Raw genomic sequence first — 57,671 nt, 5'->3', positions numbered from 1 at the left:
CTCTACCAGGATGGTGGGAAAGTCACGATAGCGGGCCGTGATGCAGGGCGGGCACGAAGCGTGGCTTCAGAGATCCTGAGCTCCATCGACGCTCCGGGGGCAATAGACGGCATCGCCGCAGATCTGTCTAATCCTGAACTACTTCCGGCATCGCTCGCCCTCGTCGAACCGATAGACCATCTGGTACTAGTCGGCATGGTGAGAGACGCCAATTCCATTAAGAATTATAACGTGGCGGGGGCCATGAAGCTCGCAACCACTAAAGCCGTTGGATATCCAACCGCTATTAGCTCTGTGCTGGACCGCCTGTCTCCCCTAGGTTCCGTGCTGATTTTTGGCGGTCTGGCAAAAGATATTCCCTACCCTGGCTCGACGACGGTCACAGTTGTAAACAACGCCGTGATGGGTCTCGTGAGAACGCTGAGCGTGGAATTAGCGCCGATCCGCGTTAATGCCATTCATCCTGGAATGGTGGAGGACAGTCCCCACTGGCGTGACAATAAGGGCCTTTTCGCGCAGATGCGGCCAAGCATACGCAGTGGTCGCTTTCCGCAGATGGCGGATATCGTGGACGGTTGCAGGTTTCTAATGGAAAACCGAGCCGCAAATGGTGTGAATCTGACGCTGGATGGCGGCCAGCAAGGCGGCTGAGGTATTGTCAACCTGTCCGTAACATTTCGGATGGCGCAATACAAAACAGCGCCATCCGTTAGATGATAAATTGTATGTGTGCCGGAACGAAGGCCGCGTCATTTACAACTACCGAGCCGTCGCTGACATGCACAGACACTACGTTTCGTTGTTATCGGAATCCCGCCCACCGGCACGTCAATATGCGGCCGGCAACCAGAATCTCTTGGAGACCGATCACGAGCTTTGTGATGCCGGATTTGGTGTTAGATCATTTCCGGAGTTCGACATTCGCCTCTCCGTTCGGGGATTGATCGATAACAAGAAGCTTCAGTGGCTCCGTTGAGGGATTACTCCCCCGATGCCATTGACCAACAGACTCAATGACGAAATCACCGGCTTCAAAATCCTGAGTTTTGCCAGTCTCACTATTTGATACCCGTAGTTTTCCCGAAAGGACATAGCCGTACCGCGGGCTGGCATGTCTATGTTCCGGCAATGCCGCCCCCGGCGGAATGTCGTAGACGGAGACTGCAACCTCCACATCTCCCCCAGGCAACTTCAGTTGCTGGCCGGAAATGGTTAGTTCCGATTTAAATACTGAAGTAACCTGTGTTTCCATAGCGCACGCAACACTGTTAGATAGCAATAAAGTGGCTACAATGCCTATTATGTTTCTCATCGAAACTCCTTTCCTCGATCTCTCTTGAGACCTTAGGATTTGGCTCCCCGTATTCTACTCCTTGATTTCGGACCCGCCGGAGATGGTTACATCGGAAACCAACGAGTCAGATCGTGTCGCCCTTTCGGATGCTGATGGTGGATCTAACGCCCCGCGATCTGACATTTCCGTCCCTGGCAAAATTATCGATGCTTGAACGGATAGCTGTAGCGAGCGCTTTCGAGCCCATGGAGATATGTACAAGTTCACTACTCCGGATCGAGCCATCCAACACGAACCTCTCAGGAGTTTCTGTCATAACCAGAAGGGGCACTGGTCCCAAAATCCGCCTTATGTCATTGAGCAGGATTTCACCGATGATTCTTTCGTCAATCAAGACCAGGTCGATATCTCGCAAATTGCTAGACAGCCAGTCCTCCAGCCTAGCCCAATCCGAGAAACCAACCGGCTCATATCCGAGCGCTGCGAGCCGGTCCTCGTACGAAACGCGAGTCACATCATCTAGCTCAAAGACAACTATAGTTTCTCCACTTCCAAGTGGAACTGAATCGCCCTTGAAAAACTCTTGCAGGGGAACGGGTTGCCCCGCTCGAGAAGAGTTGGGCAGGTAGACATCGAACCGGGTTCCCTTGCGAGGTCGAGTTATCACGTCAATATGTCCGCCATGCGCCTCGACATTTGCGAGTACGGCGGCGAGACCCAGGCCTGTCCCGCCGGAAGTAATGCGGGTGGTGAAAAAAGGCTCAAATATTTTGGGCATTACCTCGGTCGGAATACCTCTGCCTGTATCGGCTACAGAGAGCACCGCATAGTTTCCTTCAGGCAACACGCCGTGCGATGTTGCCAACTTTGACACGATGGTTGCATTCCGAGCACGTATCGATACTGAGCCGCCATCGTTCATAGCTTCCGATGCATTTCTGCAAAGGTTCAACAGAATCTGTTGGATTTCAACGGGGTTGCCGTCGATTATCAAATTTTCGGCAATCTCTCCGAGGTCAAGATCGGTTCCCTTTGGCAGAGAGACTTGCAACAATGCAGCGAAGTCATTGATAACCTCCGCAAGGTCGATCGGCCGAACGGCCCGCTCGCGCTTGCGGCTGAAGGCCAGTATTTGTTCAATACTCAGCTGCGCACGTTCGGCGGCCTTGACGATCTCTTCCACATACGTTCTGACCGTCGGTCGACGTTTGGTATGGTCGAGAACCATCTCAGCATAGCCGAGTATGGCAACCAGGATATTATTGAATTCATGCGCTATGCCACCCGCGAGCGCGCCTACCGACTGCAGACGTTCGGCATGATCGAGCCGCCGCCCGAGCATTTCGAGCTCCAAATCCTTACGACAGTGGTCGATCGCCTGGAACAGGAGGCGGACCGCTTCTTCCAGAAATATCGGTTCGTCTTGGCAGCAACGAGGCTGATGGTCGCGAAAAGCAATGGCGCATAGCAGCGCCCTTTTGTCTGATACGCGAAATCCGAGAGCGCCACCGAAAAATCTCGCCCCTTGCACGGCGCCGTGTGCATCGACGGCTTGCAGCATTCGATAGAAAGCCGTTTCGCCGCCGCCGAAAAAATTGCCCATGTTCTGCGTGTCGACAAGTTCCGCTATTTGATCTCCAATATAGGTCTCGACTTCCAGTGTTGCCGTGTTCACCAAGGCCAAACCGAAACGGCTCGCTCTAAAATATTCCTTGATGCATTCCGTGGCAGTTCGCGTAGCCTCTTCGAGACTTTCTATCGAAAGCCTCTCCTGCACGAAGTACGCTTGGAACCGTTTGGTCATCTTCTCGAATTCAAGCCGTTTTGCTAACCGGTGAGCTTGTTGACGTTGGGTGTAGAATAGGCCAGCGGTGTATGAAAATAGCAGGAGCGAAATACATCCCGAAATCAGGGAGCCCCAGGAAAGAAGCCCTCGGTTGACGCCGTAGAGGTCGAAGTCGCGCCGAAGACGTCGCGAGAGAGAGTTGACGTCAGAGCCTTGAAGCTTTGCAAGTGCCGTCTCCACCTGCGGTGAGACAGCAAGTATGATCAGTCCCTGCTGTTTCAGCCGGAGCAAATTCGGATCGCTTTCGGCATCCTGCAGCGCCAAGAGTTCACGGTTGATCGAGGCTTGCAGGAGGACGTCGTTCTGCAGTGCATACTGCATCATTAGGGTGGCCAGATGAGCGACGTTGCGATCGCCCTGCAAGCGCGATGAACCTTCTCCAATTCTATTCAAAGAGCCGATGAACGCCTGAATCGAATCGCAAAGCAATGCATTCTTCGTTGTGAACGTTTCCACATCAATCTCGTCTCGGGCAATCGATTTCCGGATGCCCTCGATCTCGTTACGAAATCGTCCCTCACTGTTTAGCAAAAGCCGTCCTAGAAAAGCTGCATTTTGTCGGAGAGATGCCAAAGAATTTGAAAGGGCAATATGACCATTTTTTTGGCCAGCCCTGACGCGCAGTACATCGCGCTGAAGCGACGCGCTGTTGAGTTCTATAGCACGTAGCTCATCAAGTACCGCGTGGTTTACGATCTCGACTTGACCCGATCTTATCGTCAGCAATGCGCAGATAATAGCCGCGATTATCGAGCCGGCCGTTGTAAACGGCCTTGTTTTTAGATCGCGCCGCGTTCTCATGGTGGATTTCCTGAAAAGGTCGCGCCTTTTTTGAAGTCACCGCGGCGCGCTGCGTCGAGCCGCACCTCGATCAATCAAACCTGGGCTTATGCAGCCATCCGAACAGACCGCGCTGCACTTTTGTAACGAGTGAGGTTCACGACTTGCTTGATCAGCGGAACTTCCACGCCGCTGCGTTCAGCTAGCTCTACAACCGAGCCACATATTGGATCCAATTCCAAAGGCCGACCGTTTTCAAAGTCGTGTAACATTGACGTCTTAAAGGGCTTCATCGAACGCCCAAGTCTTTCAAATTCCGAGAATTGACAACCCTCGAAACCATATATTTCCGCTACCGCGTTGGCTTCTTTAAACAAACCTTCGCAGACGGCCGCCAAATACGGGTCGGTGAGAAACTCGGTGGTGTTGCCTCCGCTGATAACTGAGAGCGGATTAGTCACGAGATTAAGAACGACTTTTTTCCATACCGCCGCTCTGATCGGCTCAGCCAAGCTGGTCGCGATCCCGGCTTCATTCAAAATCAGAGAGATCGTTTCAGCAGGTTGGATATCACTGTAGACGGGACCCACGATGACGCGGCCGGGATTTAAGCTTTGTACCATGCCGGGTGCGATGCGTTCCGCAATGATCATATTGACTGCGCCGACAACGTTTGTGGACGGCAGCAGCTTCTTCAAGCGCCCAGTTGGGTCGACTGCTTCAATAGGAGCGTCGCCTGCAGCCGGGCTTCCTTCAAAATACCACCACGGAATTCCGTTGGTCATCGGCACGATAATGGTTGAGTGACTTATCAGTGGCTGGATTGCTTCGGCGAGTTCAGGCAAATCTTGAGCTTTCGAACATAAAAAGATCACATCCTGGACGCCGAGATCGCTCGGTTCTCCGGCATAAACCGGCACGCTCGATGCGCTGTTTTCACCGACCATCGTGATACCGTTGGCTTTGATTGCGCGCAGTGTTTCGCCTCGCGCCAGGACAGACACCCCTTCGAACTTGCTCGCCAACTTGAAGGAGAGTGCGGCACCGATTGCGCCGGCTCCTGCGACACAGATAGAAAAATCGCGCTTAGGCAAATGGCTTTTAAAGTGTAACTTCATTTCGTTAGCCTCATATTTCGACGCAACAAGATCTCCCTCGATTGCCCGGACATCATTTCGCTCCCGAACGATTTGACTACAGTTGAAATTTTCCAATGTGATGGGAGACGAGGGTCAAGTTGCTTTCGGTCGCCTCAGCACGAAGCGCGCAGTTCAATCGGCCCTTCGGTCGGGATGTGGGGTCCAAGCCTCACGTGTGAGAGGCATTTCTTTGTAATGTGACTGGCAGACGCTGGGATTGCCACGGACCACGTCCGACGTTAGCGGGACACGAACGTTCTAAGCAAACTCATCCAGCGACCGCCGTCACATTACCCCGACAGCGCCGATACCTTCCCGATTGCGGAAATCACGGTGGGGCGCCTGCTCATCATTTCGTACCAACGTTTGACCCGAGGTATGTTCGTGAAGTCGACACCGACGGCATCGTGTCGCCACAACCAGCCGAAGTGTGCGATATCGGCAATGCTATAGTCGTCGCCTGCGACGTAACTGCGCGTCTCTAGGTGCGTCTCAAGCACACCGAGGACACGATCCACCTCTTTAAGCGCGTTACTTTTGTGCTCCCCGGACGCATCCTTCCGAATGTTGGCAAAGAATGCCTGGAGAAATGCTGGGCTTAGTGCCGATGCGTGAAAGAAAAGCTGCTCGAAAACTCGTGCACGCGAGGAAGGATCGAAGGGAATCAGTTGGCTGTGCATTTCTGCTAGATAGACAAGAATGGCACCGGATTCCGCGAGAGTAATGCCACGGTCGACAATGACTGGAACCTTGCCGTTCGGATTCATCGCTTTAAATTGAACACCGTGTTGCTCGCCTTTTCGAAGATCGATGTAAGACAGTTTGTAGTCAAGACCCAACTCCTCAAGCGCGATTACGGGCTTCAGGCTGTTAGGCGACGACGGAAACGCGAAAAGCTTAATCATAACGTAATCTCTCTTCCTGCGATGCAGTGCCGTTTCCACCGGAACTGCTGCTCTGTTGAAGACGCGAAGGCCATAAATTCACGGCGTCTCAGCCGCCCATAAAGCTAGTGAGAGCTGCCGGGAGGACCCCGTCTGGCCGCAAAAAAGGCGCGAGCGCTTCTGTCGACCGTCGAGACTCATTCACCAAGAAAATCACTGGCGGTGCTTTCTGCATCTCACCAACGCTATCCCAGTGTCCTTCAACTATGGTCTGCGTCCTCAGCACTTGCGTCATGGTTTATAGATGAATTAAGAACGATGATCGCTGTAGTACCCAAATTTACGACCTTGCGTTCCATAAGGAGAACGATTTGAGGATTGATCTAAACGACTATGCTTATTTTGCCGAAGTCGTAGCGCACGGCGGGTTTGCCGCGGCGGGGCGCGCGTTGCGCGAGCCAAAGTCGAAACTTAGTCGAAGGATCGCGGGCCTAGAGGAGCGGCTTGGACTGCGTTTGATCGAACGATCAAGTCGACGTTTCCGAGTGACAGATACCGGTCAGGCATTCTACGAGCGGTGCCGAGCGATACTAGCTGAAGCCGAGCAGGCGGAGGCAGTGGTGGCGCAGGCGCAGGCAGAGCCCGGCGGCCGCGTGCGTTTCAGCTGCCCGACCGGAATGGTCACGTTGATCGGAGGGCTGATTTCATCGTTTCTAATACGTTTTCCGAAGGTCCGTCTTCAACTGGTGGCGACTGACCGAGCAGTCGATCTGATTGAAGAACGAATCGATCTTGCTCTGCGTGTACGCTCCAGCCTCGCCTCCGATGCGGGTCTGACCATGCGATCGTTGGGGGTATCGACGCGTATTCTAGTCGCTAGTCCTCAACTGGCGAGCACCATCGCGAGCACTGAGCAACTCGCTACGATGGCGACGTTGGCGACTACCGATACATCTGACGATCAGGAGTGGCACCTCGAAGCTGACGACGGGCGAAAGCAAATCATCCGTGTCCAACCGCGACTGGGATGCGAGGACATGGCGACAGTGCGCGAAGCTGCGATCGATGGCCTAGGTGTTGCTATCCTTCCGGACCATCTCTGCCGCGACGCGCTGCAAGCGGGACGACTTGTGCGCGTTTTGCCCGCATGGCGTGGCGTGCGTGGAACGGTACACCTGGTGTTTACCACGCGGCGTGGCCTATCACCCGCCGTGCGGGCGCTGATCGATCATCTCGCCTCAGGTTTCCCGCGCTAGAAGTTCGATGACTTTCGTATCAAAGGTGGTAGTCGCGCAGCAGTTCAGAATGAGATCGATGTCGCCTGGAATAACGACTGTTCCGAGCGCGGCGCTTTGTCTCGCAAGCACTGCGAATAACGATGCCGGGTAGATACAAGTCGCGCGGCTGTTTCATTAGCATTTTCTGCATGAGCGACAAAGCAGTGATTGAAGCGGCCCAGCCACAAGGCTTCACACGATGCCATTTGCCATCTCCCCGTGACGGCTCGGACAGCTTTAACCTCCAATGGTCCGTATTTTCATACTACGTCTGAAATTTCATCCTACTTGCTCCGTTCCATCTGATTGACCTAAACCGGAAAAAAGGAGATCTCAGATGAGCCGAATTCTTGTTACCGGAGGTTCCGGTTTTTTAGGCAGCCACAGCATCTCGGCTGCGCTGGCGGCGGGGCACGAGGTTCGCGCGACGTTGCGCAACTTGGACAAAATCCAACAAGTACAGATGATGCTTGGACTACCGGGATCGGATAGTAGGCTATCGTTCCACGCCGCCGATCTTGAACGAGATGAAGGCTGGGACGAGGCAGTATTCGGTTGCGACTACGTCCTGCATACTGCGTCACCGTTCCCAGCAAACCAGCCTGAAGACCCAAATGATTTGATCGTGCCGGCCCGCGACGGGACATTGCGCGTGCTAAGCGCGGCCAGCAGGGCGGGTGTGTCACGCGTTGTTCTCACATCGTCTTTTGCAGCGGTTGGATACGGCCCCCAGCCACCGAGCCACGTCTTCACGGAAGAAGACTGGACTCCTATACAAGCCGCCAATCCCCCCTACATTTTGTCTAAAACTATCGCTGAGCGCACAGCATGGGAATTCATTCAAAACAGCGGGACGCCGGAACTCAGTGTCGTTAATCCGACTGGGATATTCGGACCTGTACTTGGTGATCAACTCTCCACGTCGATCCAAATCGTTAAGGGCCTGTTGGACGGCTCCTTTCCGCCGGAGCTTCCTGACATGTGGTTTGGCGTTGTCGACGTTCGTGATGTCGTCGATTTGCACTTAAGGGCGATGACGGAGCCTTCCGCCGCGGGCGAGCGCTTTATCGCAGTGAGTGGCGAACCTGTTTCATTGCTCGAAGTCGCGAATATTCTGCGCGACCGCTTTGGTAAACTAGCGTCCCGAGTCCCAAGCCGTAGCGCCGATCCGTCACCGAACGCAAGCCGTCGACGCTCCAGCAGTGAAAAGGCTAGGAAGATCCTTGCTTGGTCGCCAAGATCCAGTGCCGAGGCAATTGTGGCAACAGCGGAGAGTCTCATTCAACTGAATTTGGTCAATAGTGCGTAAGTCTGTATCTCGGCTCACCGAATATAGTGACTCAAACTTTCTCGGTCGAGAGTGCCGCTGTCAACCGCCCCGGGTAGGTCTGTGCGTGTGGAGAACGCATACGGCTCCTATCGAGTGCTATGATGTTGGGCCAAGCGTCTGGCTGCGGGTGCAACAGCCGACATGTGGCAGGTTTTGAAAAGCAGCCTTTGGAAACGATCCCGAGACAGCCGTTTTCGCTGGTTTAGACACACCAAAGCGTGACGCCAAGTGCCACCCCCGTCCCGTTTGAACCCACCTGATCTTCGTCGATTGTCCGGCGCCGCTTGGTAGTTCAAATACCCTCGTTACATTTGCCCGCCACTGACCTACAGACTGCCACCGCCTCAGGGCATCGTCGCATCAGCGTTACCCCCGAATAACGGTGCGCCTGCGGCTCTCGATCGTCAGACGGACATTCTTTTGTCCCCCAGTCTGCCCACCGTTGCTGCGCGAGACCAGGTCGCCAGAACGAAAAAGCACAGAGTTCCGGAGGGCTCCGAGAAAAGCTGAGTGGTGTGCTTCTCGACATCGATGAGCCGTTAAGCTTAGGGCTTTCGACCGCTAGTGGCGCACAGTGGCGGCGCTGAAGCGGTCATGCGACAGCTGCAATAATTTGACGGCGATCTGAAACGCCGACGAAACTTGAAGAGCCAAAATGGTCTTGTTCGAATATCCTAATATTTGGAGAGCAAGACAATGAAAAGCTTCGCGTCTATCGGTACTGCATTGGCAGTTTCGCTTCTTTCCAGCGTCTCGCACGCGGAAATTCTTGTCGGCGTCGCAGGGCCCCTTACGGGTCCAAGCGCGGCGGTCGGGGAGGAAATCAAACAAGGGGCCGAGAAAGCGGCAGTCGAAATCAATGCCGCAGGCGGCATTCTGGGCGAACAGATTACGCTTGTGTACGGCGATGACGCTTCCGAGCCCAAACAAGGCGTTTCGGTTGCCAACAAATTTGCGGCCGATGGCGTTTCATTCGTGATCGGCGACTATAACTCTGGGGTATCGATTCCAGCATCCGAGATTTATGCGGAGAACGGCATCTTGCAGATCACTCCCGGGTCGACCAATCCGACGTTCACCGAACGGGGACTCTGGAACACGTTTCGCGTCTGCGGGCGTGATGACCAACAGGGCGCGGTTGCTGGCGCGCACATTCTTAAGGCCTTCAAAGGAAAGCGCGTCGCGATCATCAACGATCGGACATCATATGGAGAGGGTATTGCTGCCGAAGTCAAAAAGGTCATCAACGGTGGCGGTGTCACTGAAATTCTAAATGAAGGTATTAATACCGGCGAAAAAGACTATTCGGTGCTGATATCCAGACTGAAGCAGGCCGGCACTGAGGTGATCTATTTCGGCGGCCTCTACACCGAGGCAGGGCTGATATTGCGGCAGGCAAAAGATCAGGGGCTAAACGCCGTCATGATCGCTGGGGATGGTATCACATCAGCAGAATTTGGCCAGATTGCCGGAAATGCCGCGGAAGGCACTCTGATGACCTTTGCACCGGATCCTCGGCTAAAGCCTGGCGCACAATCCACCGTCGCAAAATTCCGGGCTGGCGGCTTCGAGCCCGAAGCCTACACGCTTTACGCCTATGCCGCGTTAGAGGTGATCAAGGCTGGCATTGAGGAAAGCGAGTCCCTGGAACCGCAGGTCGTCGCGGACGCCCTGCGCTTGGGGAACCCAATTCCGACTGTAATTGGCGACATACGCTTCGACAACAAGGGGGATCGGATGGATGAGGACTACACTCTCTACGTCTGGAAAAAGGATAGTGATGGAAAACTCAAATACTCGATGCTGAAGTAGTCGAGGTCCAGGGTTTTGTAACGGCATCATCTCAGCACGAGCACGACAGCAATGGTCCGACAAAACCCTGGAAGTCCGGCGATTTGAAACGCAGGGCTTCAGTTGCCTTTGTAGGACCGCCTCCCGCTTAGGAGGACGCTATTGTCGAATTGCACTACACACAAAATTGCCACCTTCAATCGCCCATGACCATCTTGGTCGCGATGGACCAGCTTCAAGAGACCGCCTCGAGATTCCGCGAGGGGTTGGAGTGACATCCGGCGATGTTATTTCCGGTGGACGATATGCAACCGATGTCACGGATTGCGAATGGGAACTTTCGTTCCCTCTATGCCAGCACTTCACGGTTGGAGTGCCCCCCGTCTCGCGGTTCGCGCGAGCCCTATCTGTGCGAGATTTTCAGCGGGCGTGAATATTCCGCTTCAACACGACGCCGGTGGCGACTAGTGCCCAAAGATTCTCTAGCTTGCTCGAAGCTCCAACGATATTTTTAATATGAACGGCGGACCATTAGGGGCATCAAAGTGACCATCATCTCGTCATGGAAGCCCGGGTTCGGGGAGTTGGGAAACCTGGCAAACGGCGGGTGTGATCGACAGCCAGCGTCCGAACGGTTGTATTCGGAGGTTTACCAACAAGCAAAAGAGATCAAACCTCGAGCCACAATTTTGCCGATACGCTGCGGCGAATGGTCAGCCGATGGCGCACAGCGCCGATCTTAAATAGCGCGATGGTAATCCTGAATTCCCGAAATCTATTGATCTCCGATGCGACGTGCCAGCTTTTATGTTTTGCAGATGGCGGCTATGCGCGCGATGAGCTGATAAACCGGCTGAAGAAGCTCAGAAATTTTCACTCAGACTCGTCAAGCGTTCCGACAAGTCGACAAGTCGAAGGGTTTTGAATTCCGCCGCTTCGCTGGGTCGTCGAGCAACTTTTACATGGCGTGGCCGACAGCCGCCAGATGCAAGGTGGTGCCCTTTGGGTGTTACGCCGCCCGACAACGCTGCGGTGTTATCGCTCGTCCGCCAATCCTTTGCGCCAAATATAGTAACCGATGGCGATCGACAGGCAGGATAGAAAACAAAGATAGTATGCATAGGCCATGCGATCGATCTGCACCAAGCCATCGACAGCAAACGGAGTCAGACCGCCGAAGATCGCATAGGCGCAGTTATAAGCAAATGAGACACCGGTGAATCGGACCTGTGAAGGAAAAGAGCGAACCATCACATAAGGCACCGCACCGACCACTCCAACAAAAGAACCCAACACAGCACTCAGGACATAGAGATGCAGGAGAGAGACGTCGACCAGCTTGTAAAATAGTAGCGCGGACACAGACAAGCAAATCCCTCCAACTATGAATACCGGACCGGTTCCGTATCGATCGACCAAAGCTCCGACCGGCGCAGTCGAAATGGTCAACCCCAGTGTACTAATCGCAGTCGCAAAGAGCGCTTCAGACGCGGAATAGCCGACAAAGAGGCGCAGAAAGTTGACGCTCAGCAGCGTGGTGGTCACGATACCCGCTGACAGCACCCATGTTAGAAGCATGCATATGACCAGGCTTGGGCGAAACTCGCGAAGGACGATTCCGAGGGGAAGCACTGGCACCAGTTGGCGCTTCGCAATCATCTCGCGGAAAACCGGGGTCTCTTGGAGATATTTCCGGGCACGAATTGCTAGGAGGCCAAAAAGGCCGCCTAACAGAAAGCACAGTCTCCATCCGTAAGCCTCAGCCCATTGAGGACCTGCCAGCATCTCCAAAGCGAGAGCGGAGACGCAACCCGTCAGTATCCCGAACGACAGACCAGAGCAGAGAAGGCCGCAAGCCAGGCCAAGACGCGACCTGGGCACATGCTCGGAAATGAACGTCCAGCCTCCGGGGACCTCGCCGCCGATCGCGATGCCCTGCATGAAACGGAAAGCTACTAAGCTAATCGGCGCTATAACGCCGACGCTTTCGTAAGTCGGCGCGAGCGCTATTCCGAAGGTGGAAAATGTCATGAGAATGATCGAGAACATGTAGATACGGCGGCGTCCAAATAAGTCCCCGAAGTTTGCCAGGACGATCCCACCCAGAGGCCGGACAACATAACCAGCCGCAAACAAGACCCACACTTGGTAGGTTACAGACGTCAGCGAACCGGAGGACGGGAAAAAAATCTTCGCGAGCATGGGAGAGTAGAAGGCAAGCAACACGAAATCAAAGTAGACCATGGCCCCTCCGAGGGAAGTTACCAAGATCACCGCACGGTGTCGCGGTTCCAGTCTCTCGATAGTGTCCTTTGATCTGTCTGTTCGCACCGGCGCACTCCCATTTCGCCATCCAAGCACTTAGCGCCCCAATCCAGCAGATTCAGATTAACTACATGTTTCTTGGCGACCTGGGCCGGTTGCATTTGTAATCGCGCATCTAATCATCTGCGCTTATTTATTGAATTTCTTAGCTTGTGATTTCAGCGCCGACGCCAGGAGATTAGACGCGACGGGCTTACGGATAACGTCTGTCGGGGTAAGGTTCCGGAGCTTTGCGGACATGATCTCAGGGTGCTCGGAGATGAACAATAGGGGCATCTCGCCAAAAATTGCATCCAGTTCTGCTGTGCTTCTCCAGGAAGGTATCGAATTGATGTCGATCAAAAGAACCTCGACGTTGTGATCATTCTTTCGGAGCAAGTCCGCTAGTTGGTCCCAGTCACTCATGCCGACTGGTTCGTATCCCAGTGCCGCTAATTGATCCTCATAAGCAGACAACGCATTTTTATCCTTTTCATAGATCGCAACAATCTCACCGTTCCCAAGCGGCACGCGCTCTTCAGTGAAGAACTGCCGGACGGGGACCGGGTCCTTCGATGACCTGGGGATGAAGATCTCAAAGCTTGTCCCCTCACCCAGCACGCTTGTAACGTCGATACGCCCATTTAGGGCCGTGACATTGCCGTGAACGGCAGCCAAACCCAGCCCCGTGCCTCCCGATCTGCTGCGGGTGGTAAAGAATGGTTCAAATATGTTGGCAAGCACACCTGCTGCAATGCCCTTGCCAGTGTCGCTCACGGACAGTACGACGTAGTCGCCTGGCGGCAACACCCCGTGTGAGATGATCCGTCGCGAACCAACGAAAACCGGGCGAAGGCCAATTTGGATAGTTCCTGTTCCGTCCATGGCCTCGGCAGCATTTTTGCTCAGGTTCATGAGGCTTTGCTGAATGTCGACGGGGTTCCCATCTATGATACAATCATCGCACGTGGCTTGCGTGACCAGTTCGATGCCGACCGGCAGCGACACCCGCAACAGCGCCTCGATGTCGCCGACCACCTCTCTCAGATCGAATGGCTTATGCACTCGTTCATGTTTGCGGCTGAGCGCCAGTATCTGGTCAATGATCACGCGCGACCGCTCGGCTGCCTTAACAATTTCTTGGACATATTGGCGCGTGGTCGAGCGTGGGCGCAGCAACTGCAGCAGCATCTCGCCATAGCCGAGTATCGCCACCAGAATATTGTTGAATTCGTGGGCGATGCCACCAGCGAGTGTCCCAACAGCCTGCAGTCTCTCAGCATGCTCCAGACGCCGCTCGAGCATTGCGTGCCCTTGTTGCTTGCGGTGATAGTTAAGTGTCTGCAAAAGATGCCGAACCGCGTTCTCCAGCAAAACAGCCTCATCAACGCTCGGTCGCGACCGCGGGTCAAGAAATTCGATGATGCAGACCGCCGTTGTCTCGTCCCATAATCGCAAGCTCAACGCACGGCCACTGAAGTTTATGTCAGTGAGGCAGTAAGGTGCGATCGCGACTTGCAGATCCCGGTAGACAACAGGCTCGCGGGCATGGACCATGGTCGCGATCAGATCGCGGCCGCCAACGATTTCAGTTGGGTCCCCCCCGAATTTTTCCCGAATATCCAAGCTGTCGGTATCGACGATCATCAAGCCGAAACGGCTTGCCGCGAAGAATATCCGGATCACATTCAAAGCGGTATCCATCGACGATGCCAAGCTCTCATCTTGCACACCCTCGCATTCGAAACACGCCTGGACATCTTTTGTCATCGCTTCGAAGTTCAGACGACGAGTCAATCGTTCTGTTCGAGAACGCAGACGATGCACGAGGATCACAACGTATAGGCAAAGCATCACCGAGGCTGCCCCCAGAACGACCCGAACCCATTGCGAGCTCGTGTTGGCTTGTCCGTAGACTTCCAGATACTGATGCTGCAGACGCTGCGCGCGGTTGATCGTGTCGGAGGATTGTACCTCGATAATGATGTTTCGAACTTGCGGGAGGGCCTGGAGGATTAATCGTCCATGGATGATCAGAAGCCGGGCAAGAGACGCCTGTTCGCCGCCGACACCAGTCATAGCGTCCAGATCACGCCGGATCAAAGCGGCAGTTCGATCGTCGTTTTTTGAGATGTACTGCAGCATCAGGTTGCCCAAGTCGCCGGCTTCAGGCAAGGTCTTTCGATTGCCCGATGCCCGTCCTTCCGCGAGGTCGCTTAGGGCGTTACCAAGGATTTTTAGCGAGTTCTGCAATAGCGAGTTCTGAGTTTTGAACGATTCTACCGCGGCTTCATCGTGGTCAATGGACTGTTGGATTTTGTCGAGCGACCCGAGAATACTCTCGTCCTTCGCCGTCTCAGGTCGCTCGAACAAGCTTCGCAACGCCGTTACGTCTTGGTGCAGCCCCACGATGGAATCCACCAGCGGGTCATAGTTGTACAACAGTCCAGCCCGTGCGCGCAGGACATCGCGCTGCAATGATGCATTGTGAAGATCAAGCGACCGCAAGTTCGTCAGGATCGCGTGGTGCGATTGCCCATCCTGAAAAGGACGGATCGCCATTATGGCGAAGATCAGAGCGGCAACCATCATCACCACGGTCCAGACCGTGGTGATGATCGTCCTTCGATGACTGCTACCTGTAGAACCTGCAAGAGCGGTTCCCAGCCCAGCTGTCCAGTTCGAGAAAATCACTGGATCCATAGCGCCTATTTTCGATGCCTGTGGGCGAACAAACGACGTCCGGCTCGGCGTTCCAGCTTTCCAATCAACATCAGCGATCCCTGGGCATTGCCCCGTCCTGCGGGATCGGGCCTTCGCGCAGCCGAACGCCTCGATATTCGCCTGTCAAAGTGCCGAGGAATTCGACGAGCGCATGGATGTCCTCACGAGATATGTCCTGCCCGACCTGTGTTTTCGCCATGACCTGAACAGCCTCTTCCAGAGAGGCAGCGCGGCCATCATGGAAGTATGGGCCCGTGACGGCGACGTTCCTCAGGCTGGGGACCCGGAAGTATTGTTTGTCCGCATCTTGATGCGTAATTGTATAGCGACCCAGATTGCCCGGATTACCGTCGTCGCCGCCGGGCGGGTGTTCAAATACTCCAAACTTTTGAAACAGATTGCCTCCGATATTGGATCCCTGGTGACAGGCAATGCATCCAATGTTCTGAAACAGGTCGTAGCCGGCTTTTTCGCTATCTGAGAGCGCATCTTTTTCGCCTAATAGGAACCGATCGAAACGTGCGTTTGGGGTTGCGAGCGACAGCTGGAATGTCACGAGAACATCCAATACGCTTTCCTTGCTGGGCTCTCCTCCGTAGATAAGGCGAAAAGCCTTGCTGTAGTCGGAGCTGCCCTTCAAACGCCCCAGCAGTGACGCCCAGTCGTTCGACATGATGTTGCTGTCGAGTAGCACCTGCTCATTCTGAGCAGCCAGCGAGGTGAAGTTGCCGCGCCAGCCCAAACGGTAGTTGTTTGCGACATTGAAAATCGTCGGAGCGTTGAAATTATGGACTGCGCCGTTGTAACCGATGGTCCGCTTGAGATTAACGGTACCACTGGTGGAAAGGTCATGGCAGGAACTGCAAGACAGACGTCCCTTCCCAGACATTATTGGATCCGCAAACAGCCGAGCACCAAGCGCAAGTTTCCTCTCCTCAAGTGGAGGCGGGGCTTGCAAGGGGGTGATCTGATCGCTGAACTGGTTGTTGCCGCCAAAGACACGGTCTGCGATCGCATGCATGGTGAACAGTGTAAAAAAGGTCGCGAAAATCAATCTTACACTGCCGGACTTCACGAAACATTGCTCCGCCGGGCGTCTTCGGTTTCCACGTCTGCGTCGAGAAAATAGCCTGCACTGCGTTCCGTCTTGATTAGGCGCGGCGTCGAAGCGTTGACTTCAAGCTTGCGGCGCAGGCGCAGTATCAGCACATCAATGCTGCGATCAAAAACCTCATCATCGTGCACGCGACTGGCAGACAGCAGCTGCTCACGGCTCAAGATCTGCCTCGGCGATTTCAAAAAGGCCACCAGCAGATTGAACTCTCCCGCCGTAAGCTTGATCTCCTTCCCATCGAGGCCTATCAGCCGTCGCTGCTTCAGTTTGAGCTTCCAATCGCTGAACACGTAAGTGCGCCGATCCTTATCCATCACTCGCATCGGACGATACCTTAGTCCGGACCGGACGCGCGCGAGGAACTCCCGCATCGCGAAGGGCTTTGTGATGTAGTCGATGGCACCAAGCTCGAGCCCTACCACCTTATCAGCCTCTTCAAGCCGGTTTCCGCTGATGATGATGATAGGAACGTCAGTCTTGCTTGCGAGATTGCGAACGATCTCCAAGCCGTCCTCGTGGCCGAGATGTAGGTCAACAATCAAAAGATCGACTGATTCCGCTGCGAATACCCTCGAGGCCTCATGACTATTTGTCACGGCTGTTACACGAAGTGCATGTTTAGAGAGATAGTCGGCCAGGAGACCGCGAATTGACTTGTCATCATCTACAACTAAAACGTGTTTCAAGCGTCACCTGTAATTATCCTCTCCGGCTGTTATCAGCCGAAGTCATACTGAATGTTTCGGCAGGGGAGCAAATCATTACGATTGTAACGGAAGGCTGATCCAGCATGCGGTCAAAGCGTTAGAAAGTCACAGCAATATTTGGTCACCCGGCCAACGTCTCAACGCGCTCCATCTCCTTGTAAGGGAAGAGTTCGCAAAGTCAGATGCCCACTTCACTCAAGCCCCAAGGGATTGAAGTTGCGAAATGAACCACGGAAGACAAAAATGAACCGCGGTCCACATACATGGTCTGACGTCGCCCGAAACTTCCAGCGTGCATAGTTCAGGATCGTCTCTGCTGCCGCCAAGACTGTTTCAAGGATCGGATCATGCGGGGCCATGTATGGCCGGCGACGGGGAAGATCAAGGCCTGCTGGTGCTTAGTGCCAACGCCCACGGTCAGTTTGCGTGCGCTAGGGATTGGTGAAATGCAGCAGACAAAACCGTAGCCAGCATCGGAAAACACCGTGCCAAACCGGATGCCAGCGATCACTCGCGATCTCGCCGAGCGTAGTCTTCGGCTTGGTTCTCGGCATTCGCCCTAGCCTTGTTGATTCTAGAACGAACCGTCAAGGATGACTATGGGACGACGGGATTCCCCTGCCTCGCTCATACAAATCCAATACCCAGCGCATGGCCTTATGCCGCGCCTCATGCATTCGGCAGCACAACGACTGGGCTCCTAAGCCTCTCCTCTGATGAAGCAGAGCCGTTCATGTGTCCTCCAGCACGATGATCTTCAGTGGTTTGCCTGCCGCAAACGCCTTGGACGAGGCGAGCCCCGGAACGATCAGGTCGGGACGCTCGCAAAATTCATGGAATTGTATGTGTTCAGAAAGCCGAACTTTGAGTAATTTCGGTAGCTTGCTCCGTCCAGATCCGACGATTGAGGTAGTGCCGTTTCAGCAATTGCAAATTTCGGGCCGGCATCGCGCAGCCTTCTTTCGATCAAGGCGAGTTGCAGGCCGCGTCGCCGAAAACTTGTCAAGGTCGTGTCGATACCAAGCCATGCTTGATGCAATCTACAGAATACTGCGCCAGCGCCGGCGGGCTTGCCGTCCACATAGGCGATGTAAGCGCTCCAGCCATCGCGACGCGCCAACTCCGCAAACCATGGAGCGGCCGCAGAAGGGAAACCAAAACCGGCTAGGACCAAGTCTGCGAAATCCAACGCCATCGCGTCGTCCCTAACTGCCTCGATCTCGAGGTCGGGTGGTGCCTGTTCTGCGCCAGGCCCCGAGCCCATCCACTGAAACTTGGCCCATCCTTTTCCTGAAGCAACTATTCCTTCCCGACTTAACACCGAAGCCGCCGTTCCAAGTTCGTCTGGGTCGAGTTGGAGTACCCACCCAGGTGCGGCGTGACAGCGGAGCCAAGTCAGCGCTTCAGCGACTTCCTCATCGTTGCTGTGCCAATCAGAACTCAGCGCGAAGCACCGGTTGAAAGGCGTGCGAGGTACCGCGCTGGCCGCTAACATCGTCGCGTTGTCAGTTTTGTGGCATCGGAGACCCAGCAGTTTACAGGTGGCGATGGGGGCCGCGGCCACCATGTCGCGCCACGCGGCAGCTTCAAGTTCTCTCACAGCCGTCCAAATTTGTGCTGGTTGCTTCCCCTGTGACATCAACAGTTCACCTTTGGTACGAGACGATGCGCCTGCGGCCGACCGCAAGACACGTTCCGTTATTACCTATAGTCTGTTTGTGAACGTACGGTGTTCCAGGAGGGCAAATCATTTCAGATGTAAGAGTTGGAATCGACAAGGGTTCAGCGAAATACCTATCTTGCGAGGCGTCTGCTGGGCATGGGGACGTGGGCGATTGTGATCCACGCTTCTGCTGACGCGAGCGATTTTTACGAAGTCCGGCCAGCCTGCGGCATCGACCAAACCATGCGAAGGTCCGCTCGACAACCGAGCGGCGCGGCAAAAGGACTTTGACGCCTTGTTGCAGGTGGGCGTATATCACGGAGGAAATAGGGCACGGCGGTATAGTCACCCGTGTAGCCGCGCTCCCTGATCTCACGGAGGAGTCGGCCACCGGTGAGGTCAAAGATATATCTTCACTCGCTCGGGGAGATAGCTGGCGAACCGATCGATAACGTCAATCTCGGCTTCCTCGCCCATAGGTGGGCGCCTTGAGCTCACGTTCGACATGTTTGCCCGCCATCTAGCGATCGATATCGGTTTGCCTGACATCGCCGATACCGACAGCCCTTGCCCATGGAAATCCAGGATCATCTTCGTCTCTCAGCTTTCTCCCCGTTTCCCCTTCCAGATATCTGAAGCAGTACCGGTGACGAGGCATAGCCGGTCTTCCGGAGCGCCCRCCGGACGGCTACGGCGCAAACCGGGGAAGCTTCAGACGCACTTCTGGGGAGTATTGATCCCCCGATGAAAAAGGCTGCAAGAATGAACAAAGCTTTATTTCCAATCGTCATCGACTCACTCCGCCATAGCGAGCAGATCTCTCGTCATGACGTTGCCTCGATGTACTAGAGTGGTGCTCGCTCGCGTTAGGTTCCTTGGACTAACAATGTGACATTTGAAACTATCCTCTGCGCGTCTGTCATCATTTGACATCAACGACCTCCTATTGCCGGTCTAAATCTCAGGAGGTTTACGCATGGACATTGAAGCCCTCTCCGAAACTCAAGAAAATTATGAATCGGGTCGCAAACTCGGAACACATGAGCGCTTGCTTTATCTATACTCCCAACAGCACCCTCGACATTTCTGTATTGCAGCGGAAGTCATAGGACAGCTTGGATCAGTTGAATTGCAATTGGCCCTGCAAAATCTGCAGGCCCGGCACCCACCGCTGTCGCTGTTCATTCAGGACGCAAAAGACGGGCCGAAGTTCGGAGTGCATCGCCGCCCAATTCCAGTCCAGTTCAGGGACGGTTCTTCTGCTAACTGGCAAGAGCTGGTCGAGGAAGAACTGCGCACTGCTTTTCCAACAAACCTGGGGCCGCTCATGCGGCTGACACTCCTTTCGAACGCTTATGGCCGTGATCGGCATACGCTGATCCTTACCTTCCATCATGCGTTAGGTGACGCCTTATCTGCAATTGCCGTGCTGAATGACCTTATGGCGTTGGTGAACGGCAGAGATCTCCCATCCTTGCCCCATCAGCCGCCGATCGAAGCACTCCTCATGGCTCCCCGTCCAGACGCAGTTCTGCCTGCCGATGCACCGCTCCCAGCCATTCCCAGCATGCAGACACTGCGAGAAATTTCAAAGCGGCCCCTCTGGCGCGACTTTGCGACCGATCGGCCACGCGTCGATGCTCACAAGTTCACTGGCCCGGAAACAGATACGATCGTCCGGGCGTGCAGATCACATTCCGCCACCGTGCAAGGCGCACTTTGCGCAGCCGTCGCAATCAGCTTAAACGGCATCAAACGGCAAGAGACTCTAAGATTAGTTTCACCGATCAACGTTCGACAGCAAGCAGGCGTCGAACGTCACGACATTGGTTTGTTTCTCGCGATCGGCACCGCTTCGGTACACGTAGATCGCGATGCCAGCTTTTGGGCCTTGGCTCGACAAGTCAACGACGACCTGGCCACCGCGCGCTCAGAGCAAGGAGTTGTCGGATGGCTTGAGCGGCTTGATCAAATGATCCCGCCGACAGCAGACTCTCATCTAGCGTGCGGTCTAATCGGCGCGTTGGGCTATGATTCCGTTGTTAGTAATCTAGGCATCATCAAGCCAGACAAGCCGGTTGATGACGAACTTTGGCTTTCCGCGATTTGGGGGCCATGTGTCCTGGGCCGGTTGAATGAAGAATACACCATCGGAGCGGCTACGTTTGACGGGCGTCTGCATCTTACGCAGACGGGACCGGCACATGCCAGAGCGCTCCTCGGACACGTTCGGTCACATATTCTCACGGCCTGCGAAACTAACACCTAGAGATCGAAACAAGGGCTTCACGTGCTCGGATTGCGTTGGTCCCCGATGCAAAATCACAAGAACCGCGCGTCCGGGCTGCGGAAAACGCAGGGTGTTGAGTCCACGGTGAAGTGGCTGGTCACACGTTTAGAAAGAGCGACGCTATGAATTTCTCGCTTTTAGACAATCCAATATGGAATTCTCTCAACTCTGATCATCGCTCTTTAGCCACGCTGCATAAGTCCGCGGGGCGTTTCTCGCCAGACGTTTCTCCACTTGTTGGAATGCTTGACGGATCCGAGAGCTCGTTCAATGATCTTGCTCTCGTGCTTTCCGATGGGACTGGAGGTGGCACTTTTACTGCCTATCCAATTACCGTTCCGGCCGGGTGGGAGGCGCGGCAGCGGGTGATCGACCAAATGGTCTGTACTGAGATGGCCGGAGTTAGGACAGATGGTGTCCGGCTATTGGGGGAGGCGGATGTTCCAGACATGCTGGAACTAACCGCTGCCACGGAACCCGGACCGTTTGGATCAAAAACGATCTCATTCGGGCGCTATTACGGAATTCGAACGGACGATGGACAGCTCGCGGCAATGGCTGGCGAGCGCTTGGCACTCAACAGGTTCGTCGAGATCAGCGCGGTGTGTACGCGCGCAGAATTCCGTGGCCGCGGTTATGCCAGATCACTTGTTTCCCTGATTGCCGCGAAGATATTGGAAGTCGGCAAGGTGCCATTCTTGCATGTCAAAACGGAAAACGAAGCGAGGTTCGTTTATCAGAGAATTGGTTTCAACGTTCGTAAACCCATGCATGTGACTATTGTTAAGAAAATTTAGCCGGTCATGGCCAGAAACGCCGCGTGGCCGCAATCGTCTGGAGCAATTCGTAACTGCTTCCGACCCCGACGCCGTTGCCTCGGTTAATAGACGATCCATTTCGTGAGCCGCAACGCGCACCTTCGAACCCGGCTTGTTCGGATTGTAGCCCATCCCACGTCGCGGATGCTGACGACGCGACCGCCGCATCAGCTGAAGCGAGCTCAGGATCAGCTCTGTCGTCTCATCATTTCCGAGGCGGTCGAACTGCGAATGTCAGCCGCTTCCAAAAAGAATGCGTATAGCAGCGTTCATTACAGCCGTAACACGCAAGCCCCGGAACGCAGTCGATCCGTAAGAAACCGTCCTTAATTTGCCGATCATCAAGCAGGCGGCACCCGAGAAATCGTCTTCGGACCGCCGCTTGAAACGGACGCGCCGCGCGGCTCGCCAACATCGTCCACACTAATGTCAATGCGCAGGGAAACGCCGTGTTGCTCATTGGTACCGGGCGCTGCGATCATCTGTCAAAGGAGAGTACATGAACGCGAAAGTCGACATCACAGCCCTGCCATTTGTCCGGCTCGAAAGGGACCAGACATGGTTCGACGCCATTCCTGGCGAGCGCTTGACGATCCGGGTCCATTCCTCGGAGACGGGTGGAAAGTTCTCCATTATGGAAAGCATTGCCGGCCACGGCACCGCAACCCCAACCCATACCCATGTCGAGGACGAGGTGTTCCACATCCTCGCAGGCGAAGTGATCTTCTCGCTCGGTGGAGAGATTTCCGTTCTCACCGCGGGCGATGCGATCTACATCCCTGGCGGCACGCAACATGCTTGGCGCAACAGTGCCGGCACCCCGGCCCGCATGCTGGCATTCTTCTCGCCCGGCGGCGTCGAGCAGATGTTCACCGAGGTTGCCGGCCTCGAACTGCCTCAGATCGTCGAGCTTGCATCAAAATACGGCACCGTCATTGTCGGCCCGCCGATCGAAGCCTGAAATCACGGAAGAACAAAGAAAAAGCGCGGTGCCGGACGCCGCGCTTTTTCGCGGCGGTCATTGGTGTCCAAACAGCACTGACCGTTCTTCGCGACCGAAGCACTATCCATAATGAGCCGCTAGATACGGGGACTTCAACCAGCCAATAATCCAAATCTTCATCAGCGGATGGCGACACTCGTCACCTCGATCAAAGGCGAGCAGGCCCTGATATGCCAGAGAGGCCGGGATCTCGGAGAGAGGGACGGCATCGAGCGAATATATCTCGGTAAATCCAACGCTTGACGCACAACCGGCGTTGCAAGCCGGACTGTTGTTCCCGCATCCTCGTCTGGTCAAGGTACTTCGTGTTCCCGACATCTAAACCGGTCTCAGCGGAAACTCCACTTTTCCCCGGCGTTCAGATTTCCAAAGCCGCCCCTGTTCCAGACGCTACAGCCGTAACCAGAAGGCCACTTTCTGCAATGAGCCGGTTGGCGTATTCCCGTACTAACTCTGTGAAATCATCATGAGGTGTACAGATGCATGACAGATTGTCCGCAGAATTCTTAAAGCAACCAACTCGTCCAAGGCTCTTCTTGGTCGCTGGAACCACCGGCCAGGCTGATGCTAAAGGGTTGTCGAAACCCTCAACCCTGTCACCCAAAACTTTTCTAGGCTCACCATCAGATTTGGCAAGCGAGTCTCCGGGGCTGAATGTTGCGTCCGCAGAACGTTCTTGGATGCAGACCGTGACTGCGGTATTTCAAAAGTTCGAGGAGCGGCGCAGGAGGAAAATTGCTATGCACGAACTCAGGGCACTCAATAGGCATATGCAACGGGATATCGGCATTGAACCAGGAATGCTTTGGCATGGCGAAATGCTAGGCTCACGTGACATGCGGGGCAAATGACCAAGGCCTGCAGATCTGGAAGGGGACCGCGCAGCCAGTCGATGCGCAAGCTGCGCAGCAGTCCAGGCGGCCCGGTCTGCAAAGCTCTCGAGGCGCACTGTTGACCCGGCTGAGTAACCTGAAAGCGATCGTCGGCTATACCAGCATTTTCGCGGCATTTCCCCTCAGTACCAACAGAACTTGCGTTGTCGTTACCGCTCGGCGTTTCTACAGTCGAAGCCGGATGGTAGATGATCGTGGCGCTGGCTTTCTCCATCGACCGGTCTAGACGCAACTATCCGGCCGCCAAACGGTGGATCGATGGCGCAAGCGCTGCCATGCTCGGCATGCGATTGGCCGCGATCGAAGCTTGAGCCGAGTCATGTGACTCGCCACCATTGCTCCGCGCATTAATTAGCATGTTTGATGGTTCATTTGGAATCGGGGTCCCACGTCTGAACCCAAGGGCTTCAGCGGGCAGTTTACCCTCAACAACGCTTGCGATACGCCCTTATTTAGCTGGTGCCTCGGCGAAGCGGGCTTGCTGGGAGACAGGAAGTGATAAAGCGCGAGCACAGGCTCGCAATCTCCTCTTGTAGCTTCCCGACGGAGTGGACGGTCGCACGGTTTTCCTCAATCGTTACATACCTAATCCAATTAAGCGATGTGAAACATCTTTGTAGCCTGCTGGGTCAACGATCCTCTAAATGTTTGAAAGGATCTTTCGATGACCTCCTCCTTAAAAGCTGTCCACACGCGCGCGCCGAAAGTAGTCACGATTGCCGAATTGGAGGCGGATCCCCACGGCGTATTCAAGCGTCATCGGGGTAGCGGTCCATTTATCCAGCGCGACGACGGCGTGTATCTAGCCATCCGAGCGAGCGAGGTGAATTCGCTTTTGAATGATGAACTTGCTAGTCAGGTTGAACCCGAAGTGACCCAGGTACACGGCCTAACCAAAGGCGCGCTCTTTAACCTCTGCAACAACGCGATGCTGACGTCGACTGGGGCGAAGTATGGCGCCTGGCGTGCGACGTTGGTTCGGACATTTACTTTCAGCATGATTGACGGTCTGCGGCCACGTGTACGCTCCTACGCGAACGAAATCATTGATCAGCATCAGGCCAAAAACCGGATGGAATTATTGACGGACTATGCGTCGCTAATCCCGGCGCGCACGGCAGCGTTCGTACTGGGCATTCCTCGCGAGGACGAACCGAAATTCACTAGCCTTGTTAGCAAAGTCGCGAGAATATTTGGTTACGCGGTTAGGCCGGAAGAAATTTTGAGTATTGAAAAGGCGGCACAGGAGCTCAACGATTATGTGGAAGCCCTCATAGAATTCCGTCGCCGCAATCCTCGAGGTGACTTCCTGTCCGAGTATGTCGCTGCCGTGGACGGCAAAAGTGAGCTGACCTCCCTTGAAGCGGTTATGCAGATCGTTTCCGTCATTCTGGCGGGAAGCAACGCAACGCATACCGCAATGGTTATCCAGACAGCCCTGCTACTTAAACACCGGACACAGTGGAATACGCTATGCGATTACCCGGGTCTTGTTCCCAAGGCAGTTGTCGAGGCTCTTCGGTTCGAACCGCCGATCGCCTCCGCATGCTACCTCGCTCGAGATACCATTGAGATCGAAGGACAAACACTTCCAGCCGGCGCGCTTGTCAGCCTCATGACGATTTCTGTTATGCGGGACGAGCAAATCTATCCCCACCCCGATCGGCTCGACATTCTCCGCGGCCAGCCGCACTGGCATCCGATACTAGGTGGCGGCGTTCGCGGATTTCTCGGCGAAGCTTTAGCAAAGATCGAACTCGAGGAAGGTCTACTCGCTCTAATTACTCGACTTCCCGATTTACATGCGGATGGTGAACAGTTCCAAGTTAAAGGTCACACAGGCCTTCGACGCATATCCCCGCTTCATCTCCGTTGGAGTTAAATGGATTTCGGCATGGATCACCCGGTTTTGTTAGGCGGGACGAGAAGACAAGTTCGAGAGCATGGGCGCAAAGATGCTGCGCGAGGTCGCGTCGAAGACCCAATGACCCCGCCGGCGCGGCGCCACCACCACGACAGTCCTTGCCGCAAGCGATCGTCAAGGAGCATGCAAAGGCCGTCCTCTCGCGATGACCCGATTGATCCGAAGTGCGGCATCGATCTGGCCATCGCCAATGACGACCAGAGCGTCGGCATCGACATCATCCGCGTGCCGTCGAAGCCCGGTTCGCCAGATCGCCGAGAAAGCAGGCGCCGAGGGACCGATCGTGGTCGGCAAGCTTCGGGAGGGGTCCGATCTTCAGTTCAGCTGGAACGGCCAGGCCGGCGAATATAGTGATCTGTTTAAGATTTGCGTGATCGACCCTGCAAAGCTTTTTCCGGACCGCGCTCCATGATGCCGCATCCCTAGCGGGGCCCCTGAATACAACCGAGGCGATGATCAAGGAAAAGCGGAAGAAACCGCGCGGCTTCAACAGGTTTCAAGCGTAATGATTTGTTGCAAGCTCGAAATCATTTACCGGGGCCAACAGGGTAACTCTGCACACGACATTGATTAAAGGATGGCATTCATGTTGAGAAGGCTAATTGGCTCAAGTGTCGCATTGCTGGTCGTCTTTGGTCCGGCGCCCGCCCAAGAGCCGACCAGGGTTCCGGAGTTTGACGAAATTGTTGGCGCGCTTTCTCAAGCAAAGCAAGTTACCGTGATCATCGATTTCAGCCGTTGCATAGGTTCACTAGACAGCGCCCCGCCACGGATACTGGCAGGATTGAAAATACAGAGCTTCATGGTCGTGGACGGCGATCAAATCGCGTTTTCCGACGCGCATGCGACTCTCGACAAAGACGGCAAACCCTTTACCGACTACGTTCGTTATCACGTCAACCGGGAAGGTATAGTCGAAATTCGCCATTCTATGGTCCATACCCGCGGTCCCGCTATCAAGCCAGCTGAAACTTACCGCTGCTCGATTGGGAACGCTGCGCACTTCATATGGTGATCGTCGTCAGGAAGCCAAAGCTGCCAGTCGTCCTTTTGGCGGCAATGAGGCGCACGGTTCTCGGTCAACAGCTGTGTTTGCTGCAGACACCGGAATGCCTCGCGCACCTCCGTGCGGAAAAGTGCATCGTCTGTCCAAAGCTCCGGCTTGTAGAAGTCCAATTCCGTCGGCATGACGTAAACCCGATCGCCGTCTAAACTGGAGCAATCCCGCGCTTGACGAAGCCATACGGAATGGGCCGGTCAAGGATTTGATGTCTGCAAGAAGGGCCGTCCGCGACGCCAGGGGCGACCCCGATGCCCTGGCAAAGGACCGACATCTGGTCGAGATGAAAAGCTTGCTCTCGGCGAGCGTGGAGAACCCTAGTGGGAAGACGGCGCACCGGATTACAGCCGACACATGGCAAAAAACACTCCCTATGCCGAGTGGTTCGCCAGCCTTGAAAAATAGGCCGGCGTCAAAGCAGCAACGGTGCCTCGGGTGCTGACTTCTTTTTGCGCCCACAGCTCGCTTGTCCGCTCCATCGTCACCAACTCAGGCGGAAATGTCCGTTTCTGGAATGCCAGCGCATCACGAACCGACAGTCCTGCTGGAGCATGTCTGCCGCCTCTGCCTGGAGGGTATCGTCGGCAAGCACCTCGATCGGCCCTATCGTTCCGGCCGGACCGACGATTGGGTAAAAGTCAAATGCATCCAGAGCGAGGCCTTCTTCATCGTCGGCTATGAGAGGTCGGCAGCGTCCCCGGCCGACTTCGTCTCGTTGGTGCTCGCAGCGTATCGTGGTGATGAGCTCGTCTACGTCGGGAGCGTCGGCACGGGCTTCAGGGAAGCCGAGACCATCAGATTACGGAAGATGCTGGACAAATTGCGCTGGAACCGAAAGCAACCGCCCCTGCCCTATTCCGGAAGTGCCGACATTGTCTGGGTGGAACCGACACTGATCGCCGAGATCGAGTTTCGCGCCTGCTCGACTGATGGGAAACTCCGTCATCCATCTTACAAAGGTCTGCGCGAACGCCAGGACAATGCCGACGTCTTTCGGCTCGACTAGCGAAATCAGCGCCGTCCGCTAGATTTTTGACCACGGGTCCCAACGACCTGGTGAACCCGATCCATGAAAAGGGCGATGCCGGTCCTGTTACTGACGAAGGAAGAGACCGATATTTGGATCCGGGCGCCCTGGGAAGAGGCCAAGGAACTGGCCCAGCCATTACCCAATGACGCGCTCATCATTTCCTCACGCGAACCGTACGGATCCACGACCGTTTCGAAATCCGGAGAGCTGGTGGAATGACTGCCTGAATTCCGGGCTTGTATCGGAAACGAAAAAGCCTGCCGCGGGAGGAGGTGCGGCAGGCTTTTTCAAAAAATTGAACAACGGCTGGGAGGAGGAGTGCCGCTGTTCCGTCAGGCGCCCTCTGGGAGGAGGAGTGGGTCGCCTGAAACACGAAACTCTGCGGGAGGAGGTGCATTGCTTCGTTGAGGTGAAGATACCAGAGGCCGCCCCGACTGCCAGCGCTCAGATCGCAGTGCAGCCATGCACTTGCTGCGCCGCAATATAGATCCTGTGCTTATTTTTCGACCATTGTGGTCGAGGTGCCGCCTTCTCTCTGCTGGGCTCTAAACTGAGAACAAATTCGATCACCTTGGCGGACGACATTTCGCACGGCTTCAGTATCGACCCCGATCCAGCCAATCGATAAAGGTTGAAGCTGACAATATCGGTTCCGCTAAGCTCCTCGCCATACAGCCAGGTTCGTTTGCCATCCTCCGACCGCTTAACGGTCACGCCCCATGGTCGATCACCAAAATGTCCATCGACATAGCCGTCCGGCAATTTCGCTAGCGCGTCGTCGAACGTCGCCTGGATTGATGGAAGTGTTTTGCCGCCGGCGGTCATGGTGCCAGGCATTCGTCGCAGATCCCGCAGCCATCATCATCCATGCTCGAGGCCGGACGTAACCTTCGACAGCACGGACATGTCGTTGCATCCGACGCACACGTTTCATCGCGGTCCGGCGGAAGAATTTCAATATAGAATTCCGACAGCATTTCGGCCGCGTTTCGATCCATGGCGATGCTCCAGTTGGGGTTACACCAGAGATAGTAAGCTTCGAGGGCTACACAAGCGGGCAGAGATGCCGTGAAGATCGATCCAGTTCGAATACGGTGTCACAATTGAGCGCCTTCTTGACGATCGCAGCCTGACCTTGTTCATTCGTGCCATGTTCAAACCCGCAAACGCCGTGCAAGTCAGAGTTTCTATCGACGAGATGAAGCCGGACGTTTGGCGCCGATTGGTCCTGCCTGTTCATTGGAACCTGGAGCATCTACATCTCGGTATTCAGGCAGCATTTAACTGGTGGAACTATCACCTTTATGAATTCCGCATTGGTGGTTTACGGTATGGGGAAGTCGAGACCCTGACGGAGGATGCGACCGATGACGATCCTCGGGTCTTCGATCAGAGAGAGGTTCGCTTGCTGGACTTCGAGCAAGGTGCCGTCTTCAGTTACCACTATGATTTCGGGGATGGCTGGCGACACACTGTTGCGGTCGAGGAGTTCCTGACGCTGGCCGCTACGCCAAAACACGGGAGCTGCGTCGCCGGCGAAAGGGCCAGACCGCCAGAAGATGTGGGTGGGGTATCGGGTTATGAGCGGTTCCTGGAGATCATCGCCGACCCAGAAGATCCGGAATATGCTGAAACCATTCGGTGGTGCGGTGGCTACTTTGATCCGGAATGGTTCGACCTTTCAACCGCAGACAAAGATCTGCGCAATGCTCTACGCTCGAACGTCAAACGGCGTCTGTATCAACCTAGGCCGAAGGCTGGCTCGAAGAAATAACTTTGGGCGAGTTGAAGGTGGACACCTTGAAGGGACTTGAACGTCCGACCCCGTCGTTTGGCCAATACGTTCGCGCCAAATTTACATGTAGAGACAGCTACTTGCTCTCGGGAATGGCTGATATGGGGCCGGAAGCGGACTGGCCGGTCTCCGCTGCACTTACGCAAATAACCGCCGTTCACCGGCCGACCCGTCCAAGATACTCGGCAACTGATTGAGCGTCCAGTGTCAGGCCATCCGTTCATCAAGTCTACCTGCCCACGTGGCGAACGGCTCGGCTCTATTTGTCTACGTCGTCGAATATAGAGCGGGTTGTTGGAGGGACAGCAGAAGCGATTGCGTCCTCTTTCTTCTGCGTCACGATATGGGTCCAGTCCGTTTCGCTTTCCGTCTCTTCATCATGCTCCCGCTTACGCTCTTCGATTTCGTTAACCGAGCGCCTGACCTGGTCCCGAGCATCTTCGATCAACGACGCGGCACAAGAATCGACGCCGAGCGCCTCCACGCGTTCCAGAACATCCAAGAGTTTCTTGAAGTGGCTGTCGGGCTCTTCGTCAAGATCGGCATCTGCCGCAATATCGTCGATGCGCTCCTCGAGCGATGGCAGGACCGTCGTGCGTAACGCCATTCCCAAGCCAATCAGGCGCAATGGCAATAACAGAGCAAGCATTTCCTGTTCCTCAAAGAACGAAACGTCCAGCGACGAATGCGCAGCCGTTTCAAGCCTGTCCGCCGCTTCCAGCCGCAGGTCGTTGGGTAATAGCCCGAGACGATTTGCCCGGCCGTAGGCGACAAGCTGGGGGTCATTGCCAACTAGCCCCGTCCGCCAGCAAGATCGCCGAAGCAAATCCGGAAATTGCTGGATAGCCTTTGCGAAAACGACTTCGCTGGCGCGGTAGGACAGGAAGTGGAACAAAAGCCAATTGAGGTGCCGCTCGTCCGGCGTACGACGGAGGCGAGCGACCAATGCATCGTCAAGCACGGCTTGTATCACAAGCGCGTCTTGAATGAGCGGCGATCCCTCGCAGGTGAAAGTGCCGAGAATGGTATCGATCGGCGCACCGCGAATCAGCGCAGCCATCATATGTGGCTTCTGCCGCATGATCTCCGTCAACGCGTCCGAGATCGTCGGGTGTGCGAAGGTCCATCTGGGTCCGGAAAGCTTTAAGAAAGACCCCTTAAGCTCAGCGAAGCAATCCTGGATCTTCGAGATCGAGTAGCCGGTGAGTTCGGCGACCGCCTGTGCCGCGAGCGAATCTTGATCGCCCGGATCGAAGCCGGCCTGATGCACATAAACGAGGATGAGCGCCGCTTGCAGTCGGTCGTCCAGCGCATTGACCGTATCGATGAGGTGTTCGGTCGGCTCCTCCATGAACCGGACGAGCGGACCCTCGCGCGGCGCCAGCCCCTTGGTGAAATTCGGATCTCCAAGTCGTTCGGCAATGCCGGGGAGAAAATCTTTAACGGCAGCGACGGCCGGGAGATGGAGCTTCACGCTTGATCGCCAGCTCTGGCTCTGCTCGCCGAAATTAACATGATTATATAGGATCTGCGCTTTCTCCTCGAAGGTCAGGTCGCCCACGTCGACGACGGCACTACCGTCAGCGAACTGAGCGAGGTTGCGCTGACCGAGCCGCCGTCGAGCCCCTTCATAGATGTGCTTGCGCGAAGTCAGGAGGAAGCGGTTACCATGCTTGATCGCCGCGCGGAGCTTCGAAAAAGCCGAAGCCCAGTCTTGAACGTAGTCCTCGCGCAGCACGTTTGGACCAAAAGCGTCGTCGATCCAGAAGAAGCGGCCGGGGTCGTTCGGATTCCATCCCGCCTCAAAATCGCGCGGGCTCGTCAGGGCAAGGACGGTGTTATCCGGGTTCTCCGAGGCGATCGTGGAAACGATGGCACCGATCGCCGATTTGCCGCTGGACGGATTGCCGAGGAGGAGCACCACGCCATGGTCGGAGATCGCGTTGACGGCGTCGCGATGGGCCTTGGTTGGGACATAGGTCCGCAATTTTGGGACCCAACTGTCGAGCAGCGACCGACTCTGTTCGCTCAGCCGCTCATCGACGATCGAGGTGAGATCGCCAAGGCCGTACACCTGTGGGACGAGCGCGCGCAGACGTGCACTGCTTCTGATCACGCGTACAATATATTGGCGGCCCAGAATATGGGGCTTGCGCACGCCAAGAGCACGCAGACGCGCGCGCATCGCGGCGGCGACAGGAGCGTCCACGCTCATGTTGGTCATGAACACGTAGGTATCTGCCTGACCTGCCTTGACCAATTCCTCGACGTTTCCGATCTCGCCAGAGAGGTCACCTGTCTTCAGAGCTTTTCCCGCCTCCGAGGTGTGCTTGCATTGAACCGTGCCGATCGGCGGCGCTTCCGATCCTGAAGGGATAAGGAATACTCCGTCCTGGCCGCCATCTTGGGCCTCTCGAAAAATTTCGACGGGACGACCCAGCACGACTTCACAGACCTGCGAACACAAGTCCTGGAATGCTCGCCACCCGATCGTATGGAGCGCGAGGTCGCTCCATGGGCCTTGGGCCCGACGGTCATGCGCCAGCACTCGTTCACTGGAACCGTCCTCGACTTTCATGCGGCGGCTACCGGCGCTTGCGGCTGGGCTTCACCCGGCAAATCCTCGTCGCGGAAAAAGCGCCACATCGAACGAATGAGATTTTTCAGCATCTCGCTCTCGCGACCTTGCCCCTTCCCACGCAGCAGTGTCTCGTAGACGACCTCGGGAATCTTCTGTGTGTCATTGCTGGGGTTCACGCCGAACGGCTCGCAGGCCGCGGCAAGACATGCCGCATGTACCTCCGGTGTGAGGTCCTCCTTCAAGCGATGTTCCAACGTCGTACCGAAATGCGCATAGCAATCGCTGACGAGATCGACGATCGGAGCGGCATCGAACACGTTTTCTGGCATCGCGAGCTTGCTCAGAGCAAGATCGATTGCCGGCGTTCGTTTGGCTTCGGGCAGATTCTGGTCGCAATCCCACAGCAGGAAAGTCGGGATACCCAGCTCTCGGAAGATCACGTAGGGCCGATCGAGATTGGCTTTGCCTTCGGCCGAAAGGATCGCGATCCCGGCCGCCTCGAAATTCACGCCTAGCATCCGTGCCGTCGCGGTAAGCGCCGCCTTATCGCTACGACCCTCAACCAAGACGACGCCATTGGCGAAGAATCCTTCGGCTAATTCGGCGCCGAGAATGTGGAGCCGCGGCATCAAGGTCAGTGCGCTGTATGAGCCGGCGGGCTTATCCCAGCCACGCTCAAGCTTCTGTGCGACGATATCAAGGTCGAGAGCCTGCAAGCTGCATTGCTTGAACGCGCTGTCAGCGCAGACCGAACGCCGGGTAAGCCGGATTTCGTCTGCCTTCCCCATCGAGATGAACATCGGCGAATGCGACCCGAAAATGATCTGGGTGTGCCCTTGGACCCCAGGGAGGGTGCCACTGCTCAGACCGCGTAGCACCTCAGCGAAATGCCGCTGCTTTGTAGGGTGCTGATAGAGTTCGGGCTCTTCGATCGCGAGTATCAGGGTCGGTGCCTGGGCCACGACCGCCGCAGCGTCATGTGCTCCGTCGCCACCACCCGCGACGGGATCGTCGGCCTCCGGCACCGCCGTGCGTGCCAGATGCTGGAGCAAAGTAAAGATGAACGCACGCTGGAGACCGTGGCCTTGCCGATCCACCGGCCCTCCGAACCCGTCATCCTTGAGGAGGACGTCCGCCATTGGCAACGGGACCGGCATTTCTCCAATCTCGCGCCAGTTCAGCGCCACCTCGGCGTCTTGGTAAAGGCCGCGTAGGTCGGCGGTTAGGGTGCCCGCCAAAGTACCAAGCTCCGGCATGTTCTCGGCAGAAACAAGCGCCTGGTAAGCCTCGGTCATTTGCGCCTTGAAGGCCTGAACATCCGGTCGTTGCAAGATCTGACTGCGCACCAAGAGCTCAAGAAGCTTGCCAATTACACTCGTCTTGCCGTCCGCAGCATCCGCCGACGCCTCACGCACGGCTGGAATGAACACGAAACTCGTATGACGCTGGAGTTTGCCGCGGCTGTTGTTCTGGAAGCCGAAGAACTGACCATCGTCCGGCAACAGCACCAGCTGAGCAGGATGGTTTGCCTCCCATTCCACTAGTGCTTGGTCGACGGCAGCCGCGCTTCCAGCGTTAGGCAATTCTGCATAAAGGGGATTCGCATCGCGAAGAGCATTGTACGCCGCACGCTTGGGGTTTGCGGCGGTTTGCGATCGGATCGCTACGAAATCGGGGGTCTGGGGAACCACACCGTGATAACGACCGCTCGACGTGCCACCATCGAAAATGCGGGTGACCATCAGCTTGTCGTCGCGAACCCGGCCCTCGAACGATGCGGCCTCTTGATCGCTCAGCTGATGGAAGGTCAGCTCAATCTCAATCGGTTGCCCTTGATCTCGTCCGAAATAATCATCGGCGTCACAATTTTTCGATGTTGAATAGAACTTCTCAATCGCCTTCAGGATTGACGATTTACCGGCACCGTTACCCCCGATAAATGCGGTGTGTGCGCCAAAAGCTACTTCGACATCCCGAAGTGATCGGAAGTTTTTGATACGCGCGCGCTCAAGCTGCATTGATTCCCCCCCAAGTCCTATACTTTCGATTTTGACCGGTTAGAATGCAAGAGCACTCACAACGGCTGCTAAAACAAACGTCGGCCTTCGGAAAATCTTAAACGTCAGGCCGGAATGGGAGTGCAAAGCAGCCGGCACCCGCACTTCGCTCCAATGTTGGTTCGAGACTGCAAACCACATCCTACGAAATCAGATCCGATGGTGTGACGGGATCGCATCTCGGCACTCCATTTCAAACTCGTTCGATAGCAGCCAGTGGCCTTATAGGTGCGGCGACCAACCCTGCAGCCGGAAGGCGTCGGAGCATTTCAGGGGTCACGAGCACGACTTGCGCAAGATTTTCACTTCCTGAATAGGTTCATACGTATGTCGTTGTCGAAGAACCCGCCCTGCTTCCACGACGAAATGAACCCTCGACTTTTCAACCACGTAACGAATTTCAGGTTCGCCTCGTTGCCTTCAAGCTTCGGCGTAACCCACCCCGGCTTGATATCGGGCAGTGGCGCCGGAAGTGCTTGCAGTATCTCCCGCACCTGGTCGTCTTCGAATTTCTCATGAAGCAAGTTGAACAGCTGTATCTGCGTATCGAACGGGCGGGATTTCAGGATGACCTCACGGGCGGCTTCCACTCCCAAGTTCTCCGTAACAATTCCAGTGCGAGACAGAATCTTTCCAATAAGCGCTGCACGCGCTGGTGCTCCCGCCAGTAAACTCAGGTCCATCGCGCGGACTATTTTTAGTCGATCTTCGTCGGTCAGGTTCGATTCTAGCAGCTTTTCTCGGAAGTCGTCCTCCAATTCGCACTCGCCCTCGACCTTGAAGAATTCGTCGATGTTGTTCGTCACGAATTTGACGCCCAACGGAATGTCGTTGCCGAGATGTGAGAGGTTCTCAGGTGAGAAGCTTACGCGCTTGCAATCAACCAAGATTCCCGTTTTTTCAGAGCCAAGTTGTTTTGGGAATGCGTTGAAGGTCCTCGGAAGTGCCCTGACATAAGAAGCATAGGCTTGTGCGCTCAAAGAATCGTTCTCGATGATGAATTTGCGCAACGGGCGTGCCTCGTCCCCATCTGGAACTCCGTGATCCGCGAGCGCCGCCAATGTAGCTGGTCTGTTTAAGAATTGCGTTAGGATATCTGCCTCGAAGCTTTCGCTGCCGAGGAAAGACAGGCAATTGCCCCAGGTCGGCTCGATTTTCTCGATCCTGAAAAGCACCGCATGGAGATTCTGGGGAACCTGATCTAACGTCGGTAATAGAATCGTCTGCTTTTCGAGGAAGGCTACCACCGACTCAAGATCAACATCTTCCCGACCGATGACGCTGAGAATGGCGGGAACGCTTTCAAAGCGATTGTCCGGCAGACGGAGAAGGACATTTTTCAGATAGTTACCGAAATTGCCGTTTGCCTTGGCTAGAAGCGGCCTACTGTCAGCCTCGAGCATCAGTGTATAGTTCTGTTCCAGTGGCTTGGCGTCCGCGTTAATTCCGAGGACATTTCGGAATATGAAATCAAGGTTTTCGATGGAAAGCTCATAGAGCCCCCGGTCGAATATCAAGCGTATGAAACCGGGATAACGTTCTATCGCAGACAGATCAGTTGCTTCAATTCCGAGAAGTTCTAAACGTTCTGGGGCGAAATCGATCCCAAGAGCCAAAATGTCGGGCAGCTTCTCAGACACAAATTCAGCCAGTGCTGGATTTTTGCCAGCGATACTCTTTAAATTGGCTTCAGGCAGATGGGTTATGATGCGGGCCACATGTGTAAGGTTGGCGGAGCTCTCTATCGCAGCCGTCACGAAATCTGGCCACGATCGAGTGAGCGTCGTGATCAGCGTTGGCACCCCGCGCCCGCGGGCATAGAAGGTCGCAAAAAAATCTCCGCAGTCGTCAAAATCGGATGCGATGAATTCGAGCAGCTTTCTTGTTTGCGCCTCATACAACAATGGATCAGAAAGTAGGCAGTCGACGATCTCAACGTTAAGCACGTAGTTCCGGCTGAAGTCCTCGTCGCGCATTGCGGCAATGACTTCCTTAGGGTTATCAATCTGAAAATCAGGATCCGGATTACTGAAGCTACGAATCCGGATCAGGAACTTGTTGTCGCTTGGCGAAAGGCGCCCGGAGTGGAATAACGACGTATATTGGTAGTAGGTATCGTCCAAGAATCCCTCGAGAACTAGAAACCGAGCCAATTCGGCGCGATCCCCAAACACGCCAAAAAGGTCATCCAGTTCGTCCAAACTCTCCCGGACCATTTCATTAAACTTCGCCATCCGAACATTAGCAAGCTTGGCCCGTAGATCCTGAAGCTTCTTGGACGCTGCGCTCCTAAATGACGTGGATTTATTTTCGACATCTTTCTTGCGTTGCTGAAATGTCCTGTTCGGATTTACTTTTTCTTGGAAACCCGAGAGCGCTACTTGCTGCTGGTATCCATTTGGATTGTTTACGAACACCTGAGTCGCATTGAGGAAATCCTCAAGTCGATCATGTTTGACCAAGCCAGCTATTGGAATGAAGTTGCTTCGATCTGTCGAGATATTGCCATAGTTCGCAGGAAGCAGCTCTATTAGCGCCATCGCATAGATCCTACGCAATTCATTCAGGTCAGCCGGCAGTTGCTTTTCGCTAAGGTCCACGAGTTCCTCAATCCTGGAAATCTCAGCGGTGTAAAGGGCTTCGCTAGCGGCGATGTAGCGGTCGTGACTATGAAGAACTTCTGCAAGGTTGCCTTTCCCACGATGAAGATTTTCAAAATCACTGGGGAACACGTTCTTGTAAATCAGGACTGCTAGCAGTTTATTCGCGTTTAGATTGACTTCGTCGTCCGTCTCGAGGCAAGCCGCATATATTGCATATTCGTTGAATATATTTTGAATTAGCCTCAGGTCATCCAGGTATCGCGAAACCTCCCGCAGGAATTGTTTGTTCAGCCTGCTGTCGATAGACAGCCGCTTGCCCTGCTCTAATACCATATCGATCGAGTTCGAACTGTTGATGATAGGGATGACGGGAATAAGAAATTCGAAGAACTTCGTTCTGTCCGTGTTGATAAAGATGTCGTCGCGAAGGGCGTAAAGGAAACGGACTGTTCTCTTCTTACCTAAGTTTGCGTTCACGAGGCTGTTTATCTCGCGAAGAGTGACGAAAATATCGGCGTTGTTGAATCTATCCAAGTCCTCGATGACTACAAGGTCATATTTTGTCGACTGGAAGAAGTATATTATTTCGTCCATATGACGATTTAGTATTGATTCTTCGGTCGCCGCCTTCGGCGTGATTTCAATATCTTTGAGGGATATGCTCTTGAGCGATATTCCGAAACTCGCGACGTAGATTTGGTGGAAGACTAGCCAAATGAACGCTCCGCCAATAGCAAAGGCGGTTAGATTGAACCAGTTAGTCAGATCAAACGGACGGAAGTAGTCGCCGCCTATGATCGCATCACGCTTCTGTATCAGGTGCCAGCAGGCTAAGAAGCCCAAGACCATGAAAAGTGAAGCAAAAATGGACCATCTGCCAGGTGACTGGATCCGCTTGAACCTAGATAGCGGCAGCCGGTTGGCATCGGCGCCGTAAAGCATCTGCTGGAGTATACTTCGCTCGATCTCCTGTTTGCTTACCTCGCCGCCCGCCGTTACGGCTTCGGGTAGAAAGGCCGCCAGCGATATCTGCAGAACCGGGCGCTTGTATAGCTTTAGGAACGACTTAATTATGCTGCTCTTCCCGGATCCGTAAGGTCCAGTAAGAGCAATGTTCATCACCCGAGGGTTTTCGGTCGCCTCGGTTAAGGCGCTCGAATACACACCTGCCGGATCCGCTTTATCCGTCGGAGCAAGGTCAACGAACCGAGATATGTCACCTTGGTCGTTACGGCGTCGAGTAAATCTCGATGTGATTGCAACAAGTGTCCTTGCAAATTTTATAAGGTAACCAACCAAGCTCCTAAGACTCCAAGTTCTCAAATACCGTCTTCGCAAGATGGCGCGCGAATGAATATCGATAACTTATTTAAAGTTGCGGGGCAAAACAGCATTTTTTCCTGTGATGCCATTCTTGTTGATGGCCCTCTGAGTTTCCAACGGCGTCCGAGCAACGGATAAGCAAAATCCTCAAGAATGCAGCTACCGGATCCAACGCAGCAAGGGGCACCTTTCAAACAACACCCCACGCCCGAAACCTCCCCCTCCCCGTCATCTCCCTGAGGCCGAGCTCCAAAACAATCCGCCGCGCCGCCTGCGGCGTGACATCGAGCGTCTTCGCCACCATCCCGGCCGACACCAATGGCTTTGCCATCACCAGCTCGACCAGCTCCGGCAGCTTTGAAGAGGTCCGGCGTCCATCCAGCTTTCGCTCGAACATCGTGCGCGCCAACGCAAGCCGGTCGTGCTCCTTGAGCCCGATCTCGGCGGCCGCAATCAGGCCGTGGGCGATTGCAAGCAGCCGGGTTTCACGATCACGATGGCGGCGCCGATCGACGGGAATGGTTTTGAGGCCGAGATTGATGGCGGCCAGATGGGCGCCGGTGGTGATGCCGGCCTGACGCAGGATCGACGCTGCCAGCAGCCGGCCAAGCCAAGTGGCATGCTGAAGCACGGAAAGCTCGCTCCAGGCATCTAGCGCGATTACCGCCTGCAGCATCGCCGGCAGGTCCTGAGCCTGTCGCAACACGCCGCGCCACTCGTCTAGCCTGGCATCCTCGTCCCAATCGAGATCGTAGATGATCGGATCTTTGTCTTGGCCGCCGCCATGGTACGGCCGTCTGGCACTCTCGATCGCCGCCTCCGATCTAGCGAGGACCGCATCGATGGCGGCATAGTCGACGCCCGGCGGATTCCCGGGGTCATCGGTGTCTTCACCCTCCCCTTCCGGATCGTTTGTGACCGCGCGCCGGATGGCATCGGCGGTCGCCACCTCATCCGTGTCGGCCTGCGTGATCTCCGCGGTTTTTCGCAGGGTCCGAATGCCATCGGGCGACAGCGCCCAGCCGGGGAGTTGGGCGGCAATGCGCCGGCGGGTGCGCAGGACGTCGCGGGCGATGGTCAGCTCATGGGTGGGTGTGCGAATATCGCGGGTGTGGTCATGGAGGACGAGGTCTTCGAGATGGACCAATTCGCCGTCGATCCACAGCGAGGAGCATGCGTCGGCAAAATGGGATCGTGCGATCCAGCCTTCGCCGACCGGCGAACGGGCAATCCGTTCGTCCAAACGCGTCAGCGCGACCCCGGCGTCGAAAGCCGGCCGCATCAGGGCTGTCATGCTGATTTTCGGGAGATCGTAAGCCATTGAAATCATGGTAAATGATTTCTTGTAGGAACTCTATCTCAAAGTTAGTATTCCTCACATCGGATGGCTTTGGGCAGGCGCTCTAACCATCGATAAGTATCAAGTATCGATAGTGAGCGATTTGACGGCGCTGAGCAGTGATGTCGGCCGTCCTATCGAGCGGATTCCCCACATTTCCTGCAATGTCAGGCGAATTTCGCCCGAATTCGGCGAACAACGCGCTGCCACGTGCATTGTCCCACCCCTCCTAACGCAAGCGCCGTAAGGCTCCCCGACGGATTTCCGTCGTCCTGGACTACCAGCCGGGTGATCTTCGAAGCTCATATCGTTTGCCCCTTATTCTCCGGCATTTTCGCCTCACAGCGCCGCAGGCCCGCATCGGCTCGGTGGACGGCCAGAGACCGGTGACGAGACGAAAATCGGGCGCTACAGACTCGCGTTAGGTCTCTAAAACACGCTTCCTATGGTACATTTGTCCGCGCATCTCTTATCTAAACCACGACGCCGGATTTCCATCAAAAATCCACGGCCAAACGCCGAAGAGCGATCCTCCTTCCCCGCCTCGCCGACTGATCGGCACCTTGTGATATCAAGTCGGCTTAGCGCGTCTCTCTCTCTTGAATTTTAGGAAATTTACTGCTCTAGGATCGCGTCTTTCTATTACGTTTGCGGTGACCTGCATGGATCGGCTAGAAGCTATGGCGATGCTGGTGTCTTCCATTGAGGAAGGGAGCCTGTCGGCTGCTGCTAGAAAACTACGAGTTCCAGTCACCACGCTCACCCGAAACGTCAACGAACTCGAAGCGCTGGTTGGAACGAAGCTGCTCGTGCGATCAACACGGAAACTTGAACTCACCGATGCCGGGGCCGATTACGTTGTGTCCGCAAAGCAAATTCTGGAACAGGTCGACGAACAAGAACGTCGTGCCGCGGGCGAATTCACGGCGCCACAGGGCGAGCTTGTCGTTACCACTCCGGTGCAGGTAGCGCGACTGCGAGTGCTGCCGGTAATCGATCAATTTCTCGCGCTTTATCCGAAGATAAGAATCCGGCTTTTGCAGTCCGATCGCAACCTGGATCTCATCGATTCCCATGCCGATGTGGCTATTCGGGTTGGGCGCTTGCGCGATAGTAGTCTCGTTGCAACACGAGTTGGAAGCTTGCGCGTGGTGGTGGTCGCCAGCAAGGAGCTGTTGAGGAATCGGGGTGAGCCGACGACACCGGAGCAGCTTCGCGGCTACCCGTGCGTGGTTTTCGATAGCCCCTACCTCTCGCCCTGGCGTTTCCGCAATCCGGATACAGGAGTGATTTCGAAGATCGCAGAGGTGCCACGGCTGCTGGTGTCGTCGCCGGACGCTGCGGTTGATTCCGCAATTGATGGCATTGGCGCAACGCTCGTCCTGGAGCATGACGTCGATGCGGCGATTAAAGCGGGAAAGCTTGATTATATTTTGCAGGAGTTTGAAGTTGAGCCGATCCCGGTTCACATCGTTTATCTTTCCCGAAACGCTATGCCTTTAAAGCTACGGCGGTTCATAGACTTCGCTGTGCCGAAGCTGCGCGAAGAACTTGCTGAATTCGGCCGAATTCCTTCGAGCGAATAGGACAGCCCGTCGTCTGCGAATTATATCAAGACGACAGGCTGCTGTCGGTTCTGGGTCAGCAGCGTCAGAATTGAGTCAGACCGCCATCCACAACCAGTTCCGTGCCTGTAGTGTAAGACGAGTCATCGCTTGCCAAAAACAGCACGGTCTTTGCGAGTTCGACCGGCTGCCCGAAACGCTTCAGAGCGATCTTCTGTGTGATGCCGGATGCGACCTCGGCGAGTACGTCTTCGGGTAGGCCGATCTTGCTGTAGAACGGTGTGGCGATTGCGCCGGGGCTGACGGCATTTACGCGGATGCCCCGAGGGGCCAACTCTGCGCCGAGAGTGCGAACAAGTGAACGCGTCGCAGCCTTGCTGGCGGCAAGAATCGATAGTCCTGGGTAGCCGATCGTGTTCAGGAACGATGTCGTGACGATGATGCTGCCGCCCTCGGCAATGATCGGTGCTGTCTTCTGGATAGTGAAGAACGTACCGGTGAAGTTGAGGGACAGGTTTTCAGCGACGTAGTCTTCCGTCACGGCTTCAAGCGGGGCGACGGTCGTCGCTCCAGCGTTGGCGAATACGATGTCGATATGACCAAACTTCGCCTGGGTTTCTTCAACGGCGCGTTCGATCTCGGCCACTTTCCGGATATCGGCACGAACCAACAGCGGCTTGCCGTCGAGTTCCTTGCCCGCTGCGGTCAGCCGTTCATCGTTCGAGCCGACGAGAACCACATGAGCGCCTTCGGCCTGAAAGAGCTTTGCGGTTTCCAGACCGATGCCCGACGTGCCGCCAGTGACGAATGCAATCTTATTCTTCAGCTTCATTGTAGCCTCTATTGAGATGAAAAATTGAGTCTCAACCCGCAGCTCGATCATTTCGAACATCTAGTTTCACTGACCGCCCTGCGTGAAATGGAAGATGCATCTAGTCGCAAATATTCGGAACAAGCTTAGAATGCTCAACATTTAACCGAAAAATGGAGAGATGCATGGCCGCGATGAAGTATCGATTTGCGATGCACCAAGGCAAACTCCGATCGCAACCCGCCATCGAACACGCATGCCTCGCTATAGCCACGCTTGGTCAGAGATCGTTATAAGCTGTGGGACATAGAGGAAGGCGACCGCAAGCACTTGCCGGCCGGCGAGTTCACGGCGATCACCCGCAACGTTTCGAAACATGTGCCGCTCTTCCGATCGGCCAAACTGACGTTCGAAATCAGTGCCGGCGTGCGGCCTACGCTGCCTCATTACGCCGCGCCCCTGCCCTGGGCGGCGGCGCGGTCCATGTGGCCTATGCACAGCGTGCGGTAAGCTGCAAACTGCGCTTCGGCGGCTTTCTGATGCCTAGAAAGCCGTGAGCTGCCGCCCAGGCACAGCAGACAAGCCCATGTCGCTTCTGCGTCCGCCGAATTAAGGTGAATCCGGCGAATTAGGAAAATGCTTTGTTCCGCGGAATCAGTGGGATAGAATCCGCTTGATTGGGACGGTCGACAGCTAAAGGTCGGTCAACAGCTACGGTCGGATCGGGGTTCGAAAGCGACAAAAAGGCACGATCATCGATCCTACTTGCATCCAGGCACATAACGGCAATTGAGAGCGCGCCACGTCCCTCATGGCAGCTAGGGTGCCAAGCCAACCCCATAACGTTCACCGATCTCCCAGAACCAGTCCCGGTCCAATTCGATATCTCGGGAAACCTCATAAATTGCATCCGCCGCGCGTTCGTAGAGCGCAAAGCAGAGTTCGGTGTCGTCGTGGCGCGCGTGATAGGCGATCCCGTCGAACGCAAGGGGGTGTTTTAACAGTTCCTTCGACCACGCCTGGGCGATCTCATACGGCAGGCCGCCGTGGGGCACTTCCGCCGTGGCGCCGACCCGCGCCAGTCCTGGCCCGGCGAGACGCACTAGCGTCAATGGTCTTTTTGCCGCGAGGCGCACGTATGCTTTGCGTTGCAGCAGTTCGGCATCCACCAGTGTACGCCCCGGCGTCCTCAGGAACGTCTCGGCAAACGCGCCAGCAATCTCTTGAGCGGCATACAGCACGCCATAGGAGCCATCTGGCGCATTGAAGCGCCCGAGATCAGATCTATCGAAATAGATCGGTTCATAAGCTGCGCTGTAGAAGCGATGAAGGTACCGTCCTTCCGGCAGTGTCACCAATTTGGGAACGCGGCTCGAAAGATCGGCCGGCGGTCGCGGAGCGCTCACGCCCCCTGCTCGCCGTACCGTCGCGCCGCCTCGATAACCTGATCCTGTTGCCCGGACCTGAGAAGATCGATCGGCTTTCGATCGCCAAGGCGTGCATCCGGTCGCGCCAAAAAGTTCAGCAATATCCAAGGATTTCTGCTTTGAAGCGCGTCACGCACCTCCCGAAGTCCTTCAACGATCGTTCCGTCCGGCGCAAATTGCAGCGTCGGGTAGCTTCTCCGATTGCTTGGTCCAGGCACGGCGAGCAGCGAGCCTTCCTGAACGCGTTTGTCCACTGCCTGACGGGAAATGCCGCGCATCAGCGTCCTGACTTGCTCGAGATCATAGGCTCCCCCCGCCGCGCGCAAATCCTCTTCCGCGATGCGGACGCCCGCCAGCAGTGCTCGGCTGCGCGCATCCGGTTCGAAAGCCGACTTGTCGATGACCGGTGTCTTGGTTTCCGACTGGCGTTGACGCAGGCTGGTCGTGGCTTCGGCGATCCGAGAGATCCGTCCCCGACCCGCCTGGCGGATCTTTCGGATCGATTCCGGTTTTGACGATACGATGGCGACCTCGGCGCCGGCTGGCAGATCGAACCCAGAGAGAGCCTTGATCGGATCCCCCTTCATCATGAACATCGTCACGACGTCGGCGCTGCGCTCCCGTCGAACCTTTGCCTTGCTGCCTGCTCGATCAACCATCGTTTCAGTCTCCTTCATGCACAAGATATGTATTCGCGCAATTTTGTCAACTTGGTCAACTAAAGCAAATAGCCTCGAGTTCAAAATCCAAATCAAGATCCGGTGATCACCGCAGCCCATGCGCCATAGCCAAGCGCAAAATTGGGACATTCGCCACCCAAAATGGGCGCCCCTCAGATGGGATTCTACTGTTGATCACATCGCGGGTTGAACCAGGTATCGATAGTGATCGATTTGAGGGTGCAAGTGCAGGATAACGGTCGCCCAGAGTGGCCGGAACTTCCGACCGTCAACCCAAGGAACGAGCTGGAAGTACGACACCGGCGATTGTTCGATCAGCGATTTAGCCGCCAGGAAGCACGCCGCTTCAGTCGGAGAATTTCCCCGAATAATATTGTAAAAGTATTGTATTTTGCTGTATCATAGCGCCAAGGAGTAAACGACATGGCACGCGCAAAGACTTTTTCGCTTGGCGACACTTATGACGGGATTCTTTCGGATCTGGTCCGCAATGGACGGTTTGGTACGGAGACCGAGGCCGTGCGGGCTGGGATCCGCATGCTGGCCGACCACGAGCTGAAAATGCAGGCGTTACGTCGGGACATCCAAACGGCCGACGGCGAGATTGAAGCGGGCCTCGGCAAGGAATACGCTACCGGCGCAGATCTTCTCAAAGACGTCATGAACGAAAGCTAGCGCCATCAAACCGAAACGCTTGATTATTGCGCCGTCCGCAATCGAGGATTTGCGGAGTATCCGGCGCCATATTGCCGAGAGCAGCCCGCACTATGCGCAGGAATTCCTGGCCGACTTGACGGCCAAGATTGCGTGGATCGCGGAGGTGGACTTCACCGGCTCCCCACGCGACCACATCTCGGAAGGCCTACGGGGCTTTCCCTACCGAAACCGCTGCATCTATTATCGTTCCTATCACGACCGGATAGTGATCCTGCGTGTCAGGCACGGCGCCGAGGATATAAAGCCGCAGGATTTCGAGCTCTAAGCCGCACGTAGCGCACCGGTTCAAGCACAAGCCAACTAGTTTCAGGGCGACGATGCGGCGGAGAAACGGTTCGCCACAGCGGTATCCTGATAGCGCCGAAGTTTTTAGAGACGGTGGCGGCAGTGACAGTAGAGATCATTGGCTCACTCCTTCCCGTAAAGTGCGGGCTTTCCGGAAAGTGTTCAAAGGAGCATCGGGTGTCGATCGCGATGGATCTAAAAGCGTAAATCGACGCGGAAAGGCCGCACTCCATGGAAGCATTGACGCACTTGGCATGGTGTTGACTTTCGTAATTATGCGTTACGTTGGGCTCGGTGTCGAATGGAGGCCGTCTTTCCGCCGCCCCGCGACAGCGTATCGGCAGGAGTTTTTCATGACCGTCAAAGTCAAGGTCGGCGCGGCCAAGACGCATTTTTCCGAATTGCTGGCCAAGGTCGAGGCGGGCGAAGAGGTAATCATCTCACGGGGGAACACGCCGATCGCGAAACTGTCGCGCATCCGGCATGAAAATGATATCGATGCCGTTATTGCCGAGATCAAAGCCCTGCGTTCGACCATTCAGTCCACCAGGCAGGGTGAAATTCGCGAATGGCGCGATGAGGGCCAACGGTCCTAATGCCCTTCGTTCTCGGTGCTTCCATCGCCGGGGCCTGGTTTCTGCCGGACGAACAGAATGACGCTGCCGACCGCTTGCTGGCTGAGCTTCGTTCAGCCCCGGCGCTTGTCCCGTCGCAATTCTGGTTCGAGATCCGAAACAATTTCCTGATGGCCGAGCGACGTGGTCGGCTTCGACCCGGAGACGCCTCGTTGCTGATGGGCCAGTTGCGCAGGCTGTCATTGGAGGACGCCGGATCGGGAAACGACCCTGCCGTGCTCGACCTTGCGACGCGTCACATGCTGAGCGCTTATGATGCCAGTTATCTGGATCTCGCAAAAACGGTCGATCTGCCGTTGGCGACTGGCGATCGGAAAATGGCCGCGGCCGCCCGCAACGAAGGTGTTATTGTCGTCGGGCCACTTGCGGATGAGCGGTAATCAGCCGTTGTCGGCCTTGGGCTGATGCGGAACCAGTATCGATAGTGATCGATTTGAGGGTGCAAGTGCAGGATAACGGTCGCCCAGAGTGGCCGGAACTTCCGACCGTCAGCACAAGGGTACGCGTCTCTACTTTATTTGGCCACCGAAAGTGCCTATATAGCTAGACAGGCTAGCTAACTCGGAGCAGAACCATGGAATGGCAGCTACAGGACGCGAAAAACCAGTTTTCAAAAGTGGTACAAAAGGCGCGATTTGAAGGTCCGCAGGAAATCACTGTACGCGGAGAAAGAACCGCTGTCGTTTTATCCACGCGTGACTATGACGCCTTGCGCGCAGGCCGCCCCACACTCGTTGACGATCTACTCGGCGGTCCGTCTTGGGACGACGAGCTCGTTGATGCGCTCGAGGCGCGCGCCAAGATCCCCAGCCGCGACGTAGCCTTCTGATGTACCTGCTGGACACCAACATTGTCTCAGAAGCGCGACGCGGCACCCCGCAAGCGGTATCCTGGTTGCGATCGGTCGATCCGCTCAGCGTCCACCTAAGCGCCCTGACCCTGGGCGAAATCATGCGTGGCATCGCGCTGAAACAAAAGTCTGACCCGAGGGCCGCCTCTCACCTTACCGAGTGGCTGCGCAAGCTACGCCGGGACCACGGTGATCGTATCCTGCCGGTAACTGACCAGATCGCGGTGGAATGGGGCCGTATCGCAGCGATCCGTCCCCGAGGCGATATTGGTGGGCTGCTCGCCGCGACCGCGATCATCCACGACCTGATCCTCGTCACGCGCAACGTCAAGGACTTCGAAGACACCGACGCAACTGTGATCAATCCCTGGGATATGCCGGCGTAGGGATAGCGTTTATACGATCCAGATCGATGTCCACAGCGAACTGCCGCGAGCTTCAACGGGATCACCGCCTGCAGCCCTGATCAGCCGTTGTCGGCCTTGGCGGTGATGCATTTCAGGTATCGATAGTGACCGATTTGACGGTGCTGAGCGGTGATGTCAGTCACCCCTGTCCGGGCTTTTGGGTCGTTTTCCAGGTTCAGTAGACTCGCGAAAGCAAGCGGACGAATGACCCCCTCGCGAGCCACGGCCTTTTGCTGGGCCATCTCTCTGATAGGCATCCTGTCGGGCGTCTGCGCCGTTGAGACCTCCAGCCGGCAATCCGGCTTGGCCACTATCAACCGCTGCTGATCTCACAATGCTCACCGACCATAACAGTTGGAAAACGCTGCGTCGCATCTTGTTACCCTTGAGATAACTCTACCATCGGTCGGACGGAGTCGTCTGCAACGCCCCGGTGACCTGAGACCAAATACTGGTGGTCGCGCTGAAAGATCAGGAGCTGCAGCCGACTAGCTACCAGCCAGCTGTGACACAGCATTGACGTCAACATAGTCGCGCCACGCAATGATATGATCACCTTGCGTTTCGTAGATCCCCATCAGCGTGACCCTTCCGATCTCGCTGCCGTCGGCGCGTTCGAAAATATCCAGCCGTTCAGTGAGAACACGGTTTCCCTCAGCAGCAATGGCGAGCATCTCGATGTGCACCGTCGCAATGCCCATCGTTTTTTCGAGCTCGTCGACCATGCCCACAGCATCTTCGATGCCAGTCGTTGAGGAGATCCCTACGTTGGTCCAAACCGTCTCCGGGGTAAACCAACGCCGTATTGCGGGTCTCCCGCCATCTTCGGGAAAGGCGTTGCAAAAGTCAGTTACGATCTCGATCGGGGAAGGCATGTCATGTTCCTTTCAACAAAAGTCTGCCTGCACCGGTATGGGCCCTCTTGAGGTGCCTTGGCGATGCCTGATGGTCTTGAAAAATTGCCTGATCCTGCCATCGGCTTGACGTTTATAAGCAAGTCGCGACAACTGGTGCGATGGAAACACTTGATGAACTACGCACTCTGGCGATCCGTCATGCAGGAACCCGGCACTCCGGCCTCTCGCGCTTGATGGTGCACAGATATACCGAATCGACGGAGGTTGCTGGCCAAGTCTATGATCCGATGGCGTTTATCGTGCTGCAGGGGATCAAGCGGACAATCATCGGCGATAAAGTCTTCGAATATGGCCCAGGGCAAACAATGATCGTCGCTGCGGAGGTCACCGCCATGGATCAAATCGCCGAGGCATCAGCGGAAAAACCCTTCCTGGCTGTCGGTCTTCACCTTGATCCGGCGGTTATCACCAACGTGGTACTCTATCTGTCCGAGGTGCCGGAGCTGCAGATCCAACCCGGCTTTGGCTTCAGCATTGCCAATACCGAGTTAATCGGCGCATGGCAAAGACTACTGGCGGTGCTTGATCGTCCAAAGGAGATCCCCGTAATGGCGCTGCACCTGGAACATGAGCTGATGTTTCGGTTGATGATGGGACCCCACGCCGAAATGCTGCGTCAGGTTGCCGGAATAGACTCTCGGTTATCACATATACGGAAGGCCATGGCCTGGATCCGAGAGCACTACACGGAGCAGATCAGTATTGAGGCAATGGCTGCCGTCGCAGGGATGAGCGAGTCCGTGTTCCATCGGCGTTTCAAAGCAGTGACCGCCTTGAGCCCGTTGCAATACCAAAAGCACATCCGGCTGCAGGAAGCCCGTCGCCGCATGGTTGCCCGACAGGCCGATGCAGGCTCGGTTTCTCATGAGGTTGGCTACAAGAGCATCTCGCAGTTCAGCCGGGAGTACAAACGTCTCTTCGGCGCGACGCCTCGGCGCGACGCCGGATTGATGCAGGCGATCGTTGATCCGAAATAAGGAATACTACCATGTACACCCCTATCGAAATCGTGAAGCCTTCTGTGCTGCCTTCCAATGACGGCGGGACCGCGAACCCTCTGGGTCAACGAAGGAGTACGTCACCACCGGTATCGAGGAAGCGATCGCCTGGCTTGGGCGGCCCGAAAGGTCACCCGGCATCGCCGCAGTTCACTTCGACATGCGGGCAGCTTCGGCTGCAGGAAGCGCGTCAAATGTTGCTCCCCGGGTATCGCAGCGCTTCGGATGTCGCATACTCAGTTGGTTACGAGGGCGCTTCGCAATTTAGTCGCGAATATCTCCGGCAGTTCGGTGCACCGCCGGCCCGCAGTGTGCGCCAGATCAGGCAGACGATCGCCCGTCCGCCCATGAACTGATCCCTTCGTGCGCAACAAGATCTAAATAGCGCAGATGCTCTGTGACCGGTTCTCTTCCCGCGTTCGTGCGGTAATTAGGGAGCGGATAGCCAGCAGTCGGCGATCTGTGAAAAGTCAGCCGACTTCAGCGCTAGGCGCATTCCAGGCAACCATGAAAATCCCGATAATCCTGGAAGGTAACAAGTGCAATTGATACCGTGAAAAGGATTCCACTCGATCATGCCGATCGACAGGTGATGTCGCCCCAATATCTCCGGCGCAGACCCAAGGGAGAAACCCACCCGATCCTCGCACGTGTTCCCGGCAGGCAAAGCGCTGAAAATCGAAACGGCAAAAATAAGCACGGTTGCGGCGATCAAAAATCCCACGGGTTGACAAGATCGAGACCCGTCGTTTCAAAATCCTTGAGATTGCGCGTCGCCAGTCGTGCGCCGTTCACGCGAGCGATTGCGGCGATCATTCCATCGGGTGCCGACATTGGGCGGCCCTGACGCGCCGCTTGCCCCATGATTTCTCCGTAGGCAAGTGCTGCTTCTTCCGTCAGGACAAACATCCGATCGGCAAACCGGCGGCGCCATTCGGCCAGCCCCTGTTCCAAGCGGTCCGCCCTCTGGTCCGGCTTGATCTTTTGGATACCGAAAGCGATCTCGGCGACTGTCACGATGGGCAGGGCCAATTCAGCGTCGAACCGAACCAGCCATGCCATCACGGCTTCGTTAGGATCCTTCCTCAACGTCTCAGAGACGACGTTTGTATCGAGGAATATCAAAGCTCGATGCCCTGATGCGGATGACGGCTCTCTTGAATGACAGCGTCCAGATCGATGTCCGTGGCAGCTTGCGCGTTTACACGTGCATAGAAGGCGGACGCAGGTTCACGCCCCGCCTCCCGTGTCTCGTAGGCTTCAAGCGCACGTTCGACCACCTCAGCGATCGAACGATTTTCGCGACGCGCCAACCGGTGAGCTAGATCCCGCGCCTTGGAACTGCGAACAGAAAGTTGTGGTGCGGCCATTGCGATCTCCTTTTCCAGAGAAGATAAGACAATATCCGTGTGCCATCAAGATGGCAGGTGCCAGCTTGCACCGAGATTGAGGCTCATTCATCCCGGCAATATTGGTCCTGAGTTCCTATACAGGATGTAACCCGCTACCACGAAGATCAGCACCGCGAAGAGGCGATTGAGGATGTTCTTGTAGGCACTCAGACGAATGGCGAGCAGCATGCCGAGCACACCGCCGCCGATGCCGCCCCCGATGAATTCAGCGGCGAGCCACCAATCCACCAGGCCTGAACTGGCATAATTGAGGGCCGTTGCCAGCCCGAACGCACCGACAGAAAGAAGCGAGGTGCCGATCGCGTTGATCATCGGCATGCCTGTCGCCAGCATGAGGCCAGGAACGATAAGAAATCCTCCGCCGATGCCGAAGAAACCGGACGCAGCGCCGGCGGCGAGTGCCACGGCGGCGGTGGCCAGGCACATCCTGAGGTCGACCGGGCGACAGTCAACCGCCATCGGCTTCTTGGGCTTCAGCATCACGACCCCGACAACCACCATCAGGACGCCAAACAGGAATATCAGGCGGTCTCCATCGATTGCCTTGCCGAGAGTGGAGCCGGCGAGGGCGCCGACGACGCCGAGCGCGGAGAAGACGGCCGCGCAGCGCCACCAGACATGACCCTTGATCGCATGACTTGCAAAGTTCGCAAAAGCGTTCACCGAAACCGCAAGCGCACCCGTGCCGATCGCAACGTGCGGCTGCCTGACCCCGACCACGTAAAGGAGCAGCGGCGTGGCCAGGATGGATCCGCCGCCGCCGAGGAGGCCGAGCATGAAGCCGACGAGCCCGCCGGAACCGACTACCAGTCCGATCGAGTAGCTCACACCCGTCTGCTCCATGCTCGGTCATACAAGGTCATCCCGCCCAGCATGGCGACGACGAACAGGACCGTCTGGGTAAGACCGACCGACAGCGAGGCGACCGCCGGCCCCGGACAGAAGCCGCCGATCCCCCAGCCAAGGCCGAACAGCGCCGAACCAACGATCAACGGAGCATCGATGCGACGGTTCGTCGGCACATGGAAACTATCGTCGAAGGCGGGACGCTTCATCCGCTTCATAATCTGCACCCCGACAAAAGCGACGATAACTGCGCCGCCGAGGACGAATGCCAAGCTGGGATCCCAGCTGCCGAACACGTCGAGAAAGCCCTGGACGCGGACCGGGTTCAGCATGCCCGACAAGGACAACCCGAAGCCGAACACGATGCCCGAGGCGAGCGCCGCGGCGAATTGGCAGATGTTCCGATTCACAATCCGATACCTCTGAGAATAGCGACGGCGACCACGCCGGCCGTCAGGAAGGTGACGACCGCCACCATGGAACGCGGCGACAGGCGAGCCAGTCCAAGGACGCCGTGCCCGCTCGTGCAGCCCGATCCCATTCTGGAGCCGAAGCCGACGAGCAGTCCGGCGAGGATGATGAGCGGCCAGCCTGCGGTGATCTGCACGGCGGGCCAGCCGCCAAACACCAGCAGATAGGCGGGGGCGCCGAGCAGTAGTCCGAGGACGAAGGCAAGATTGGTCGTCAAGCCAATCCCCTGAGCCAGACGCCCGACGATCCCGCTGATCCCGGCTATACGGCCATTGAGGAGCAGCAGCATGGCGGCCGATGCGCCGATCAGCATGCCCCCGGCCAATGAGGGGAGATATGCGTTCATCTGTCTTCCCTCACGCAGAAGATGGCATACAGAGCCCCGACCAGTTGCGCAGCCTTCTCCTCCGTCAGGCGGTAGAAGATCTGCTTGCCGTCCCGCCGCGTTTCGACGATACCCGAGCCGCGCAACACCGTCAGATGCTGCGATAGGTGCGGCTGGTGGACATCGAGCTTTTCTTCAAGTTCGCCGACGGAAGCCTCGCCCTCCACGAGCGTGCAGACGATCATGAGGCGCGCCGGATGGGACAGGGTTTTCAAGAGGTTTGCGACCTCTCCGGCCCGGTTGGCCATCTCGGCGGGGGAGAGCCCCGCCTTGATCATTGCGTTGAGATCGGTGGTCATTCCCACGCAGCTCCTTGAAGGGCATTGAGCGGAAACTTGAGGTAACGCTTGCCGTTAGCTTCCGGCTCAGGCAGCCGCCCGCCACGTATGTTCACCTGCAGGGCATGCAGGATCAGCTTCGGCATCGGCAGCGTCTTGTCGCGCTTCGTCCGCAACGCCACGAACTCTTCCTCCGTCACGCCGGCAAGATGCGGGTTGGACTTCTTCTGTGCGGCCACGGTGCTTTCCCAGCGAGGCGCACGACCGTCGGGCTGGTAATCGTGACCCGTGAAAATCCGGGTGTCGTCCGGCAATGCGAGGATGTCCTGTATCGACCTCCATAGAACCCGCGCGTCGCCGCCGGGGAAGTCAGCGCGGGCCGTGCCACTGTCAGGCATGAAGAGCGTGTCATGCACGAAGGCGGCGTCGCCTATCACATAAGTGATGGAGGCAAGCGTGTGTCCTGGCGACAATAGCACCTTTGCATCGATTGAACCGAGCTTGAAAGTCTCGCCGTGAGCCAACAGCCGGTCCCATTGGGAGCCGTCGGCTGCAAGCTCAGGCCAGTTGTAGATGCCCTTCCACAGCTTCTGGACGTCAATCACCCGCTCCCCGATTGCCGTCCGGGCGCCGGTCCTCTCCTTCAGATACTGGGCTGCCGAGAAGTGGTCGGCATGAGGATGGGTGTCGAGGATCCACTCGACCGTCAGGCCATTATGGCCAATGTAGTCAAGGATCGCGTCGGCGTTGATGGTCGCGGTCGCTCCGGCCTTCTCGTCGAAGTCGAGCACAGGATCGATGATGGCGCACTTTCGCGTCACCGGATCGGACACCACGTACTGGACGCTCCAGCTGCGCTGATCGAAGAAGCCCTTCACATGCGGGCTGCGCGAGGCGTGCTTCTCAAGCCAGGCTGCGGCGGAAGCGGTGTTGAAGCCGCGGCTGCGGCCGAACTCGACGACCTCGTCTGCAGACATGCGACCGTCAAGAACCTCGCCAATGAGGTAAAGGCTGAGCGACCGTGTTCCGGTCTTGCAATGGGCGAACACCGGTCCCTCCGATCTGTCGATCGCCCGCTGGAAGGCACGCACGTCGGCCTCGGTCATCGTTTCGGCCGTGACCGGGATGAATGCGTAGGAGAGTTCGCAGTGTTTTGCCACCTGCTGCTCGGCCTCACTTCCCGGCTCAGCGGGATCTTCGTGGTCCGGTCTGTTGTTGATGAGCGTCCGAAACCCTCTGTCGCGAAGCGCCTGGATGTCCTCGATGCTCGGCTGCAGCGAGACAGACAGTTTCTCCGAGATAGCGGTGATAGGCATTGCTGGCTCCGTGTGTATTATCATTATACGTTATAATATAATGTATAATAACTCACGATCAAGCCCGTGACAAGGATATCTTTCAAGCCGCGCCACCGTTTCGGACCTCTTGCAGACGCGACAGGGCCCCTTCAAACCGAGCGACTTCATGGCATTTCCGCCATAGGCAACCTCTCACGCGGTTTCATAGCTGTGATCCGTCGGTCATCTCGTCGCCATTTCGAGCCCGATGAGCCGCTCCATGAACCCCACATGAAGCCCGTCTTCAGAGCGAGTTCATGTCGGTGGGGCCACTCTTGACCATGGACTATCATGGAGATGCGCTATGAAAATCGCACATTTTGCCATTGCGGCCGTTCTCTCGCTCGGTTCAACCTTTGCTTCCGCAGAGCCTGCTGCGGCGATGCCGCGATCTGCTGCACCCGTTGCAGCGGTCGAAAGGAGCGACGTTGTTCAGGTCCGGCACCGCCACTACCGGCATTATCGCTATTATGACCGGTATGGCTGGCGTCCCCACCGCTACTACCGGGACCCCTATTACGGGGACCGCTACTACCGGGATTGGCGCGCCGAGCGGCGCTGGCGGGAAGATCGCTATTGGCGATACGATGACCGCTATTACCGTCCCCATCGCAGCGGCGTCTATTTTGGCCTGGATTTCTAGAATAAAAAATGCCCAGCGCGAGACGGGCATACATTGGGTCGTGGACAGCCGAGTTGGGCCGACCGACAACTTTCGGTCGGCCAGGAGGGTGGGAAGGGCCTGACTTTTCAGTCACCCAAGCTGTTTTCGGCAGGATTCGCGAGCTGCGGCCGCCTTGACCGTTTCCATTGCCGCTTACCTTCCCCTCGTCTAACCGAGATGCGCACCCGGCGTAAGCGCTGAACGTTTGCGACCGAGACCCGTTACTTGTGCTGCCAGACGTTCACGGCCGAGATCAAGAGGATGACAACCAGAAGCGCCTCGTGGCTACAAGGAAGCACCAGCTTCAAGGGTTTGGCGCGTTATAATGATTGCGCCAAAACATTATAACCGAAGGCATTCGCCGCGAGTATCATGGCCCATTGACATCAAGGGTGAGAGTTATAATGTTTTTGTGAAAACATTATAACTGGTAGATGCGAACGCACTCGTGAAGCAAATCGACCTCTCATACCGCACCCTGTTCGCAGAGTTAGCGCAGCGTTCGCTCGATGCGCAGTTTCAGGCTGACTTCCCGCTCGAGGGCCGCTTCGTGAAGGTCCCGGTAAAAGGCAAGGAATATTGGTATTTCGATCTCCCTACTCCAGATGGGGCCGACAAGCGGCGCTATGTCGGCCCCGTGGCCGACGAAGAGATCACAGCGCGGGTGAACCACCACAAGGAGATCAAGGACAATATCAAGGAACGCAGACGCCTCGTCAGTACGCTAAGGCGCAGCGCTGGACTGGCTGGCCCGGATCCGTTCGCGGGCGACGTCACCAAGGCGCTGGCCGAGGCTGGCCTGTTCCGCCTGCGTGCAGTCCTGATCGGCTCAGTTGCCTTCAGCTGCTATCCCGGCCTGCTCGGGGTTCGGATGCCCTCGACCGCCATGCAGACGGGTGACGCGGACTATGCGCAGGATTTCGCGATCTCATCGGAGGTCGGGGACAGCTTGCCTCCCGTACTGGAAGTCCTGCAGTCGGTCGATCCCGGATTCCGCGCCATCCCGCACCAGGCGGACAAGGCCAAGGTGGCGGCTTTCACGAACGGAAAGGGCTACCGGGTCGAATTCCTCACCGGAAATCGGGGATCGGACGAATACACGGGCAAACCTTCTCTCATGCCCGCCCTCGGCGGTGCGTCGGCGGAAAATCTGCGATTTCTCGATTACCTGATTTACGAGCCCGTTAGGTCCGTGCTGCTTCACAGGGAGGGCGTGAGCGTGATTGTCCCCGCCCCCGAGCGGTATGCGGTCCATAAGCTCATCTTGTCATCCAGACGGCTCACTGACGCGCTCGGGCGCGCTAAACGCGATAAAGACCTCCATCAGGCCTCCTTGCTAGCGCAGGGGCTCGTGGAGACGCGGCAAGGCGACATTCTGGCGGATGCCTACGAGGAGGCGTGGGAGAGAGGGAAATCATGGCAGGACGGTATTCTTGCCGGACTGGATGCCATGCCCGACTCCGGTCGGGAAGCGTTCGCTGCCGCGCTCGGCATTCCGATTGCAAAATTGGCAACGGCGAAGGAATAGGGCTCAACGGTTGAGCGCGTGGCCGATCCAAACGACCAGCCAAAGCTGGATCAAACTTCACGACAGGAGCTGCCGGCTTGCCCTTGGTGGATTTGCAATTCGACAGCCACGTTTCCAGCGGATCCACTTCTGCTCGCCCAAGGAACCAAGGCTTGCGTATTCGTGTGGGACGGGGAACCGTCGGAGAGGTCATTGCGACACGAAGCCGTGCATACCATTGCGTCGCGGGGTGTAAGCAGGTTCGAACCTGTATATGCTGGTCATCGACTTATCTCGAACCGTGACAACTTCTGCTCTTCGAGGAAAACTTGACGCCTAAAAGCCCTAGGGTTGACGACGAACTGCTTCGGCGCGCAACCGAACTCGACGCGCTTGAGGCCATCCTGCCCTTTAATCGGCGCGACCAACTTGCAGGCCTTCTGACAGATGACGACGTCGCCACCCTCAAGCACCTGGCGCAGGAGGGCATGGGCGAAAACACGCTGCGTGCGCTCGCTTCCGACCTCGGCTATCTCGAGGAATGGGCGCGCCTGGCGACCGGCTCTCCCCTCCCCTGGCCGGCACCGGAAACGATGCTGTTGAAATTCGTTGCGCATCATCTCTGGGATCCGGTCAAGCGCGCCACCGATCCCGCCCATGGTATGCCGGCCGTTGTTGAACAGGGCTTGCGCAATACGGGGCTGCTGAAAGCTCTCGGGCCGCACGCCCCTGACACCGTCCGTCGCCGCCTGACCTCCTGGTCGATCCTCACACGCTGGCGTGGCCTGACAGGCAACTTCGCGAGCCCGGCGCTCAAGACGGCACTCAGGCTTGCTGTCAGAGCTTCCAATCGGCCGCGCCGGCGCAAGAGCACGAAAGCCGTAACAGGAGACGTGCTGGCGCAGCTGCTCGCCACATGCCGCGGCGAAGGCCTCGTCGCAATGCGCGATCGGGCGCTAATGCTCCTGGCATTTGCCTCCGGCGGTCGCAGACGCTCGGAAGTCGCCGGCCTTCTGGTCGAAGACCTCATTGAGGACGATCCTGTACCGCAGGATCCGGCCGACCCCACCTCACCGCCCCTCCCCTGCCTCACTATCCGGCTCGGGCGAACCAAGAACGCCACTGCCGATGATGACGAGACCGTGCTGTTGATCGGCCGGCCGGTGATTGCGCTGAGGGAATGGCTCAATGCCGCGGGAATTGTCGCCGGTCCGGTGTTTCGGCCGATCGACCAATGGGGCAATGTCGGCGCTCGCGCCCTCACCGGCCAATCCGTCAACCTGATCCTTAAGGCACGCTGCAAACAGGCGGGTCTCGATCCCGCATCTTTCTCGGCTCACGGGCTGCGGTCGGGCTTTCTGACGGAAGCTGCCAACCGCGGTATTCCGCTACTCGAGGCGATGGAACAGTCGCGGCACAAGTCGATCAATCAGGCCGCCGGGTATTACAACAATTCAGCAAGGCGCAGCGGTCGGGCGGCACGACTGATATCGCGCTGAGGGCCTTGTTCCTACCGCGGAACACAGATGGCGCCGACGAACGGAGTGACCTGTCTCACCATGCACTTGATCCGTCGGACGTTCTATAACTCATGAAAGCCGGCAACGGCGAGTTATAGGATCGAATTCTATAACTCACCGGCGAGAAGAGGGGCATGGCGCCGCCCCCTAAAACGAACCTGCGCTATCGATGCGAAGGAAACCTCCACGGTTCCCCGCAGCGAAAGGGACGCCAGCCCACAATAGGCTGAACCATTTATCGGGCACCACTGGAGCAATTTGTAGAGCGCGTCCGTCGCCTGCTTCCCGTTGAAGCCTAGGGCCTCGCCTCGTATTGCGCCGACGACGGCGCCAACCTCCTCTCTCACCAGAACCTTCACGACCTTTGCCGCCATCTATCCGTCCTTGACG

The 57,671-nt window shown here is 56.3% G+C and carries 49 protein-coding genes and 7 pseudogenes (2 of these 56 cut by a window edge); 27 read left to right on the top strand and 29 right to left on the bottom strand.

The window, feature by feature from the left end; all coding sequences use genetic code 11:
* A protein-coding gene (locus tag AC1DM5_RS30120) for an SDR family oxidoreductase (RefSeq protein WP_130685701.1) crosses the window boundary here: on the top strand, positions 1–651 show its 3' portion. Its footprint begins 60 nt before the window's first position; only the last 651 of its 711 coding nucleotides appear in the window; the start codon falls outside the window, past its left edge; its stop codon occupies positions 649–651.
* A gap of 250 nt (positions 652–901) precedes the next feature.
* Here the strand turns inward: AC1DM5_RS30120 and AC1DM5_RS30115 are convergent, their stop codons facing one another.
* The 4 genes from AC1DM5_RS30115 to AC1DM5_RS30100 form a co-directional block, all read right to left on the bottom strand.
* Entirely contained in the window at positions 902–1,312 is a 411-nt protein-coding gene (locus AC1DM5_RS30115) for a cupin domain-containing protein (protein WP_130685669.1), read from the bottom strand.
* 106 nt (positions 1,313–1,418) lie between these two features.
* Positions 1,419–3,941 (bottom strand): ATP-binding protein, encoded by a 2,523-nt coding sequence (locus tag AC1DM5_RS30110; protein ID WP_130693346.1) that lies wholly within the window; start codon positions 3,939–3,941, stop codon positions 1,419–1,421.
* 86 nt (positions 3,942–4,027) lie between these two features.
* On the bottom strand, positions 4,028–5,038 hold the full coding sequence (locus tag AC1DM5_RS30105; protein WP_442082862.1) for a ketopantoate reductase family protein: 1,011 nt from the start codon (positions 5,036–5,038) through the stop codon (positions 4,028–4,030).
* A 311-nt stretch (positions 5,039–5,349) separates the two neighbouring features.
* Positions 5,350–5,964: a glutathione S-transferase family protein gene (locus tag AC1DM5_RS30100; protein ID WP_442082863.1), complete on the bottom strand. Its 615-nt coding sequence runs from the start codon at positions 5,962–5,964 to the stop codon at positions 5,350–5,352.
* A gap of 350 nt (positions 5,965–6,314) precedes the next feature.
* Between AC1DM5_RS30100 and AC1DM5_RS30095 the strand changes: the two genes are divergently transcribed.
* From AC1DM5_RS30095 to AC1DM5_RS30085, 3 genes are all read left to right on the top strand, one after another.
* Positions 6,315–7,199 carry a LysR family transcriptional regulator gene (locus AC1DM5_RS30095; RefSeq protein ID WP_130685673.1) on the top strand — a complete coding sequence of 295 codons (885 nt, stop codon included), beginning with the start codon at positions 6,315–6,317 and terminating at the stop codon, positions 7,197–7,199.
* A gap of 358 nt (positions 7,200–7,557) precedes the next feature.
* Positions 7,558–8,529, top strand: a complete 972-nt coding sequence (locus tag AC1DM5_RS30090; RefSeq protein WP_130693347.1) for an SDR family oxidoreductase — start codon at positions 7,558–7,560, stop codon at positions 8,527–8,529.
* 717 nt (positions 8,530–9,246) lie between these two features.
* On the top strand, positions 9,247–10,362 hold the full coding sequence (locus AC1DM5_RS30085) for a branched-chain amino acid ABC transporter substrate-binding protein (RefSeq protein ID WP_130693348.1): 1,116 nt from the start codon (positions 9,247–9,249) through the stop codon (positions 10,360–10,362).
* Positions 10,363–11,376: 1,014 nt separating this feature from the next.
* Here the strand turns inward: AC1DM5_RS30085 and AC1DM5_RS30080 are convergent.
* The 6 genes and pseudogenes from AC1DM5_RS30080 to AC1DM5_RS30055 all read right to left on the bottom strand — a co-directional run.
* The gene (locus AC1DM5_RS30080) at positions 11,377–12,615 is read right to left on the bottom strand and encodes an MFS transporter (RefSeq protein WP_281033809.1); all 1,239 of its coding nucleotides are present in this window, start codon (positions 12,613–12,615) and stop codon (positions 11,377–11,379) included.
* A 180-nt stretch (positions 12,616–12,795) separates the two neighbouring features.
* On the bottom strand, positions 12,796–15,348 hold the full coding sequence (locus AC1DM5_RS30075) for a two-component system VirA-like sensor kinase (protein WP_477976478.1): 2,553 nt from the start codon (positions 15,346–15,348) through the stop codon (positions 12,796–12,798).
* 70 nt (positions 15,349–15,418) lie between these two features.
* Positions 15,419–16,444 carry a cytochrome-c peroxidase gene (locus tag AC1DM5_RS30070; protein WP_130685678.1) on the bottom strand — a complete coding sequence of 342 codons (1,026 nt, stop codon included), beginning with the start codon at positions 16,442–16,444 and terminating at the stop codon, positions 15,419–15,421.
* On the bottom strand, positions 16,441–17,169 hold the full coding sequence (locus tag AC1DM5_RS30065; protein ID WP_130693350.1) for a response regulator: 729 nt from the start codon (positions 17,167–17,169) through the stop codon (positions 16,441–16,443). The genes AC1DM5_RS30070 and AC1DM5_RS30065 overlap by 4 nt, the downstream gene beginning before the upstream one ends.
* Positions 17,170–17,998: 829 nt before the next feature.
* Positions 17,999–18,829, bottom strand: coding sequence for a hypothetical protein (locus AC1DM5_RS30060; RefSeq protein WP_130693351.1), 831 nt, complete (start codon positions 18,827–18,829; stop codon positions 17,999–18,001).
* A gap of 155 nt (positions 18,830–18,984) precedes the next feature.
* Positions 18,985–19,136: pseudogene (locus tag AC1DM5_RS30055) on the bottom strand (IS5/IS1182 family transposase); the annotation flags it as partial.
* 693 nt (positions 19,137–19,829) lie between these two features.
* Between AC1DM5_RS30055 and AC1DM5_RS30050 the strand changes: the two are divergent.
* The 7 genes and pseudogenes from AC1DM5_RS30050 to AC1DM5_RS30020 all read left to right on the top strand — a co-directional run bounded on the left by AC1DM5_RS30050 (position 19,830) and on the right by AC1DM5_RS30020 (position 26,796).
* The gene (locus AC1DM5_RS30050; protein ID WP_131590084.1) at positions 19,830–21,122 is read left to right on the top strand and encodes a condensation domain-containing protein; all 1,293 of its coding nucleotides are present in this window, start codon (positions 19,830–19,832) and stop codon (positions 21,120–21,122) included.
* A 143-nt stretch (positions 21,123–21,265) separates the two neighbouring features.
* The gene (locus tag AC1DM5_RS30045; protein ID WP_130685682.1) at positions 21,266–21,940 is read left to right on the top strand and encodes a GNAT family N-acetyltransferase; all 675 of its coding nucleotides are present in this window, start codon (positions 21,266–21,268) and stop codon (positions 21,938–21,940) included.
* A 520-nt stretch (positions 21,941–22,460) separates the two neighbouring features.
* The gene (locus AC1DM5_RS30040) at positions 22,461–22,922 is read left to right on the top strand and encodes a cupin domain-containing protein (RefSeq protein ID WP_130685683.1); all 462 of its coding nucleotides are present in this window, start codon (positions 22,461–22,463) and stop codon (positions 22,920–22,922) included.
* Positions 22,923–24,045: 1,123 nt separating this feature from the next.
* The gene (locus AC1DM5_RS30035; protein ID WP_281024435.1) at positions 24,046–24,168 is read left to right on the top strand and encodes a hypothetical protein; all 123 of its coding nucleotides are present in this window, start codon (positions 24,046–24,048) and stop codon (positions 24,166–24,168) included.
* 353 nt (positions 24,169–24,521) lie between these two features.
* Positions 24,522–25,739, top strand: a complete 1,218-nt coding sequence (locus tag AC1DM5_RS30030; protein ID WP_130685684.1) for a cytochrome P450 — start codon at positions 24,522–24,524, stop codon at positions 25,737–25,739.
* Positions 25,740–25,967: 228 nt separating this feature from the next.
* Positions 25,968–26,287 (top strand): annotated as a pseudogene (groEL, locus tag AC1DM5_RS30025) (chaperonin GroEL); the annotation flags it as partial.
* Between the two features lie 80 nt (positions 26,288–26,367).
* On the top strand, positions 26,368–26,796 hold the full coding sequence (locus AC1DM5_RS30020) for a VirK family protein (RefSeq protein WP_163884382.1): 429 nt from the start codon (positions 26,368–26,370) through the stop codon (positions 26,794–26,796).
* A gap of 83 nt (positions 26,797–26,879) precedes the next feature.
* On the opposite strand, the pseudogene AC1DM5_RS30015 reads toward AC1DM5_RS30020, so the two are convergent.
* Positions 26,880–26,972, bottom strand: a pseudogene (locus AC1DM5_RS30015) (exodeoxyribonuclease III); the annotation flags it as partial.
* A 398-nt stretch (positions 26,973–27,370) separates the two neighbouring features.
* Between AC1DM5_RS30015 and AC1DM5_RS30010 the strand changes: the two are divergent.
* Positions 27,371–27,847 (top strand): annotated as a pseudogene (locus tag AC1DM5_RS30010) (ATP dependent DNA ligase); the annotation flags it as partial.
* A 23-nt stretch (positions 27,848–27,870) separates the two neighbouring features.
* A pseudogene (locus AC1DM5_RS30005) lies at positions 27,871–28,090 on the top strand (SOS response-associated peptidase); the annotation flags it as partial.
* 225 nt (positions 28,091–28,315) lie between these two features.
* Here the strand turns inward: AC1DM5_RS30005 and AC1DM5_RS30000 are convergent.
* Positions 28,316–28,708 (bottom strand): hypothetical protein, encoded by a 393-nt coding sequence (locus AC1DM5_RS30000; protein WP_477976472.1) that lies wholly within the window; start codon positions 28,706–28,708, stop codon positions 28,316–28,318.
* A gap of 313 nt (positions 28,709–29,021) precedes the next feature.
* Here AC1DM5_RS30000 and AC1DM5_RS29995 point away from each other — a divergent pair, with 313 nt between their 5' ends.
* The gene (locus AC1DM5_RS29995; protein ID WP_477976494.1) at positions 29,022–29,645 is read left to right on the top strand and encodes a plasmid pRiA4b ORF-3 family protein; all 624 of its coding nucleotides are present in this window, start codon (positions 29,022–29,024) and stop codon (positions 29,643–29,645) included.
* Positions 29,646–29,925: 280 nt separating this feature from the next.
* Here the strand turns inward: AC1DM5_RS29995 and AC1DM5_RS29990 are convergent, their stop codons facing one another.
* The 4 genes from AC1DM5_RS29990 to AC1DM5_RS29975 all read right to left on the bottom strand — a co-directional run bounded on the left by AC1DM5_RS29990 (position 29,926) and on the right by AC1DM5_RS29975 (position 39,560).
* Positions 29,926–32,244 (bottom strand): nSTAND3 domain-containing NTPase, encoded by a 2,319-nt coding sequence (locus AC1DM5_RS29990; protein ID WP_477976470.1) that lies wholly within the window; start codon positions 32,242–32,244, stop codon positions 29,926–29,928.
* Entirely contained in the window at positions 32,241–34,265 is a 2,025-nt protein-coding gene (locus tag AC1DM5_RS29985) for an ATP-dependent nuclease (RefSeq protein ID WP_477976468.1), read from the bottom strand. Before AC1DM5_RS29985 ends, AC1DM5_RS29990 begins: the two co-directional genes overlap by 4 nt.
* Before the next feature lie 341 nt (positions 34,266–34,606).
* Entirely contained in the window at positions 34,607–38,164 is a 3,558-nt protein-coding gene (locus AC1DM5_RS29980; RefSeq protein WP_477976492.1) for a YobI family P-loop NTPase, read from the bottom strand.
* 256 nt (positions 38,165–38,420) lie between these two features.
* The gene (locus tag AC1DM5_RS29975; RefSeq protein WP_477976466.1) at positions 38,421–39,560 is read right to left on the bottom strand and encodes an RHE_PE00001 family protein; all 1,140 of its coding nucleotides are present in this window, start codon (positions 39,558–39,560) and stop codon (positions 38,421–38,423) included.
* A 671-nt stretch (positions 39,561–40,231) separates the two neighbouring features.
* On the opposite strand from AC1DM5_RS29975, the gene AC1DM5_RS29970 reads away from it, so the two are divergent.
* Entirely contained in the window at positions 40,232–41,155 is a 924-nt protein-coding gene (locus AC1DM5_RS29970; RefSeq protein WP_477976464.1) for a LysR family transcriptional regulator, read from the top strand.
* A gap of 64 nt (positions 41,156–41,219) precedes the next feature.
* On the opposite strand, the gene AC1DM5_RS29965 is transcribed toward AC1DM5_RS29970, so the two are convergent.
* From AC1DM5_RS29965 to AC1DM5_RS29955, 3 genes are all read right to left on the bottom strand, one after another.
* Entirely contained in the window at positions 41,220–42,017 is a 798-nt protein-coding gene (locus AC1DM5_RS29965; RefSeq protein WP_477976462.1) for an SDR family oxidoreductase, read from the bottom strand.
* Positions 42,018–42,763: 746 nt separating this feature from the next.
* Positions 42,764–43,351: an RES family NAD+ phosphorylase gene (locus tag AC1DM5_RS29960; RefSeq protein WP_477976460.1), complete on the bottom strand. Its 588-nt coding sequence runs from the start codon at positions 43,349–43,351 to the stop codon at positions 42,764–42,766.
* Positions 43,348–44,151, bottom strand: coding sequence for a hypothetical protein (locus AC1DM5_RS29955; RefSeq protein WP_477976458.1), 804 nt, complete (start codon positions 44,149–44,151; stop codon positions 43,348–43,350). The genes AC1DM5_RS29960 and AC1DM5_RS29955 overlap by 4 nt, the downstream gene beginning before the upstream one ends.
* A gap of 324 nt (positions 44,152–44,475) precedes the next feature.
* Here AC1DM5_RS29955 and AC1DM5_RS29950 point away from each other — a divergent pair, with 324 nt between their 5' ends.
* The 6 genes from AC1DM5_RS29950 (at position 44,476) to AC1DM5_RS29925 (ending at position 46,925) form a co-directional block, all read left to right on the top strand.
* On the top strand, positions 44,476–44,727 hold the full coding sequence (locus AC1DM5_RS29950) for a type II toxin-antitoxin system ParD family antitoxin (protein WP_477823665.1): 252 nt from the start codon (positions 44,476–44,478) through the stop codon (positions 44,725–44,727).
* 19 nt (positions 44,728–44,746) lie between these two features.
* A complete protein-coding gene (locus tag AC1DM5_RS29945; RefSeq protein WP_477976456.1) occupies positions 44,747–45,034 on the top strand; it encodes a type II toxin-antitoxin system RelE/ParE family toxin in 288 nt (95 codons plus the stop codon).
* A 373-nt stretch (positions 45,035–45,407) separates the two neighbouring features.
* Entirely contained in the window at positions 45,408–45,650 is a 243-nt protein-coding gene (locus AC1DM5_RS29940; protein ID WP_477976454.1) for a type II toxin-antitoxin system Phd/YefM family antitoxin, read from the top strand.
* On the top strand, positions 45,650–46,069 hold the full coding sequence (locus AC1DM5_RS29935) for a type II toxin-antitoxin system VapC family toxin (RefSeq protein ID WP_477976453.1): 420 nt from the start codon (positions 45,650–45,652) through the stop codon (positions 46,067–46,069). Before AC1DM5_RS29940 ends, AC1DM5_RS29935 begins: the two co-directional genes overlap by 1 nt.
* A 194-nt stretch (positions 46,070–46,263) precedes the next feature.
* Positions 46,264–46,518 carry a type II toxin-antitoxin system Phd/YefM family antitoxin gene (locus AC1DM5_RS29930; protein WP_477976452.1) on the top strand — a complete coding sequence of 85 codons (255 nt, stop codon included), beginning with the start codon at positions 46,264–46,266 and terminating at the stop codon, positions 46,516–46,518.
* Positions 46,518–46,925 (top strand): PIN domain-containing protein, encoded by a 408-nt coding sequence (locus tag AC1DM5_RS29925; RefSeq protein WP_477976450.1) that lies wholly within the window; start codon positions 46,518–46,520, stop codon positions 46,923–46,925. Before AC1DM5_RS29930 ends, AC1DM5_RS29925 begins: the two co-directional genes overlap by 1 nt.
* Positions 46,926–47,005: 80 nt before the next feature.
* Here AC1DM5_RS29925 and AC1DM5_RS29920 read toward each other — a convergent pair whose 3' ends face one another.
* Both AC1DM5_RS29920 and AC1DM5_RS29915 read right to left on the bottom strand, forming a co-directional pair.
* Entirely contained in the window at positions 47,006–47,188 is a 183-nt protein-coding gene (locus AC1DM5_RS29920; protein WP_477976448.1) for a hypothetical protein, read from the bottom strand.
* A gap of 246 nt (positions 47,189–47,434) precedes the next feature.
* The gene (locus AC1DM5_RS29915; RefSeq protein ID WP_477976446.1) at positions 47,435–47,821 is read right to left on the bottom strand and encodes a limonene-1,2-epoxide hydrolase family protein; all 387 of its coding nucleotides are present in this window, start codon (positions 47,819–47,821) and stop codon (positions 47,435–47,437) included.
* A 140-nt stretch (positions 47,822–47,961) separates the two neighbouring features.
* Between AC1DM5_RS29915 and AC1DM5_RS29910 the strand changes: the two genes are divergently transcribed.
* Entirely contained in the window at positions 47,962–48,840 is an 879-nt protein-coding gene (locus tag AC1DM5_RS29910) for an AraC family transcriptional regulator (protein ID WP_477976444.1), read from the top strand.
* Between the two features lie 188 nt (positions 48,841–49,028).
* Positions 49,029–49,217 (top strand): annotated as a pseudogene (locus AC1DM5_RS29905) (helix-turn-helix domain-containing protein); the annotation flags it as partial.
* Between the two features lie 355 nt (positions 49,218–49,572).
* On the opposite strand, the gene AC1DM5_RS29900 reads toward AC1DM5_RS29905, so the two are convergent.
* The 7 genes from AC1DM5_RS29900 to blh all read right to left on the bottom strand — a co-directional run bounded on the left by AC1DM5_RS29900 (position 49,573) and on the right by blh (position 53,569).
* Positions 49,573–49,986, bottom strand: coding sequence for a PIN domain-containing protein (locus AC1DM5_RS29900; RefSeq protein WP_477976443.1), 414 nt, complete (start codon positions 49,984–49,986; stop codon positions 49,573–49,575).
* Entirely contained in the window at positions 49,983–50,231 is a 249-nt protein-coding gene (locus tag AC1DM5_RS29895; protein ID WP_477976441.1) for a type II toxin-antitoxin system VapB family antitoxin, read from the bottom strand. Before AC1DM5_RS29895 ends, AC1DM5_RS29900 begins: the two co-directional genes overlap by 4 nt.
* Positions 50,232–50,318: 87 nt before the next feature.
* Positions 50,319–51,116 (bottom strand): sulfite exporter TauE/SafE family protein, encoded by a 798-nt coding sequence (locus AC1DM5_RS29890; RefSeq protein ID WP_477976439.1) that lies wholly within the window; start codon positions 51,114–51,116, stop codon positions 50,319–50,321.
* A complete protein-coding gene (locus AC1DM5_RS29885; protein WP_477976437.1) occupies positions 51,098–51,529 on the bottom strand; it encodes a DUF6691 family protein in 432 nt (143 codons plus the stop codon). Before AC1DM5_RS29885 ends, AC1DM5_RS29890 begins: the two co-directional genes overlap by 19 nt.
* Entirely contained in the window at positions 51,526–51,936 is a 411-nt protein-coding gene (locus AC1DM5_RS29880; protein WP_477823674.1) for a YeeE/YedE family protein, read from the bottom strand. The genes AC1DM5_RS29885 and AC1DM5_RS29880 overlap by 4 nt, the downstream gene beginning before the upstream one ends.
* Complete coding sequence (gene bigR, locus AC1DM5_RS29875; RefSeq protein ID WP_477976435.1) at positions 51,933–52,280, bottom strand: sulfite-sensing transcriptional repressor BigR; 348 nt, start codon at positions 52,278–52,280, stop codon at positions 51,933–51,935. The genes AC1DM5_RS29880 and bigR overlap by 4 nt, the downstream gene beginning before the upstream one ends.
* Positions 52,271–53,569 (bottom strand): bifunctional sulfur transferase/dioxygenase Blh, encoded by a 1,299-nt coding sequence (gene blh / locus AC1DM5_RS29870; protein WP_477976433.1) that lies wholly within the window; start codon positions 53,567–53,569, stop codon positions 52,271–52,273. The genes bigR and blh overlap by 10 nt, the downstream gene beginning before the upstream one ends.
* A 325-nt stretch (positions 53,570–53,894) precedes the next feature.
* Here blh and AC1DM5_RS29865 point away from each other — a divergent pair, with 325 nt between their 5' ends.
* From AC1DM5_RS29865 to AC1DM5_RS29855, 3 genes are all read left to right on the top strand, one after another.
* On the top strand, positions 53,895–54,233 hold the full coding sequence (locus AC1DM5_RS29865) for a hypothetical protein (protein WP_477976431.1): 339 nt from the start codon (positions 53,895–53,897) through the stop codon (positions 54,231–54,233).
* Between the two features lie 469 nt (positions 54,234–54,702).
* A complete protein-coding gene (locus tag AC1DM5_RS29860; protein ID WP_477976429.1) occupies positions 54,703–55,782 on the top strand; it encodes a nucleotidyltransferase family protein in 1,080 nt (359 codons plus the stop codon).
* Between the two features lie 308 nt (positions 55,783–56,090).
* Positions 56,091–57,260: a site-specific integrase gene (locus AC1DM5_RS29855; RefSeq protein ID WP_477823679.1), complete on the top strand. Its 1,170-nt coding sequence runs from the start codon at positions 56,091–56,093 to the stop codon at positions 57,258–57,260.
* 128 nt (positions 57,261–57,388) lie between these two features.
* On the opposite strand, the gene AC1DM5_RS29850 is transcribed toward AC1DM5_RS29855, so the two are convergent.
* A complete protein-coding gene (locus AC1DM5_RS29850; RefSeq protein WP_477976427.1) occupies positions 57,389–57,655 on the bottom strand; it encodes a hypothetical protein in 267 nt (88 codons plus the stop codon).
* Here AC1DM5_RS29850 and AC1DM5_RS29845 point away from each other — a divergent pair.
* Positions 57,656–57,671 (top strand): annotated as a pseudogene (locus tag AC1DM5_RS29845) (MFS transporter); its annotated part runs 238 nt beyond the window's last position; the annotation flags it as partial. It abuts the gene before it with no gap.

It is taken from the genome of Rhizobium sp. 01T437 (genome assembly GCF_056398505.1).
The sequence above is the reverse complement of the archived record's forward strand: the minus strand, read 5'-3'. Positions and strand labels throughout refer to the sequence as shown.

Coding starts and splice junctions, on each gene's coding strand:
- AC1DM5_RS29975 (WP_477976466.1), bottom strand. CDS start 39,560: ATGATTTCAATGGCTTACGATCTCCCGAAAATCAGCATGACAGCCCTG.
- AC1DM5_RS30085 (WP_130693348.1), top strand. CDS start 9,247: ATGAAAAGCTTCGCGTCTATCGGTACTGCATTGGCAGTTTCGCTTCTT.
- AC1DM5_RS29925 (WP_477976450.1), top strand. CDS start 46,518: ATGTACCTGCTGGACACCAACATTGTCTCAGAAGCGCGACGCGGCACC.
- AC1DM5_RS30100 (WP_442082863.1), bottom strand. CDS start 5,964: ATGATTAAGCTTTTCGCGTTTCCGTCGTCGCCTAACAGCCTGAAGCCC.
- AC1DM5_RS29935 (WP_477976453.1), top strand. CDS start 45,650: ATGCCCTTCGTTCTCGGTGCTTCCATCGCCGGGGCCTGGTTTCTGCCG.
- AC1DM5_RS29970 (WP_477976464.1), top strand. CDS start 40,232: ATGGATCGGCTAGAAGCTATGGCGATGCTGGTGTCTTCCATTGAGGAA.
- AC1DM5_RS30000 (WP_477976472.1), bottom strand. CDS start 28,708: ATGCCTGGCACCATGACCGCCGGCGGCAAAACACTTCCATCAATCCAG.
- AC1DM5_RS30110 (WP_130693346.1), bottom strand. CDS start 3,941: ATGAGAACGCGGCGCGATCTAAAAACAAGGCCGTTTACAACGGCCGGC.
- AC1DM5_RS30020 (WP_163884382.1), top strand. CDS start 26,368: ATGTTGAGAAGGCTAATTGGCTCAAGTGTCGCATTGCTGGTCGTCTTT.
- AC1DM5_RS29895 (WP_477976441.1), bottom strand. CDS start 50,231: ATGGCCGCACCACAACTTTCTGTTCGCAGTTCCAAGGCGCGGGATCTA.
- AC1DM5_RS29985 (WP_477976468.1), bottom strand. CDS start 34,265: ATGCAGCTTGAGCGCGCGCGTATCAAAAACTTCCGATCACTTCGGGAT.
- AC1DM5_RS29920 (WP_477976448.1), bottom strand. CDS start 47,188: ATGGCCCAGCAAAAGGCCGTGGCTCGCGAGGGGGTCATTCGTCCGCTT.
- AC1DM5_RS29965 (WP_477976462.1), bottom strand. CDS start 42,017: ATGATCGAGCTGCGGGTTGAGACTCAATTTTTCATCTCAATAGAGGCT.
- blh (WP_477976433.1), bottom strand. CDS start 53,569: ATGCCTATCACCGCTATCTCGGAGAAACTGTCTGTCTCGCTGCAGCCG.
- AC1DM5_RS29990 (WP_477976470.1), bottom strand. CDS start 32,244: ATGAAAGTCGAGGACGGTTCCAGTGAACGAGTGCTGGCGCATGACCGT.
- AC1DM5_RS29910 (WP_477976444.1), top strand. CDS start 47,962: ATGGAAACACTTGATGAACTACGCACTCTGGCGATCCGTCATGCAGGA.
- AC1DM5_RS30050 (WP_131590084.1), top strand. CDS start 19,830: ATGGACATTGAAGCCCTCTCCGAAACTCAAGAAAATTATGAATCGGGT.
- AC1DM5_RS30040 (WP_130685683.1), top strand. CDS start 22,461: ATGAACGCGAAAGTCGACATCACAGCCCTGCCATTTGTCCGGCTCGAA.
- AC1DM5_RS29915 (WP_477976446.1), bottom strand. CDS start 47,821: ATGCCTTCCCCGATCGAGATCGTAACTGACTTTTGCAACGCCTTTCCC.
- AC1DM5_RS30090 (WP_130693347.1), top strand. CDS start 7,558: ATGAGCCGAATTCTTGTTACCGGAGGTTCCGGTTTTTTAGGCAGCCAC.
- AC1DM5_RS30060 (WP_130693351.1), bottom strand. CDS start 18,829: ATGTCACAGGGGAAGCAACCAGCACAAATTTGGACGGCTGTGAGAGAA.
- AC1DM5_RS30030 (WP_130685684.1), top strand. CDS start 24,522: ATGACCTCCTCCTTAAAAGCTGTCCACACGCGCGCGCCGAAAGTAGTC.
- AC1DM5_RS29950 (WP_477823665.1), top strand. CDS start 44,476: ATGGCACGCGCAAAGACTTTTTCGCTTGGCGACACTTATGACGGGATT.
- AC1DM5_RS29930 (WP_477976452.1), top strand. CDS start 46,264: ATGGAATGGCAGCTACAGGACGCGAAAAACCAGTTTTCAAAAGTGGTA.
- AC1DM5_RS29955 (WP_477976458.1), bottom strand. CDS start 44,151: ATGGGCTGCGGTGATCACCGGATCTTGATTTGGATTTTGAACTCGAGG.
- AC1DM5_RS29940 (WP_477976454.1), top strand. CDS start 45,408: ATGACCGTCAAAGTCAAGGTCGGCGCGGCCAAGACGCATTTTTCCGAA.
- AC1DM5_RS29995 (WP_477976494.1), top strand. CDS start 29,022: ATGTTCAAACCCGCAAACGCCGTGCAAGTCAGAGTTTCTATCGACGAG.
- AC1DM5_RS30075 (WP_477976478.1), bottom strand. CDS start 15,348: ATGGATCCAGTGATTTTCTCGAACTGGACAGCTGGGCTGGGAACCGCT.
- AC1DM5_RS30105 (WP_442082862.1), bottom strand. CDS start 5,038: ATGAAGTTACACTTTAAAAGCCATTTGCCTAAGCGCGATTTTTCTATC.
- AC1DM5_RS29865 (WP_477976431.1), top strand. CDS start 53,895: ATGAAAATCGCACATTTTGCCATTGCGGCCGTTCTCTCGCTCGGTTCA.
- AC1DM5_RS29850 (WP_477976427.1), bottom strand. CDS start 57,655: ATGGCGGCAAAGGTCGTGAAGGTTCTGGTGAGAGAGGAGGTTGGCGCC.
- AC1DM5_RS30115 (WP_130685669.1), bottom strand. CDS start 1,312: ATGAGAAACATAATAGGCATTGTAGCCACTTTATTGCTATCTAACAGT.
- AC1DM5_RS29880 (WP_477823674.1), bottom strand. CDS start 51,936: ATGAACGCATATCTCCCCTCATTGGCCGGGGGCATGCTGATCGGCGCA.
- AC1DM5_RS29890 (WP_477976439.1), bottom strand. CDS start 51,116: ATGGAGCAGACGGGTGTGAGCTACTCGATCGGACTGGTAGTCGGTTCC.
- AC1DM5_RS30035 (WP_281024435.1), top strand. CDS start 24,046: ATGATCGTGGCGCTGGCTTTCTCCATCGACCGGTCTAGACGCAACTAT.
- AC1DM5_RS30045 (WP_130685682.1), top strand. CDS start 21,266: ATGAATTTCTCGCTTTTAGACAATCCAATATGGAATTCTCTCAACTCT.